This window comes from Inhella gelatinilytica (assembly GCF_016093295.1).
In the GTDB taxonomy this organism is placed as follows: Bacteria; Pseudomonadota; Gammaproteobacteria; order Burkholderiales; family Burkholderiaceae_C; genus Inhella; species Inhella gelatinilytica.
In genome coordinates this window covers 56028-110529 of record NZ_JAEDAL010000009.1, presented here as the reverse complement: position 1 = coordinate 110529, position 54502 = coordinate 56028, and the positions used below count along the sequence as shown (strand labels likewise).

At 63.5% G+C, this 54502-nt stretch carries 60 protein-coding genes and 1 tRNA gene (2 of these 61 only partly in view); 28 read left to right on the top strand and 33 right to left on the bottom strand.

Annotated elements, in window-relative coordinates; translation table 11 throughout:
- Both I7X43_RS14945 and I7X43_RS14940 read right to left on the bottom strand, forming a co-directional pair.
- Positions 1–549 carry the beginning of a M3 family metallopeptidase gene (locus tag I7X43_RS14945; RefSeq protein WP_198101753.1) on the bottom strand. It extends 1503 nt beyond the left edge of the window, so 549 of the gene's 2052 nt are visible here — the first part of the coding sequence; it begins with the start codon at positions 547–549; its stop codon lies beyond the left edge, outside the window.
- A complete protein-coding gene (locus tag I7X43_RS14940) occupies positions 546–1232 on the bottom strand; it encodes a hypothetical protein (protein ID WP_198101752.1) in 687 nt (228 codons plus the stop codon). The genes I7X43_RS14945 and I7X43_RS14940 overlap by 4 nt, the downstream gene beginning before the upstream one ends.
- A 125-nt stretch (positions 1233–1357) precedes the next feature.
- Here I7X43_RS14940 and I7X43_RS14935 point away from each other — a divergent pair, with 125 nt between their 5' ends.
- Positions 1358–3457, top strand: coding sequence for a prolyl oligopeptidase family serine peptidase (locus I7X43_RS14935; RefSeq protein ID WP_198101751.1), 2100 nt, complete (start codon positions 1358–1360; stop codon positions 3455–3457).
- Entirely contained in the window at positions 3457–3729 is a 273-nt protein-coding gene (locus I7X43_RS14930; protein ID WP_198101750.1) for a GNAT family N-acetyltransferase, read from the top strand. Before I7X43_RS14935 ends, I7X43_RS14930 begins: the two co-directional genes overlap by 1 nt.
- Before the next feature lie 42 nt (positions 3730–3771).
- On the opposite strand, the gene arsC is transcribed toward I7X43_RS14930, so the two are convergent.
- The 3 genes from arsC to I7X43_RS14915 are packed head-to-tail and all read right to left on the bottom strand — an operon-like array spanning position 3772 to position 5995.
- The gene (gene arsC, locus I7X43_RS14925; RefSeq protein WP_198101749.1) at positions 3772–4194 is read right to left on the bottom strand and encodes an arsenate reductase (glutaredoxin); all 423 of its coding nucleotides are present in this window, start codon (positions 4192–4194) and stop codon (positions 3772–3774) included.
- Positions 4195–4248: 54 nt separating this feature from the next.
- Complete coding sequence (locus tag I7X43_RS14920) at positions 4249–5439, bottom strand: sensor histidine kinase (RefSeq protein WP_198101748.1); 1191 nt, start codon at positions 5437–5439, stop codon at positions 4249–4251.
- A complete protein-coding gene (locus I7X43_RS14915) occupies positions 5429–5995 on the bottom strand; it encodes a response regulator (RefSeq protein WP_198101747.1) in 567 nt (188 codons plus the stop codon). Before I7X43_RS14915 ends, I7X43_RS14920 begins: the two co-directional genes overlap by 11 nt.
- A 102-nt stretch (positions 5996–6097) precedes the next feature.
- Between I7X43_RS14915 and I7X43_RS14910 the strand changes: the two genes are divergently transcribed.
- Genes I7X43_RS14910 through I7X43_RS14900 form a run of 3 tightly spaced genes read left to right on the top strand, consistent with a single transcriptional unit; the run spans position 6098 to position 10478 of the window.
- A complete protein-coding gene (locus tag I7X43_RS14910; protein ID WP_198101746.1) occupies positions 6098–7354 on the top strand; it encodes an efflux RND transporter periplasmic adaptor subunit in 1257 nt (418 codons plus the stop codon).
- Complete coding sequence (locus tag I7X43_RS14905; RefSeq protein WP_198101745.1) at positions 7351–8064, top strand: ABC transporter ATP-binding protein; 714 nt, start codon at positions 7351–7353, stop codon at positions 8062–8064. Before I7X43_RS14910 ends, I7X43_RS14905 begins: the two co-directional genes overlap by 4 nt.
- Positions 8061–10478 (top strand): FtsX-like permease family protein, encoded by a 2418-nt coding sequence (locus tag I7X43_RS14900; RefSeq protein WP_198101744.1) that lies wholly within the window; start codon positions 8061–8063, stop codon positions 10476–10478. Before I7X43_RS14905 ends, I7X43_RS14900 begins: the two co-directional genes overlap by 4 nt.
- An 18-nt stretch (positions 10479–10496) precedes the next feature.
- On the opposite strand, the gene I7X43_RS14895 is transcribed toward I7X43_RS14900, so the two are convergent.
- The 7 genes from I7X43_RS14895 to cysS form a co-directional block, all read right to left on the bottom strand.
- Positions 10497–11063, bottom strand: a complete 567-nt coding sequence (locus tag I7X43_RS14895; RefSeq protein WP_198101743.1) for a GNAT family N-acetyltransferase — start codon at positions 11061–11063, stop codon at positions 10497–10499.
- Positions 11064–11176: 113 nt separating this feature from the next.
- Positions 11177–11269: transfer RNA gene (locus tag I7X43_RS14890), tRNA-Ser, on the bottom strand.
- A 29-nt stretch (positions 11270–11298) separates the two neighbouring features.
- Positions 11299–12570 (bottom strand): aspartate kinase, encoded by a 1272-nt coding sequence (locus I7X43_RS14885; protein WP_198101742.1) that lies wholly within the window; start codon positions 12568–12570, stop codon positions 11299–11301.
- 76 nt (positions 12571–12646) lie between these two features.
- Positions 12647–13579, bottom strand: a complete 933-nt coding sequence (gene tilS / locus I7X43_RS14880; protein ID WP_198101741.1) for a tRNA lysidine(34) synthetase TilS — start codon at positions 13577–13579, stop codon at positions 12647–12649.
- A 13-nt stretch (positions 13580–13592) separates the two neighbouring features.
- Positions 13593–14564 (bottom strand): acetyl-CoA carboxylase carboxyltransferase subunit alpha, encoded by a 972-nt coding sequence (locus I7X43_RS14875; protein WP_198101740.1) that lies wholly within the window; start codon positions 14562–14564, stop codon positions 13593–13595.
- 70 nt (positions 14565–14634) lie between these two features.
- Entirely contained in the window at positions 14635–15279 is a 645-nt protein-coding gene (locus I7X43_RS14870) for a DNA-3-methyladenine glycosylase family protein (RefSeq protein WP_198101739.1), read from the bottom strand.
- On the bottom strand, positions 15279–16652 hold the full coding sequence (gene cysS, locus I7X43_RS14865) for a cysteine--tRNA ligase (RefSeq protein ID WP_198101738.1): 1374 nt from the start codon (positions 16650–16652) through the stop codon (positions 15279–15281). The genes I7X43_RS14870 and cysS overlap by 1 nt, the downstream gene beginning before the upstream one ends.
- 201 nt (positions 16653–16853) lie before the next feature.
- On the opposite strand from cysS, the gene I7X43_RS14860 reads away from it, so the two are divergent.
- Genes I7X43_RS14860 through I7X43_RS14840 form a run of 5 tightly spaced genes read left to right on the top strand, consistent with a single transcriptional unit; the run spans position 16854 to position 19970 of the window.
- Positions 16854–17378, top strand: coding sequence for a tetratricopeptide repeat protein (locus I7X43_RS14860; protein ID WP_198101737.1), 525 nt, complete (start codon positions 16854–16856; stop codon positions 17376–17378).
- A 21-nt stretch (positions 17379–17399) separates the two neighbouring features.
- On the top strand, positions 17400–17957 hold the full coding sequence (locus tag I7X43_RS14855) for a peptidylprolyl isomerase (RefSeq protein WP_198101736.1): 558 nt from the start codon (positions 17400–17402) through the stop codon (positions 17955–17957).
- Positions 17954–18454 (top strand): peptidylprolyl isomerase, encoded by a 501-nt coding sequence (locus I7X43_RS14850; RefSeq protein WP_198101735.1) that lies wholly within the window; start codon positions 17954–17956, stop codon positions 18452–18454. Before I7X43_RS14855 ends, I7X43_RS14850 begins: the two co-directional genes overlap by 4 nt.
- 14 nt (positions 18455–18468) lie before the next feature.
- The gene (locus tag I7X43_RS14845) at positions 18469–19197 is read left to right on the top strand and encodes a UDP-2,3-diacylglucosamine diphosphatase (protein WP_216860162.1); all 729 of its coding nucleotides are present in this window, start codon (positions 18469–18471) and stop codon (positions 19195–19197) included.
- Positions 19198–19202: 5 nt separating this feature from the next.
- Positions 19203–19970 carry a M90 family metallopeptidase gene (locus I7X43_RS14840; protein WP_198101733.1) on the top strand — a complete coding sequence of 256 codons (768 nt, stop codon included), beginning with the start codon at positions 19203–19205 and terminating at the stop codon, positions 19968–19970.
- A 66-nt stretch (positions 19971–20036) separates the two neighbouring features.
- Here I7X43_RS14840 and clpA read toward each other — a convergent pair whose 3' ends face one another.
- Positions 20037–22373, bottom strand: coding sequence for an ATP-dependent Clp protease ATP-binding subunit ClpA (gene clpA / locus I7X43_RS14835; protein WP_198101732.1), 2337 nt, complete (start codon positions 22371–22373; stop codon positions 20037–20039).
- Positions 22370–22747: an ATP-dependent Clp protease adapter ClpS gene (gene clpS / locus I7X43_RS14830; RefSeq protein ID WP_198101731.1), complete on the bottom strand. Its 378-nt coding sequence runs from the start codon at positions 22745–22747 to the stop codon at positions 22370–22372. The genes clpA and clpS overlap by 4 nt, the downstream gene beginning before the upstream one ends.
- 124 nt (positions 22748–22871) lie before the next feature.
- On the opposite strand from clpS, the gene I7X43_RS14825 reads away from it, so the two are divergent.
- The 9 genes from I7X43_RS14825 (at position 22872) to phoR (ending at position 30731) form a co-directional block, all read left to right on the top strand.
- The gene (locus I7X43_RS14825; RefSeq protein ID WP_375140399.1) at positions 22872–23129 is read left to right on the top strand and encodes a cold-shock protein; all 258 of its coding nucleotides are present in this window, start codon (positions 22872–22874) and stop codon (positions 23127–23129) included.
- Positions 23130–23244: 115 nt separating this feature from the next.
- A complete protein-coding gene (locus tag I7X43_RS14820; RefSeq protein ID WP_198101730.1) occupies positions 23245–24102 on the top strand; it encodes a universal stress protein in 858 nt (285 codons plus the stop codon).
- A gap of 109 nt (positions 24103–24211) precedes the next feature.
- Positions 24212–25195, top strand: a complete 984-nt coding sequence (locus I7X43_RS14815) for a PstS family phosphate ABC transporter substrate-binding protein (RefSeq protein WP_198101729.1) — start codon at positions 24212–24214, stop codon at positions 25193–25195.
- 117 nt (positions 25196–25312) lie between these two features.
- Complete coding sequence (pstC, locus tag I7X43_RS14810; RefSeq protein ID WP_198101728.1) at positions 25313–26284, top strand: phosphate ABC transporter permease subunit PstC; 972 nt, start codon at positions 25313–25315, stop codon at positions 26282–26284.
- A 10-nt stretch (positions 26285–26294) separates the two neighbouring features.
- Entirely contained in the window at positions 26295–27230 is a 936-nt protein-coding gene (pstA, locus tag I7X43_RS14805; RefSeq protein ID WP_198101727.1) for a phosphate ABC transporter permease PstA, read from the top strand.
- A gap of 51 nt (positions 27231–27281) precedes the next feature.
- Entirely contained in the window at positions 27282–28076 is a 795-nt protein-coding gene (gene pstB, locus I7X43_RS14800; RefSeq protein WP_198101726.1) for a phosphate ABC transporter ATP-binding protein PstB, read from the top strand.
- Positions 28073–28777 carry a phosphate signaling complex protein PhoU gene (phoU, locus tag I7X43_RS14795; RefSeq protein ID WP_198101725.1) on the top strand — a complete coding sequence of 235 codons (705 nt, stop codon included), beginning with the start codon at positions 28073–28075 and terminating at the stop codon, positions 28775–28777. The genes pstB and phoU overlap by 4 nt, the downstream gene beginning before the upstream one ends.
- A 5-nt stretch (positions 28778–28782) precedes the next feature.
- Positions 28783–29478 (top strand): phosphate regulon transcriptional regulator PhoB, encoded by a 696-nt coding sequence (phoB, locus tag I7X43_RS14790; protein ID WP_198101724.1) that lies wholly within the window; start codon positions 28783–28785, stop codon positions 29476–29478.
- The gene (gene phoR / locus I7X43_RS14785; RefSeq protein WP_198101723.1) at positions 29475–30731 is read left to right on the top strand and encodes a phosphate regulon sensor histidine kinase PhoR; all 1257 of its coding nucleotides are present in this window, start codon (positions 29475–29477) and stop codon (positions 30729–30731) included. The genes phoB and phoR overlap by 4 nt, the downstream gene beginning before the upstream one ends.
- Positions 30732–30775: 44 nt before the next feature.
- On the opposite strand, the gene icd is transcribed toward phoR, so the two are convergent.
- From icd to hemN, 3 genes are read right to left on the bottom strand one after another with little or no spacing between them, the layout of a single operon-like run.
- Entirely contained in the window at positions 30776–32029 is a 1254-nt protein-coding gene (icd, locus tag I7X43_RS14780; RefSeq protein ID WP_198101722.1) for an NADP-dependent isocitrate dehydrogenase, read from the bottom strand.
- 46 nt (positions 32030–32075) lie between these two features.
- Positions 32076–32717 carry a sulfite exporter TauE/SafE family protein gene (locus tag I7X43_RS14775; RefSeq protein ID WP_216860161.1) on the bottom strand — a complete coding sequence of 214 codons (642 nt, stop codon included), beginning with the start codon at positions 32715–32717 and terminating at the stop codon, positions 32076–32078.
- 24 nt (positions 32718–32741) lie between these two features.
- Positions 32742–34175, bottom strand: coding sequence for an oxygen-independent coproporphyrinogen III oxidase (gene hemN, locus I7X43_RS14770; protein ID WP_198101721.1), 1434 nt, complete (start codon positions 34173–34175; stop codon positions 32742–32744).
- An 88-nt stretch (positions 34176–34263) separates the two neighbouring features.
- On the opposite strand from hemN, the gene fnr reads away from it, so the two are divergent.
- Entirely contained in the window at positions 34264–34998 is a 735-nt protein-coding gene (gene fnr / locus I7X43_RS14765) for a fumarate/nitrate reduction transcriptional regulator Fnr (RefSeq protein WP_198101720.1), read from the top strand.
- Between the two features lie 36 nt (positions 34999–35034).
- On the opposite strand, the gene I7X43_RS14760 is transcribed toward fnr, so the two are convergent.
- From I7X43_RS14760 to I7X43_RS14725, 8 genes are read right to left on the bottom strand one after another with little or no spacing between them, the layout of a single operon-like run.
- Entirely contained in the window at positions 35035–35217 is a 183-nt protein-coding gene (locus I7X43_RS14760; protein ID WP_246480450.1) for a hypothetical protein, read from the bottom strand.
- A 50-nt stretch (positions 35218–35267) separates the two neighbouring features.
- Positions 35268–36692, bottom strand: a complete 1425-nt coding sequence (gene ccoG, locus I7X43_RS14755) for a cytochrome c oxidase accessory protein CcoG (RefSeq protein ID WP_198101718.1) — start codon at positions 36690–36692, stop codon at positions 35268–35270.
- Positions 36693–36715: 23 nt separating this feature from the next.
- Complete coding sequence (gene ccoP, locus I7X43_RS14750; RefSeq protein WP_198101717.1) at positions 36716–37612, bottom strand: cytochrome-c oxidase, cbb3-type subunit III; 897 nt, start codon at positions 37610–37612, stop codon at positions 36716–36718.
- Between the two features lie 9 nt (positions 37613–37621).
- Positions 37622–37765, bottom strand: coding sequence for a cbb3-type cytochrome oxidase subunit 3 (locus I7X43_RS14745; RefSeq protein ID WP_198101716.1), 144 nt, complete (start codon positions 37763–37765; stop codon positions 37622–37624).
- The gene (gene ccoO, locus I7X43_RS14740) at positions 37762–38385 is read right to left on the bottom strand and encodes a cytochrome-c oxidase, cbb3-type subunit II (protein ID WP_198101715.1); all 624 of its coding nucleotides are present in this window, start codon (positions 38383–38385) and stop codon (positions 37762–37764) included. Before ccoO ends, I7X43_RS14745 begins: the two co-directional genes overlap by 4 nt.
- Positions 38386–38398: 13 nt before the next feature.
- On the bottom strand, positions 38399–39841 hold the full coding sequence (gene ccoN, locus I7X43_RS14735; RefSeq protein WP_198101714.1) for a cytochrome-c oxidase, cbb3-type subunit I: 1443 nt from the start codon (positions 39839–39841) through the stop codon (positions 38399–38401).
- A 43-nt stretch (positions 39842–39884) separates the two neighbouring features.
- The gene (ccoS, locus tag I7X43_RS14730; protein WP_198101713.1) at positions 39885–40079 is read right to left on the bottom strand and encodes a cbb3-type cytochrome oxidase assembly protein CcoS; all 195 of its coding nucleotides are present in this window, start codon (positions 40077–40079) and stop codon (positions 39885–39887) included.
- Between the two features lie 12 nt (positions 40080–40091).
- Positions 40092–42284 (bottom strand): heavy metal translocating P-type ATPase, encoded by a 2193-nt coding sequence (locus tag I7X43_RS14725; protein WP_198101712.1) that lies wholly within the window; start codon positions 42282–42284, stop codon positions 40092–40094.
- Positions 42285–42318: 34 nt separating this feature from the next.
- On the opposite strand from I7X43_RS14725, the gene I7X43_RS14720 reads away from it, so the two are divergent.
- The gene (locus I7X43_RS14720) at positions 42319–42771 is read left to right on the top strand and encodes a DUF192 domain-containing protein (RefSeq protein WP_198101711.1); all 453 of its coding nucleotides are present in this window, start codon (positions 42319–42321) and stop codon (positions 42769–42771) included.
- Between the two features lie 76 nt (positions 42772–42847).
- Here the strand turns inward: I7X43_RS14720 and I7X43_RS14715 are convergent, their stop codons facing one another.
- Both I7X43_RS14715 and xseA read right to left on the bottom strand, forming a co-directional pair.
- Complete coding sequence (locus I7X43_RS14715) at positions 42848–43429, bottom strand: superoxide dismutase (RefSeq protein WP_198101710.1); 582 nt, start codon at positions 43427–43429, stop codon at positions 42848–42850.
- Between the two features lie 42 nt (positions 43430–43471).
- Positions 43472–44770: an exodeoxyribonuclease VII large subunit gene (xseA, locus tag I7X43_RS14710; protein WP_198101709.1), complete on the bottom strand. Its 1299-nt coding sequence runs from the start codon at positions 44768–44770 to the stop codon at positions 43472–43474.
- A gap of 87 nt (positions 44771–44857) precedes the next feature.
- Between xseA and I7X43_RS14705 the strand changes: the two genes are divergently transcribed.
- The 7 genes from I7X43_RS14705 to I7X43_RS14675 all read left to right on the top strand — a co-directional run bounded on the left by I7X43_RS14705 (position 44858) and on the right by I7X43_RS14675 (position 49539).
- Positions 44858–45550 (top strand): MotA/TolQ/ExbB proton channel family protein, encoded by a 693-nt coding sequence (locus I7X43_RS14705; protein ID WP_198101708.1) that lies wholly within the window; start codon positions 44858–44860, stop codon positions 45548–45550.
- Complete coding sequence (locus I7X43_RS14700) at positions 45547–45963, top strand: ExbD/TolR family protein (protein WP_198101707.1); 417 nt, start codon at positions 45547–45549, stop codon at positions 45961–45963. Before I7X43_RS14705 ends, I7X43_RS14700 begins: the two co-directional genes overlap by 4 nt.
- Complete coding sequence (lpxK, locus tag I7X43_RS14695) at positions 45960–47066, top strand: tetraacyldisaccharide 4'-kinase (protein WP_310737581.1); 1107 nt, start codon at positions 45960–45962, stop codon at positions 47064–47066. The genes I7X43_RS14700 and lpxK overlap by 4 nt, the downstream gene beginning before the upstream one ends.
- A complete protein-coding gene (locus I7X43_RS14690) occupies positions 46999–47193 on the top strand; it encodes a Trm112 family protein (RefSeq protein WP_198101706.1) in 195 nt (64 codons plus the stop codon). Before lpxK ends, I7X43_RS14690 begins: the two co-directional genes overlap by 68 nt.
- Positions 47193–47945 (top strand): 3-deoxy-manno-octulosonate cytidylyltransferase, encoded by a 753-nt coding sequence (kdsB, locus tag I7X43_RS14685; RefSeq protein ID WP_198101705.1) that lies wholly within the window; start codon positions 47193–47195, stop codon positions 47943–47945. The genes I7X43_RS14690 and kdsB overlap by 1 nt, the downstream gene beginning before the upstream one ends.
- Before the next feature lie 78 nt (positions 47946–48023).
- Positions 48024–48680 (top strand): adenylate kinase, encoded by a 657-nt coding sequence (gene adk, locus I7X43_RS14680; protein ID WP_198101704.1) that lies wholly within the window; start codon positions 48024–48026, stop codon positions 48678–48680.
- 100 nt (positions 48681–48780) lie between these two features.
- A complete protein-coding gene (locus I7X43_RS14675) occupies positions 48781–49539 on the top strand; it encodes a 3-hydroxyacyl-CoA dehydrogenase (RefSeq protein ID WP_198101703.1) in 759 nt (252 codons plus the stop codon).
- 106 nt (positions 49540–49645) lie between these two features.
- Here I7X43_RS14675 and I7X43_RS14670 read toward each other — a convergent pair whose 3' ends face one another.
- The 6 genes from I7X43_RS14670 to I7X43_RS14645 form a co-directional block, all read right to left on the bottom strand.
- Entirely contained in the window at positions 49646–50902 is a 1257-nt protein-coding gene (locus tag I7X43_RS14670; RefSeq protein WP_198101702.1) for a hypothetical protein, read from the bottom strand.
- Between the two features lie 84 nt (positions 50903–50986).
- Positions 50987–51415 (bottom strand): ExbD/TolR family protein, encoded by a 429-nt coding sequence (locus I7X43_RS14665; RefSeq protein ID WP_198101701.1) that lies wholly within the window; start codon positions 51413–51415, stop codon positions 50987–50989.
- A gap of 15 nt (positions 51416–51430) precedes the next feature.
- Entirely contained in the window at positions 51431–51859 is a 429-nt protein-coding gene (locus tag I7X43_RS14660; RefSeq protein WP_198101700.1) for an ExbD/TolR family protein, read from the bottom strand.
- 27 nt (positions 51860–51886) lie between these two features.
- Positions 51887–52708, bottom strand: coding sequence for a MotA/TolQ/ExbB proton channel family protein (locus tag I7X43_RS14655; protein ID WP_198101699.1), 822 nt, complete (start codon positions 52706–52708; stop codon positions 51887–51889).
- Positions 52709–52788: 80 nt separating this feature from the next.
- A complete protein-coding gene (locus I7X43_RS14650; RefSeq protein ID WP_198101698.1) occupies positions 52789–53430 on the bottom strand; it encodes a hypothetical protein in 642 nt (213 codons plus the stop codon).
- Between the two features lie 315 nt (positions 53431–53745).
- Positions 53746–54502: the final stretch of a TonB-dependent receptor plug domain-containing protein gene (locus I7X43_RS14645; protein WP_198101697.1), read on the bottom strand. It continues 2003 nt past the right edge of the window; 757 of the gene's 2760 nt are visible here — the last part of the coding sequence; its start codon lies beyond the right edge, outside the window — the gene reads right to left on this strand; it ends in the stop codon at positions 53746–53748.

Below are 54502 nucleotides of genomic sequence, written 5' to 3'. Positions count from 1 at the left end.
ATATCCAGCCTCGTCGGCCAGAACGTTTTGCGCAAACTGGGTGTTCAACGCCGCCAAACGCTGCATGATGGCCGCATAGCGCTCCCGCGACGACACCGACAGTCGGGCCCCCGCGCGGGTCGCCTCCAGATGGAGTCGCTCCAACAGCCGGCGCTGGTCCGGCGCCAGCGCCAAATGATCCGCCTGGGCCTGAAGGGCCTCCAAACGGGAAAAAACACCCTGGTGCATGGCCACCCAACTCATGTGGGCCGCCAGGGGCTCCGCCAGATCCCGCTGCACCGCTTGCAACTCCGAGGTCGTGGCCGATGCCGTCAGCGTGTAGAACAGTGCCTCAATTCGGCTCAGCATCCGACCACTGGCATCCAGCGCCGCGACGGTGTTGTCAAAGGTGGGCGCGGCTGCCTGTTGGCCGATCGCCTCGATCTCCGCCCGGTGCGCTGCCATGGCCGCCTCAAAGGCGGGCCCGAAGTGAGCGGCCTGGACAGTCGAAAAAGGCGGCAGCCCTTGCGGCGTGCTCCAAGCCTGCAGCAGGGGATTGGCCGCGCTCATTGGCCCGCCGCCTTCTTTGCCGCTTCCTTTTCCTTCTTCAAAGCCAGTTCATCCGCCTCGTCATAGGGGCGGTTGCCACACTCCTCACGCCACTTGTCTTGCTCGTCCCCCAGCTTGTCCGTTCGCGTGCCCAAAGCATCTTTCTTTTGGTTGAAGGTTTCCACCTTGGCATCAAAAGCCTTGACGTCCTCGATAAAGGCCTTCTTCCGCGTCACATAGGCATCGATCCGCTTCTTCAACTCTTCCGACTGGTCATTGATGTCCTTGGTGGTCTCAGCGCGTTCCTTTTTGCTGAGCTCTCCCTGCTTGGCATTGAACGCCTCAATGCGCTTGGCGAGGGCCTCCTTGTCGGTCATGATGGCTTGCTCAAGAACCGAGAACTCCGCGTCCTTGGTGCGAATGCTGTCGCGCTCCGACAGGATGCCATTGCGCTCTTGAACCAAGGCCGCATCTTCTTTCTTGATGGCTTCGTTTTCCTCGTTTTGCGCATCGCGCCGCACAAAACAGGCTCGCAGCTCATCGCGCGTCATCAGCTTGGCCCTGGGTTTGGCGGTGGGCACTTCGGCCCCTTTGGGCGCTGGCTTCGCGGCCGCCGATTTCGCCGGCTTGGCAGGCGCTTGGGATTGAGCCACTACCACGCCAGACGTGGCGATCAAAGCAGAGAAAAGAAGTGCAGTGCGCATGACGAAAGGCAGACGAGGGAAAGTTGGAAATGATGCCATGGTGCAAGCCTCAGAGGCTTCGCTCTTGATAATCCCACTTCTCCATCTCCAATGAGTCCGGCCCCCCGGGTGCCCACACTGACCACATGAAAAACACTCTCTTGGCCACGGCAATGGCCACTGCTCTGAGCGCAGGTGCGCAAGGCACCGGTGACGACCCTTATTTGTGGCTTGAAGACGTGTCCGGCGACAAAGCGATGGCGTGGGTCAAAGCACGCAACGCGGAAACGGAAGCCCTTCTCAAGAACCGACCGGGCTATGAATCGCTGCGCACCGAGCTTCTGGAAGGGCTGAATGCGAAGGACCGCATTCCTCGCTTCACTCGCATGGGCGATTGGATTTACAACCTTTGGCAGGACGATCAGCACAAACGGGGGCTGTGGCGCCGCACCACGCTGAAGGAATACGCCAAGAGCAAGCCGGCCTGGGAGACTGTTCTCGATCTGGACGCGTTGGGCGCTGCGGAGCACAAGAGCTGGGTTTTTGCCGGCGCCAATTGCCTGGCGCCGGAATACCGTCGCTGTTTGCTGTCGCTCTCGCCCGGCGGGTCAGATGCTGCGGTCGTGCGGGAGTTCGACACCCATGACAAGGCGTTCGTGAAGGGCGGTTTCGAGTTACCCGAGGCCAAGAGCCAAGTGGACTGGAAGGACCTCAATCACATCTATGTCGGCACCCAATTCGGCCCGGGCAGCATGACCGATTCGGGCTATCCCCGCATCAGCAAACTGTGGTCCCGCGGCACGCCGCTGGACCGTGCACAGACTTTGTTTGAGGGTCAGACCAAGGACACGTGGGTTGGGGTCAGCGTGGACGGCCATGGTGCCAAACAACGAACGTTGATCCAGCGCGCCCTGGACTTCTATCGTGCGGAGTACCACTGGGTGACGCCCCAAGGGTTGAAAAAGCTCGAACTCCCACTGGACGCTCAGCCGCGCCTGTGGGGCAATCGCCTGCTGGTCCAGCTGCGCTCAGATTGGCAGGTTGGCGCCGATTCCTTCAAGGCGGGCAGCCTGCTGGTCGGTTCATGGGACGGATTTCTTAAGGGGCAAGCTCAGTTCCGCCGCCTCTTCGAACCGACCACCACACGCTCGCTGGCCGGCTACATCACCACCCGTCACCATGTCGTCTTGAACATTTCAGACAACGTGGCCAGCAAACTTGAGGAATGGGATTTCCGGGGCAAACAGCCTAAATCCAGAGCCATCGCAGCGCCCTTCCCGGGCACCTTGAGTCTGGCAAGTCTGCACGACAGCGATCTGAAAACAGACCCGCTCGCGGACCGCTACTTGGTCAACTACGCTGACTTTTTGACACCCGACTCCTTGTACCTGGCACAGGCCGGCAAGGATGAACGCCAACTGCTCAAGAGCCGGACCGCGTGGTTTGACAGCGCCGGCATGCGCGCTGAACAGCATTTCGCCGTCAGCAAGGACGGCACCCGAGTCCCGTACTTCGTGATTTCGCCCAAGGGTGCGCAGCTCGATGGCAAACAGCCCACGCTGTTGTACGGCTACGGCGGTTTCGAGGTCAGCATGACACCGCGCTACAGCTCCAGCTGGGGGCGCGGCTGGCTGTCCAAAGGTGGCGTATTGGTGATGAGCAACATCCGCGGCGGCGGCGAGTTTGGCCCTCAATGGCACAAAGCCGCAATCCGCGAGAACAAGCAGCGCTCCTACGACGATTTCATTGCCATCGCGGAAGACCTGATCGCCAAGAAAATCACCACTCCGCGGCATCTAGGCATCATGGGCGGCAGCAATGGCGGCCTGCTCATGGGGGCCATCGTCACGCAGCGTCCAGACCTCTTCAACGCGGTGGTGTGCCAAGTGCCGCTGCTGGACATGAAGCGGTATCACACGCTGCTGGCAGGCGCGTCCTGGATGGCCGAGTATGGCGACCCAGACAAGGCCGAGGACTGGGCGTTCATTTCGAAGTACAGCCCGTATCAAAACGTCAAGGCGGGCGTGAAGATGCCCCGGGTGTTGATCAACACCAGCACCAAGGATGACCGCGTGCACCCGGGACATGCCCGCAAGATGGCGGCCCGCATGATCGAACAGGGTCACAACCCGCTGTACTGGGAAAACATCGAGGGGGGCCATGGCGGTGCTGCCGACAACGAACAGCGCGCCACCTGGCAGGCTTTGGAATACAGCTACCTGTGGATGCAGTTGGGCGGTCAGTGATGCATGACCTTCGCCACAACGAGCGTCAGCGCCGCTTTGAGTTGCACGTCGGCGACGCCGTCTGCGAACTTGACTACCAACTGAGCGGCTCCACGGTCGTGTTCACCCACACGGGCACCCCCCCGGCCCTACGCGGCCAGGGGCTGGCGGCCGTGATCGTGCAAGCGGGGCTGCAATGGGCTCGCGACCAAGGCCTGAAGGTCAGCCACGGGTGCAGCTACGTCGAAGCCTACTTCGACAAACACCCGCAGTGGGCCGATTTGCGACCCTAAGGCGCACCCAACCCAAGGGCCCGTACGGGCCCTTTTTTCATCTCAACGGCGTTTGCCGCTGTCCCACACCTGCTGGCCGTTTTCCAACTCAAACGGCGGCAGGGGCCCCGGCACCGGCAGCAACTCGAAAACACGCTCCGGCGGACGGCACAAGTCCACCCCCCGCGACGTGACCACAATGGGACGATTGAGCAGCTCCGGGTGGGCCGCCAGCGCGTCCAGCAAGTCCGCCTCAGTCACATCGGGTCCCGCCAATCCCAGTTCGATGAAACGCGCCTCTTTTTCCCGCATCAGTCCCCGCAGACCGCGCCCACTGGCCGCTGCCCACACCAAGAGCTGCGTTCGGCTGGGCGGCATCTGCAAGTACTCCACGATCTCCGGTTCGATGCCGGCGTGTTGTATCAAGGCCAACACGTTGCGGGAGTTGCTGCAACGGGGGTTGTGATAGAGGGTGACAGCGTTCATGCCTGAACTTTCGCACACCACCACCCGGCGCTCAGCTCTTCAAGGGCTCGCGCCTTAAAAGCTCAGCACGAAGGCTGCCCCGCCCTCTAGGGGCCGTACGTGCCGCAGTCGCCCGCCCATGCCGTGGACCAGCTGGCGCGTCAGCGTCAAACCGATGCCACTGCCGCCAGGCGCGGCGCTGAAAAACGGCAAGAAGATCTGCTGCTCCAAACCCGCCGGCACGCCGGGCCCGTTGTCGCGCACGGTCAGGCGCAGTCGGCCGCCCCGCGAGAGCTTGGCCTCCACCCAGAGCTTGGGCTGCGCGCAGTCCCGGGTGGCGACTTCGGCGTTGCGGATCAAGTTCAGCAGGGCTTGCTCCAGCTGCGCGGGATCGGCCTGCAAACGCAGCCCCCCTTGGTGGAGGGTGAACAGCACCGCCCCGCCCCGCGCCACCCAGGCGGGCGCCACGGCGACCTCTAGGCGCCGCAGCAGCGCCTCCACGTCCACCGGCTCCAACTGCGGCGGCGGCACCTGGCTCAGCCGCCGGTAGTCCAACACGAAGCGCTGCAGGCCGGCCGCCCGCTGCGCCACCGTGTCCAGGGCCAGGCGCAAATCGGGCCCGGCATCGACCTGGCCCGCCTCGGCCTCCTCCAACAAGCCCAGCGCGCTTTGGCTCAGGCTGGCGATGGGAGTGAGCGAGTTCATGATCTCGTGGGTGAGCACCTGCACGAGCGAGCGCCAGGCGTCCTGACGCTCCGCCTCGAGTTCGTTCTCCAGCGGCAACAGCACAATCAGTACCTGCTCTTGGCCCGCCAGGCTCAAAGCCTGCAGCGCCAAACCCCAGCGCTCGCCGCCGCGTTCGGTGTCCAACTGAATCTGCCCGCCCTGCCCCGCGCGGGCGCGCTCGACCAGGAGCGCCTGCAGCGCCTGCGCGTCACGCACACCGCCGGGTGCCATCAAGCGCCGCGCACGGGCGCTCAAGGCTTGCAGCCGCCCCCCTCCCTCCCACATCCAGGTGGCGGCGGGCAGGTGCTCCAGCAGCACTTGCAGGCGCAGTAGCGCCGTGGGCTCCTGCCCACCTGTAGCCGGCTCGGCGGCCTGGATGGGCACGGGCGGGGTCTGGGGGCGGCGCGCCAGCAGCGCCGCCATGCCGCCCAGGGCCAAGGCGACGCCCGCCACCTGCCAGCGCGCACTGGGTTGGGCGCATGCGGCCCCGGCCGCCATCAGCAAGGCCGCCGCCACCCAAGTGCGCCCGTCAAAGGCCATGTTTGTCCAACCGCCGGTACAGCGCCGCACGCGAGATGCCCAAGCTGCGCGCAGCGGCGCTCAGGTTGCCCTGGGCCTCGGACATCGCCGCCAGCAGCGCCGCGCGCTCCTGCACCGCCAGCGAGCGCGGGGGCTCCGCTTCGGCCGCCTCGGCGTGGGCTGGTGGGCTCGCTTGCTGCAAGGCCTCGTGGCAGGCCGCCACCAAGCGTGCGTTGTCCCAGGGCTTGGTGATGAAGTCCCAGGCACCCCGCTTCACGGCTTGCACGGCCAAGTCGATCTCGGCGTAGGCCGTCATGACGATCACCTGTGGGGGCTGGGGCAAGGCCATGACCTGCGCCAGCAAGTGCAGGCCTTGGGCGCCATCGCTGCGACCCGGACCAAAGTTCATGTCCAAGAGCACCAGGGCCGGCCGATGGCGCTGCAGCGCCCCCGCCAGCTCCGAGGGGCGCTGAATGCAATGCAGCGGCGCCACGCGGCGCTGGAGCAGCAATTGCGCGGCCAGCCCGACGTCGGGGTCGTCATCGAGCAGCAGGATGCAGGTCGGGGCTTGGGTCATCGGGGGCCATCTTCGCCGCAAGCGCAACCACGTGCGAACCCGGATGTCCGGAAACGGACAGGGGGCTGGGCGGCGCGCGGCCGCCAGGCGATGCTTCATCCCATGACCTCGCCCATCCCGGCTTCACCCCCCTCCGGCGCCGCCATGGACCGTGCGCTGCCGCCGCGCACGCGCTGGCAGCATCCGGCCTTGCGCGGTGCGGTGATCGCCCTGGCACTGCTGGGGCTGGCGGGCCTTGTCGTTCAACAAACCCTGCCGTCGGCGCCGCGCGTGGAGCACGCCCAGTTGGTGGCCGCGGCCCTGGGCGAATTCCGCGACGAACTGCCACTGCGCGCCCGGGTGGAGCCGCTGCGCTCCGTGCAACTCGATGCCCAAGAGGGGGGCCGGGTGGAGGCTGTGCTGGTGCAAGAGGGCGACACCGTCATCCAAGGCCAGCCCCTGCTGCGCCTGCACAGCCCCGAACAAGAGCAAATGCTGATGCAACGCGGCGCCGAGGTGGCGCAGCAACTGGCCAACGTCTCCTTGCAGCGCAGCGCGCAAACCGCCGCGCAAGCCGCCAGCCGGCGCGAGTTGGCGCAACTGCAAACGGCCGAACAACAGGCCGAGGCCGAGTGGCGGCGCCAAGGCGATCTGGCGGACGCCGGCTTCGTGGCCCCCGCTGCGCGGGAGCAAGCCGAACGCACGCTGCGCCTGGCCCACCGCCTGCGCGAACAGGCCGAACACGATCACCGCGAGGACGCCCGCCAGCGCCAGCAGTCTCTGGACGAAATGGACCGCGCCGTGCGCGGCCTGCGCCACGGCCTGCAACTGCTGGAACAGGCCCGCGAGCGCCTCTTGCTGCGTGCCCCCATCGGGGGGCGTTTGAGTGGTTTCACGCCACAGCGAGGCGCCAGCCTGCAGGCGGGTGCCCACCTGGGGCGCATCGACGACCCGGCCGTTGGCACCCAACTCGTGGCCGAGGTGGACGAGTTCTACCTCCCTCGCCTGCAGCCACAACTGCCCGCACACAGCCCTGCCGGCGCCCTGCGCTTGGCCCAAACCCTGCCGCAAGTGCAGGGCGGCAGGGTGCGCGTGCTCCTGCATTGGGACGCTGGCGCCGAGCCCCAGGCCCTGCGCCCCGGACAGGCGGTAGACGTGCGCTTGCAGTTCAGCCCGCCCGGCCCCGCCCTGCTCCTCCCCGAAGGACCGGGGATCCAGAACCGCCTGTTCGTGCGCCAAGGCCAGCAATTGCTGGCTCGCGAGGTGCGCCTGGGCCGCCGTGCGGCGGGTCAGGTGGAAGTCCTGGCCGGCCTGCAGAGCGGCGAACAAGTCCTGATTTCTCAACCCCCACAAGGCGCAGACACGCTGCGACTCCCATGATCCACCTTCAACACATTTCCAAACGCCACCGTGCCAACGAGGTCGAGACCCTCGCGCTGAGCGGCATCGACCTGCAAATCGAGACCGGCGAGTACGTGGCCATCACCGGCCCTTCGGGCTGCGGCAAATCCACCCTGCTGGGGCTCTTGGGTTTGCTGGACCGCCCGAGCGAAGGGCGCTATCTGCTCGCCGGCGAGGACGTGACCGAAAAGAGCGAGCGCGAGCTCGCCGCCATCCGCCGCGGCCGCATCGGCTTTGTGTTCCAAAGTTTCAACCTCGTCGACGAAATGACCGTGGCGGAGAACGTGCAGCTCGCCCTGCGCTATGGCCCGCTGCCCAGCGCCGAACAACGCACGCGCGTGTCCGAGGTGCTGGAGCGCCTCGGGCTGGCGCATCGCGCCAACCATCACCCCAGCCAACTCAGCGGCGGTCAACAGCAGCGCGTGGCCATCGCACGCGCCATTGCGGCCCGCCCGGCGCTGCTGCTGGCGGACGAACCCACCGGCAACCTGGACAGCGCGCACGGCGCCGAGGTGATGCAGTTGCTGCGCGAATTGAACGACGAGGGCACGACCCTGGTCATGGTCACCCACAGCCCTGAGCATGCGGCCCTGGCCTCGCGCACGGTGCGCCTGCTCGACGGGCGCGTGCTGGTGGACGCCAGCCACGACGACAACCATCCCCACAGCCAATTGCGGGTGGCGGCATGAAGTTGGCATTGATGGACGCCTGGCGCGCCCTGCGCGCCCGCCCCAGCGTGACCCTGGTGGCACAGGCTGGCATCACACTCGCGCTGGCGGCCAGCCTGTTGGTCGGTCTGCTCGCCCTGGCCTTGGCGCAGACCGATGCCTCGATCCCCGAGCCCGACCGTGTGGTGACGCTGGACTTCATGGGCAATCCCACCTTTCAGCGCAGCGAGTGGTTTGGGGCCGCACCGGTGTTCTTTGGCCCGGCCCTGAAGGCCCGCGGCGCGCCGCTGCAGCACATCGCCCGCGTGCAAGGGGGCGGTTTCACCCTGCGCATGACGGGGGGCGACTACAAGATGGTGGGTCTGCTGCTGCCCGACCCCGAGATCGTGCCCCTGATGGGTCTGCGCGCGCTGCACGGGGACCTGGAGGCCACGCTGCGCCAGCCCGATGCCGTGGCGCTGACACGCCGCGCCGTCACGATGGTCTGGGGCGACCTGCCCCCACAACAAGCCATTGGCCGGATGCTGACCGACCACGGCAAGAACTACCGCGTGGGCGCCGTGGTGCCGGACTTCAACAGCCGCCACCCCCTGCAAGGCAACGAGATGCTGGCCGGCATCGAGGGTCACGCCAACACCCGTTCGGCCGAGGACCGAAACGCGATCTTCATGGTCAATGGCCGCGTGTTCGCCCGGCTGGCGCCGGGGGTCCAAGCCGAACAGGTGGGGGGCTGGATGCGCGCCGCCTTCTACGACCATCCAGGCTTTGGCGACTTGCCCAAAGAATGGAGCGCCAACGGCCGTGAGCCGGCCTTCTTCCGCGCGCTCACCTTGCCCGCTTCCCGCTTCGAAGGCGAGAGCGAGCGCTGGACCCAGATCGGCGCCTTGGGGGCCGCCTGTGCCCTGCTGCTGGTGATGGCCACCGTCAATGCGCTGAACCTGCAATCGGCCCAACTGCTGCAACGCCAGCGCGAAACCGCCTTGCGCCAAAGCCTGGGCGCCAGCCACGCGGCGCTGTGGCGGTTGTGGGCTTGCGAACAGGGGTTGGCCCTGTTGATGAGCGGCGCCAGCGCCTGGCTGATCGCCTGGTGGCTGGCGCCCGGCCTGGTGGCCTGGCTGGGCCTGCCCGCCCACACCGATCTGTTCCACCCCCTGCCCTGGGCCGTGCTGGGCGGGTTGGGGGCGGTCGTTGCCCTGTTGCTGCCGCTGACTTTGGCGCTCCCCGCCTGGGTTGCCTTGCGCCAAGCCCCGGCGCGGGCGCTGCAAGGTCGCACGGCCAGCGAAGGCCCGTGGGGTCGGCGCCTGCGTCAAGGCCTGTTGAGCCTGCAACTGGTGGGTGCGCTGCTGCTGCTGGCGCTGACCGGTGTGTTGACGGCTCAGCATCGCCATCTGCTGCATGCGGATCGGGGTTTTTCACTGGACAACCGGCTGCTGCTCGACGTCTTTGCCCGCGAGGGGGATCAGGCTACCTTCGCGCCCCTGGTCCAAGCCGTCACCCAACTGCCCGCCGTGCAGTCCTGGGCCTTCAGCGACGTGGTGCCACCTTGGGCCGGCCTCGGCACGGTGACCGTGCACCGCCGACCGGATCAGGCCACGGGGCCCACACTCAGCCTGCACCATGTCACGCCGAGCTTCTTTGCCACCTACGGCATGCGCGTGCTGGCCGGCGATCCCTACGCCAAGACACAAGGTGAAGCCCGGCTGGTCGTGGATGCCGAAAGCGCCAAGCTGCTGGGCTTTGCCACACCGCAGGCGGCGGTGGGTCAGCTGGTGCTGGGCGGCGCGGCTTTCAACCTACCCGGGGACGCCCCGCGCCGCATCGTGGCGGTTGTCGCCCAAGCCCAGCTTCAAACGGCTCGGGAGGCCGCGCGGCCCCGCGGCTTTGTGCTGAGCGAGGCCTACTCCCAGTGGCTCACGCTGCACGCCAAAGACTTGCCGCGCCTGCAAACCGCCGTCAAACAACTCTGGCAACAGTTCAACCTGCCTTTTGACTACCGTCTCGACCCGGTACAGACCCAAATGACCGAGGCCTACCGTCAGGACGGCCAATTGGCCGGCCTGCTGGGTGCGCTGTCGGTGCTGGCGGTGGCGGTGGCGGTGGTGGGTGCCTACGCCTTGGTGGCCGACACCTTGCGCCGTCGCCGCACCGAGTTGGTGTTGCACCGCCTGCACGGCGCCGGCGGAGCGGACATCGTGCGCCAGGTGGCGCTCGAATTCCGCACGCCGGTGCTGCTGGCCCTGGGCCTGGGCGTGCCGGTGGCCGCGTGGCTGGGGCAGCTCTACTTGAGCGGCTTTGTGGATCACGTGGCGCTGGGTGAGGGGCTGGTCCTGCCACTCTTGCTGGCCACGGGTCTGACCGTGGTGGTGCTCTGCGTGGCCGCTTGGCGCCACACCCGCCTGGCGCTGAACCTTCGCCCCATCGAGGCGCTGGCCTGACCCCTCAAGGGGGGGCGATCATGCCTGTTGGTTCCGCGTTTGCCACTCGGGAGCCAACAGGCCGTAGATCTCGGAGTCCGACACCACGCCGTCGACGATCCAACGCTCGCGCAAACGGCCTTCGAGTTGGAAGCCCAGGCGGCGCAGCAGCTTGGCCGAGCTTTCATTGGCGGGGTCGATGTCGGCCTCCACCCGGTGCAAGCCCAAGGGCCCAAAGCCCCAACTGAGCAATGCGCGCACGGCCTCCTGCGCGTGGCCCTGCCCCCAGTGCGCGACGCCCAAGCCATACCCGAGTTCAGCGCGACGGTTGTTCGGCTGGATCTTGAACAGGGTGCAGGTACCCAAGAGCACCCCGTCGCTGCGCCGCACCAGGCCCAGGCGCACGTGTTCGCCCGACGCGAGATCGGCCTGGTCGCGCTCGATCAGCTCATGGGCCTGGGCCATCTGCGTCCAGGGGGCATGGCTGAAGAAACGGGTGAACCGAGGGTCGGAGTGAATCCCAAACAAGGCCCCCGCGTCGCCGGCCTGCAGGGGACGCAGCGTGAGACGGGGGGTTTCCAGGGAGAGGGTGCGGTAATCAGGCATGCCGCATTACACAGCAGACCCCAAACGCTCAAGCGACAAGCTGGGCTCGCGGACGATGGGCCCACAAAGCAAAACGCCCGAACCTTGCGGTCCGGGCGTTCCCCAGATGTTTCTGGCGGAGTCGGAGAGATTCGAACTCTCGATGCAGGTTTTGCCCACATACTCCCTTAGCAGGGGAGCACCTTCGGCCACTCGGTCACGACTCCAGCGAAGCCCTGCATTATGACAGAGTTTTTCAGTTTTGCACGGGTTGGTCCAAATCGAAAGCCTTGTGCAACGCCCGGACCGCCAACTCCATGTACTTCTCGTCAATGACGACCGAAGTCTTGATTTCACTGGTGGAAATCATCTGGATGTTGATGCCTTCCTCCGAGAGACACTGGAACATCTTGGATGCCACACCCACGTGAGAACGCATCCCAATCCCCACGATGCTGACCTTGCAGATCTTCGGATCACCCAGAACTTGGGCTGCGCCGGTGGCCGGGGCCACCTTGTTCTTCAGCAGGTCCATCGTGCGGGCATAGTCATTGCGATGCACGGTAAAGCTGAAGTCGGTCCGTCCATCATGGCTGACGTTTTGGATGATCACGTCGATGTCGATGTTGGCATCCGCCACGGGGCCCAAAATTTGGAAAGCAACGCCCGGCTTGTCAGGCACCCCCAGCAGGGTCACCTTGGCTTCGTCGCGGTTGAAGGCGATGCCAGAGACGACGGCTTGTTCCATGTTTTCGTCCTCTTCAAAGGTGATCAAGGTGCCGGACTTGGCTTCCTCGTTGATGTCGATATCCCAAGGGGTGAAACTGGAGAGCACCCGCAGCGGCACCCGGTATTTGCCTGCGAACTCCACCGAGCGGATTTGCAGCACCTTGCTGCCCAGTGATGCCATCTCCAGCATTTCTTCAAAGCTGATGGTGGACATGCGCCGCGCCTCCGGCACGATGCGGGGGTCCGTCGTATAGACGCCGTCCACATCGGTGTAGATCAAACACTCGTCCGCCTTCATGGCGGCGGCCACCGCGACGGCCGACGTGTCCGACCCACCCCGACCCAAGGTGGTGATGTTGTCCTCTTCGTCCACGCCTTGGAAGCCGGTAATCACCACCACGCGGCCGGCGGCCAAATCGGCACGAACGCGCGCATCGTCAATGCTTTGAATTCGGGCCTTGGTGTAGCTCGAATCCGTGCGAATCGGTACTTGCCAGCCGCTGTAACTGACCGCCTCCAATCCTTCGGCCTGCAAGGCGATGGACAGCAAGCCCACCGACACCTGCTCCCCTGTGGCTGCAATGGCATCCAACTCCCGCTGGATGGGGGGTGTCACCACTTCCGGCGACAACTCCTTGGCCAAGCCCAGCAGTCGGTTGGTTTCCCCAGACATGGCCGAAGGGACCACCACCAGCTGGTGACCGGCTCGGACCCACTTCGCCACGCGTTTGGCGACATTGCGAATGCGCTCGGTGGTCCCCATGGAGGTGCCACCGTACTTGTGAACAATCAAGGCCATGATGTAACTAAGTTACCTGATAAGGGCCAAAGGGAACCCGATTCTAGGGAACCACCCAAAGAACCCCGCAGCACGCTCACTTCTCGCGCGACGAAGGCTGAAAGTACAAGACGTGTCGTTTACTGAGCAGCCAGCCCCGCGGTGTCGGCCATCTGCGTCCCAAACCTGTCCATTCGCACAAGACACGATCCACCAAGGACACGGGCGTTCCCCCGGGCAAGAAGGGCGCAAGCCACGCGGCCAAAAGATTGCGACGGCGAGCGGGGGTGAGTTCCGCCCATTCTCGATACCGCAAGCCTCCGTCTGGTGCGACGCAGGCCAAACGATCCATCGCCGCGATTTCTTCCGCCAACGCCCGGGCCTGAGCCGCATGGCGGGCCACTTCGCCCAAAACGGTTGCTGCCTGGGGAAAGTGCTCCACGAGGGCGGGCCAGACCTGCTGTCTCAGCCGACTGCGCGCATAGCGAGTGTCCGCATTGCTAGGATCCAGAACGGGCACGAGACCGGAGGCCGCCACGGCCGCCTGAATTCGGCGCCGGGGTTGACCCAGCCACGGGCGAGCCCAGGTGACGCCCTGGCTCACTTTTCGTTGGGGCATGGCCGCCAAACCAGCGGGCCCAGCGCCACGCAGCGCTTGAAGCAGGACCGTTTCTGCTTGGTCTTCGGCGTGCTGCCCGAGCAGCACCAAATCCAACCCGCAGGAGGCCGCCAACTCAGCCAGTGCGTGGTATCGACCGCGCCGAGCCCATGCTTCGACGCTCTCCCCCGGCATCGGTTGCCCCGGCAGGTAGGCCACCGCCAGCTGCACCGGGAGGCCGGCACGGCTCAACTCATCGACCGCGACCTTGGCCTGGAGGACCCACTGATCCGCCTCGGCCATCAGCCCGTGATGCACATGCAACGCCCAGACCGCCAGCCCCAGCTCCCGGGCCGCACGGGCCGTCACCCACAGCAGGGCTGTCGAATCCACGCCGCCACTGTAGGCCACGCCTACTGCGAGGGGCGGCATGGGCCGGTCGATGTCAGCGCGCCTTGGTGTCGCTGAAGCGACCGTAGGCCAGCACGCGCTCCTGGCGGCGTTCGATCAACTCATCCGTCTTGAGATCGCTGACCAATCGCAGCGCATCCGTGAGCGAGCGCTTGAGCGCCGCCGCCATGGCCTTGGTGTCACGGTGCGCACCGCCCACCGGTTCGCTGACAATTTTGTCGATGAGGCCCAGCGCTTTGAGGCGGTGCGCCGTGATGCCCAGCGCCTCGGCGGCCTCCGAAGCCCGTTCGGCGGTTTTCCACAAAATCGAGGCGCAACCCTCCGGCGAGATGACCGAATACGCCGAAAACTGCAGCATGAGCACCTGGTCGGCCACCCCGATGGCCAAAGCACCGCCAGAGCCGCCTTCCCCGATGACCGTTGCAATCAAGGGGACTTCCAGCTGCGCAAACTCAAAAATATTGCGCCCGATGGCCTCACTTTGCCCCCGCTCTTCGGCACCAATACCGGGGTACGCCCCCATGGTGTCGATGAAGCAGAACACCGGCAGCCTGAACTTCTCCGCCAGCTTGGCCATCCGCAGGGCCTTGCGATAGCCCTCAGGACGGGGCATCCCGAAGTTGCGCAGCGCCCGCTCTTTGGCATCCGCCCCCCGTTGGTGGCCAATGATCATGCACGCTTGGCCGTTGAACCGCGCCAAGCCCCCCACGATGGCTTGATCGTCCGCAAAGTGGCGATCGCCGTGCAATTCCACAAAATCCGTAAAGATGTCGCGGCAATAGTCCAGGGTTTGGGGGCGCTGGGGGTGGCGTGCGATCTGATAGATCTGCCATGGCGCCAAGCCCGAGTAGATGTCCTTGGTGAGCTGCTGGCTCTTTTTAGACAGCCGATCGATCTCTTCGGAGATGTCGACCGCAGACTCACTCTGCACATAGCGCAGCTCGTCAATCTTGGACTCCAGCTCGGCGATCGGCTGTTCGAATTCGAGGAAATGGCGTTTGCTCATTTAGAGGATTCTCTCAGATTGGGCCACAGGCCACCTCAGGGGATTCCGTGGCCAGCGCAAACCCACGTGCTCAGTACTCAACCGGCAACGGGTCCAAGCTGCGCCAAAGGTACCAGGTCGCCACGGAACGGTAGGGCGCCCACCCCTCGCCCAGTTCTCGTGCCTCAGCCCGCGATACCGGTTCACCGGAAAAGTAGTGCTGACTGATGCCTTTGATCAACCCGACATCGTCCAGCGGCAACACATTGGGGCGCATCAAATGGAAGATCAGAAACATCTCCGCCGTCCACCGTCCGATGCCACGAATGGCGACCAGCTCGTCGATGATGGCTTCATCGTCCATCTCGGTCCACTGCGCCACATGGACCTGTTCGGTGGCGAAGTGCCGCGCCAGGTCTAGCAGGTATTCCGCCTTCCGTACGGACAACCCCGCCGAACGCAGGGAGGCGCACTCAAATTGCAGCACATCGGCAGGGGCCAAGCGGTGGCTGGCCCCCCCCACCAAGGCGGCAAAACGATCCCACACGGACTGAGCGGCTTTCACCGAAATCTGCTGCCCCACGATGGAGCGAGCCAGGGTGGTGAAAGCGTCACCACGGCTCTGGAGTCGCGCCTCACCGAACTGCGGGATCAGTTTTTTCATGACCCGGTCGCGGCGCACCAGGTGTCGGCAGGCGTCGTCCCAATAAGCCGGCGTCACAGCCACAACAGTCATCAGGCTGCCACCCAGGTTGTGCCCTCAGGGCCATCCTTTAAGGTCACGCCTCGATGGGCCAACTCCGCGCGAATGGCATCCGCCCGCGCAAAGTCTCGAGCGGCCTTGGCCGCCGCGCGGGCGGCAATGCGATCTTCAATCCAAGCGGCATCCACCGCCGTGCCGCCTTGCAAATAGTCTCGCGGATTCCCCTGCAGAATGCCCAACGTGGCCCCCAATGCACGGAGCAACCCGGCGGCTTGAGGAGAGCGGCTCCGATTGACCTCAGCGGCCAATTCGAACAACACCGCCAGCGCCTGAGGGGTATTGAAATCCTCATCCATCGCCGCCTTGAACGCCGCAGCCGTCGATTCGGACCAATCCAACTCGACGGCGATCGGGGCCACCGCATCGAGCGCCGTGTACAGCCTGCGCAGCGCCACCCGCGCATCCTCGATGTGCGTGTCCGAGAAATTGAAGGGCCGCCGGTAGTGAGTGCGCAGCATGAAGAAACGCAGGGTCTCGCCGTCGTAGCGTTGCAGCACCTCACGGATGGTGAAGAAATTGCCCAAACTTTTGGACATTTTTTCGTCATCCACATTGAGAAAACCGTTGTGCAACCAGTAGCGCGCAAACGGCAATCCGGCCCCTTCCGACTGGGCGATCTCGTTTTCGTGGTGTGGGAACTGCAGGTCCATTCCCCCCCCGTGAATATCGAACGCCTCACCCAGAGTGGCACAACTCATGGCCGAGCACTCGATGTGCCAGCCCGGGCGCCCCAGTTCGTACGGAGCGCCAGAAAACTTCGCGTCCTCAGGCTCTTCTGCCTTCGCAGCCTTCCAGAGCACGAAGTCCAAGGGGTCATGTTTTCCGCGATCCACCTCCACGCGCTCGCCGGCACGCAGATCATCCAAAGACTTCCCACTGAGCTTGCCGTAACCCGCAAACTTGCGCACCGCGTAGTTCACATCTCCGTTTTCCGCGCGGTACGCCAAGCCCCGACCTTCCAGCCGTTCAATCAAGCTGAGCATCTGCGGCACATACTCCGTCGCGCGGGGCTCCAACGTCGGTGGCGCAATACCCAGCGCGCCAATGTCCTCACGCATGGCCGCAATCATCTCGTCCGTCAGCGCCCGAATGCTGATGCCCCTCTCGACCGCCCGTTTGATGATCTTGTCGTCGATGTCCGTGATGTTGCGCACATAGGTTACGCGGTAACCGCTGGCCACCAGCCACCGGTACACCACATCAAAGGCCATCATCATCCGGGCATGCCCGACATGGCACAGGTCGTAAATCGTCATGCCACACACATACATCCCGACCTCGCCCGGAACCAGCGGCACAAAGGTTTCGAGCTCTCGGCTCAGCGAGTTGTAAAGGCGCAGCGACATGGAGTTGGACCGGGGAAAAAGCGAGTACCCATCCCCCCAGCCATCAGGCGGGCACAGCCGCTGACACTGGGAACCTGGAGGCTGAAGCCCGCACGAAACAGCGAGCGTTTGCGCATCCCTAGAATGGCCGGTCAGTATACCGACGCCCCTTTTTTGAGCACCCGCCCGCGGGGCGTTGCATTGATACCCCCTTGATCGGCCATGCGCACCCCTCGACACCTTTTTGTTGCCTCGTTCTTGGCCCTGGGACTCTCCGTGGCCGTACCGGCCCAGGCGCAGGTGTCGTCTGAGCAAGCCCAGTCCCATTGGTATGCAGGCCGCCATGAGTTGGCGGTCGCCCTGCTGCGAGCAGAGTTGGACAAACAGCCGCAGCAACCGAAGTTGCGCTTCATGCTGGCCTGGATGCTTCAAGAGCGAGGCCTGTGGGCTGACGCCGAGGCCTTGCTCAAGCAACTCATCGAGGACTACCCCGACCATGCCGAAGCCCTGAACAATCTGGCCGTGGTGCTGGCGCAGCGGGGGGACTTGGACGGTGCCCTTCTGTCGCTTCAGCGAGCAGTTGTTTTGCAACCCTCGAACACCCAGGCCCAGGAAAACTTGGGGGATCTGTTGTTGCGCCTCGCCCAACGGGCCTACGCGAATGCCGCCAAGGGCAATGCATCCCGCACCCTGCCCGTCAAAGCGGACCAGTTGAATGGACTGCTCCGCACCCTGTCCGCCCTCTAATCACCCGTGAGTTTTCTCGTCATGAATCGCATTCTGTTCTCGCTGATCCTGGCCTTCAGCGCTGTTATGGCGTCGGCCCAAACCGTTCGCCTGCACACCTCCATGGGTGACATTCGCATTCAACTGGATGCGGAGAAAGCCCCCAAAACCGTCGCGAACTTTGTCGCCTACGTCAAAGCCGGCCATTACGACGGCACCGTGTTCCATCGTGTCATTGAGAGCTTCATGATCCAAGGCGGCGGATTCACCGTCGATCTCAAGCAGAAGCCCACCAAGGCCCCCATTCCCTTGGAGTCTCGCAACGGCCTGTCCAATGTGCGCGGCAGCATCGCCATGGCGCGAACGAACGATCCCCATTCCGCCACGGCCCAGTTTTTTCTTAATGTCGCCGACAACACCCGCCTGGACGCCGAGAACGCGCCCGATGGGCAGGGCTACGCCGTATTCGGTCACGTGGTGTCTGGCATGGACGTCGTTGACCAAATTCGCGCCGTTCCCGTCGCACCGCGCGGACCCCATCAACACGCACCGGAGTTTCCGGTCGTCATCCTGAAAGCCACTTTGGAGAACACGAAATGAGCACCACGGTCGAACTGCACACCAACAAAGGACTGATCCGCATCGAGTTGGAGGCCGAAAAAGCCCCGCAGTCTGTCGAGAATTTTTTGAGTTACGTGCGCCGCGGCCACTATGACGGCACCATTTTTCACCGGGTCATCAAGGGGTTCATGGTTCAGGGGGGAGGCATGACCGCCGACATGGCGCAAAAGCCCACTGAAGCCCCGATCCAGAACGAAGCGAACAACGGCCTGAAGAACGCCAAGTACACCCTGGCGATGGCGCGCACCAACGCCCCGCATTCCGCCACAGCGCAGTTCTTCATCAATACGGTGAACAACGACTTCCTGGACTTCAAGAGTGAGTCGCCCTCGGGATGGGGCTACGCGGTTTTCGGCCGGGTCGTGTCCGGCACCGAGGTCGTGGATGCCATTGAGAAGGTCAAAACGGGACGGTCGGGCTACCACAGTGATGTGCCCGTGGAAGCCGTTGTCATTGAAAAGGCCGTTGAGGTTTGAGCGGCCTCGCCGAAGTGATTGCGCCGCCTGCCTGGCGGCGCATTGCTTTCGCTTCGGACCTCCACCTTGGCGCCGAGACCCCCCGGACGCTGAACGCCTTTTGCGATGGCTTGGCGCATTTGCACGCCGATGCCCTCTTCCTACTGGGCGATGTGATGGAAGCTTGGGTGGGAGATGAAGCCCTGACGGAACCCTGGGCTCAGCAACTGCAACGGAGCTTGCAGGCGTGGGGCCGCCCTGTTTTTCTACAGGTTGGAAATCGAGATTTTTTGCTGTCCCATGCGGTCATCGAGGCCCTGGGTGCGCAGAAATTGGCCGACACCGCGTGCTTGCAGTTCGGACGGGAGCGGGTGGTGCTCGTGCACGGCGACGCCGAGTGTTTGGATGACACCGCCTATCAAGCCTTTCGACTGCAGGTCCGTCAGCCTGTGTGGCAAGCGACCTTTCTGGCGCGCCCCTACCCGGAGCGACAAGCCATCGCCCAGCAAATGCGAGCCGGCAGTCGGGCGGCACCATCCCCCGAAAGCTATGGCGACCTCAGCCCGAAGGCTTGCGGCGAATTGATGACGACGAATCGAGCGACAGCGCTTGTTCACGGTCATACCCACCGCCCGGCCGATCATGCCTTGCCCGAAGGCATCCGCCGCGTGCTGAGCGACTGGGATTACGACCACCGACCCCCTCGGGGTGAATGGATGGTGTGGGAAACCGGACGGTGGCAGCGAGAGGCCGTGGTGGTCTAAAACGCATGCTGGCCTGGCTGAGCCAATGGCGGAAGCGTCGGGCATTGCGACGCCATGCAATTTCTGAAGCCCTTTGGGCCGAAGTTCTGGCGGCATACCCCTTCATTGCCCGCCGGCCTGCCGCCGTTCGCAACGAATTGCGTACGCTGTGCAGCTTGTTCCTGTCTCGCAAGCAGTTCTTCGGGGCCGGCGGCCTCGCGCTCAACGATTTCATGGTCTGCGCCGTTGCCGCCCAGGCCTGTTTGCCGATTTTGCGGCTCGGTCTAGGGGTCTATGAGGGGCAGGTCGGTATCGTCGTGCACCCCCATGAAGTCCGCGCCCGCCGTGTGGAGCAAGATCCTCACGGCCTGGTTCATGAGTGGGACGAAGAGCTGTCCGGAGAGGCCATGGCGGGTGGCCCCCTCATGCTGTGCTGGACGGCCGCCGCCCGCCCCGACGACCCAACGCAACCCGTGTTCAATGTGGTGATCCACGAGTTTGTGCACGTTCTGGATCTGGGCAACGGCGAGTCTGACGGGCTGCCGCGGATTGAAAACAAGGACTTGCGCCGACGCTGGGTACATCAGTTGCCCCGCGCCTGGGATCGGCTGGCCAACCGGATTGCCCACGCCGAACCCAGCTGCATGGACCCCTATGGCACGGAAGCACTGGACGAGTTTTTCGCAGTGGCGAGTGAAGCCTTCTTCGTCGACCCGGAAGCGCTGAACGCCGAAGATGCCGAACTCTATGGCTTGCTGCGCGACTACTTTCAGCAGGATCCGGCAACCGCCTAAAAGACAAGCCCGCAAGAGCGGGCTTGTGCATCAGGGTCACTCCCGTGGCCCCCGATATCGGTGCCCTCAGGCGGCCGGTGCGGCTTCCGCGCTGCGATCCGCACGCCCCTTCTTACTGGGTGGCGGATTGGGCTGAATGTCCAGCTGCACTTGTCCTTCAGCATCCACATCGACCGTCAGGCGCCCACCGTCCACCAAACGCCCAAACAACAACTCGTCCGCCAAGGCGCGCCGAATCGTGTCCTGAATCAAGCGTTGCATGGGGCGTGCACCCATGAGTGGGTCAAAGCCTTTGCGGCCCAAATGCTGGCGCAGGGCATCGGTGAAGGTCACTTCAACCTTTTTCTCGGCCAACTGCCCTTCCAGTTGCAGCAGGAACTTGTCAACCACCCGCAAGATGATGCTTTCATCCAAGGAGCGGAAGCTGATGATGCCGTCCAGTCGGTTGCGGAACTCCGGGGTGAAGAGGCGTTTGATGTCGCCCATTTCATCGCCCAACTCCCGTTTCGTGGTGAAACCGATCGTGGATTTCTGCAGGGCTTCCGCACCCGCATTGGTGGTCATCACGATCACCACATTGCGGAAGTCCGCCTTGCGACCGTTGTTGTCCGTCAGGGTGCCGTTGTCCATGACCTGGAGCAGCACGTTAAACACGTCCGGGTGCGCTTTTTCCACCTCGTCCAAGAGCAGCACACAGTGCGGTTTTTTGGTCACCGCCTCGGTGAGCAATCCACCCTGATCAAATCCCACGTACCCGGGCGGCGCGCCGATCAGCCGACTGACCGTGTGGCGCTCCATGTACTCGGACATGTCAAAGCGAATGAGCTCAATCCCCAAGATGTAAGCCAACTGCTTGGCCACTTCGGTTTTGCCGACCCCTGTGGGCCCACTGAACAGGAATGCCCCAATCGGCTTGTCCGGCTTGCCCAGACCCGAACGGGCCATTTTGATGCTGGCCGCCAGCGCCTCAATGGCCGGGTCTTGGCCGAACACGGTGGCCTTCAAGTCGCGCTCCAGCGTTTTGAGCTTGCCGCGGTCATCCGAGTTGACCGTCGCGGGCGGGATGCGCGCGATCTTGGCCACGATGTCTTCAACCTCCGCACGCGTGATGGTCTTTTTGCGCTTGCTGGCCGGCAAGATGCGCTGCGCTGCGCCAGCCTCGTCAATCACATCAATCGCTTTGTCCGGCAAGTAACGGTCCGTGATGTATTTGGCCGACAACTCGGCTGCCGCCTCAAGCGCCCCCAAGGCGTACTTCACGGCATGGTGCTCCTCAAATCGGCTCTTGAGGCCTTTCAGGATGTCCACCGTCTGCAGCACCGTCGGCTCGTTCACATCCACTTTTTGAAAGCGCCGCGACAAGGCTGCATCTTTTTCAAAGATGCCCCGGTACTCCGTAAAGGTGGTCGCACCGATGCACTTGAGTTGCCCACTCGACAGCGCAGGCTTGAGCAAATTGCTCGCATCCAGCGTGCCGCCACTCGCCGCGCCCGCGCCAATGAGCGTGTGGATCTCATCGATAAACAACACCGCGCCCGGTTGTTCCTTCAACTGCTTGAGCACGGCCTTGAGCCGCTGCTCAAAGTCTCCCCGGTACTTGGTCCCCGCCAGCAGGGCGCCCATGTCCAAGGCGTAGACCACCCCATCTTGCAACACTTCAGGCACCTGGCCATCGACGATTCGCTTGGCCAGCCCTTCGGCAATCGCGGTCTTGCCGACACCCGCCTCCCCCACCAAGAGCGGGTTGTTCTTGCGGCGGCGACACAGCACTTGAATCACCCGCTCCACCTCGGGCTCCCGGCCGATCAGCGGGTCGACGCGCCCTTCCTTGGCGGCGACGTTGAGGTTCTGGGTGAACTGCTCCAGCGGCGAGGCCTTGCCACTGCCCTCGGCCTCTTCCTGGGCCTGGGGCTGGGACTCCCCCTCCGGCTTGCCGCCCCCGCCCTTGGGGGCCTCAGGGGGATCGATCTTGCGAATGCCGTGGGCAATGAAATTGACCACATCCAAGCGGGTCACGCCCTGCTGGTGCAGGTAGTACACGGCGTGGGAATCCTTTTCGCCAAAGATGGCCACGAGCACATTGGCACCGTTGACCTCCTTTTTTCCGTTGCCCGTGCTTTGCACATGCATGATGGCGCGCTGGATGACCCGCTGGAATCCCAAAGTCGGCTGGGTATCCACTTCTTCCGTGCCGCCGACCGTTGGCGTGTTGTCCTGGATGAACTGGCTCAAGTTCTTGCGCAAGTCATCCAATTGGGCCGCGCACGCCCGCAGGACTTCGGCAGCGGAGGGGTTGTCCAACAGGGCCAGCAACAAGTGCTCAACCGTGATGAACTCGTGACGCTGCTGTCGCGCGTCCACAAAAGCCATGTGCAGGCTAACTTCGAGTTCCTGGGCAATCATGCGGGCTCCATGATGCATTGAAGGGGATGACCGGCGCGCCGGGCTGCCTGCGAAACCAACTCCACTTTGGTCGCGGCCACGTCTTTGGAGAAAACACCGCAGACACCGCGACCCTCGTGATGAATCTTCAGCATGATCAGTGTGGCACTGTCCAAATCGTGCCGGAAATATTCCTGCAACACCATGACCACAAATTCCATGGGCGTGAAATCGTCATTCAGCATCAAGACTTGAAAGAGTCGCGGCGGTTCCGTGCGCTGCGCTTGCCGTTCGGCCAGCACAGCACCCTCACCAGCATCGCCCGGTGGTTGGGTCGGAAACGCAGGCGGAACCGACTGCGCGATGGGGCAATGGATGGAATTCCAGCGGTACATGGTTTGATTCTAGGGAGCGCCGATGTCTCCCCCAGGGGCTGAGGGGCATGTACGCGCGTGGACGCCCTTCTTTGGACGGAGATCGGGTCTGCCCGAAGTGACGCACGTTGCACAACTTTAAAAAATGCTTGGTTTGGGTGCGGCGGGTGCTCCGGAGGGCTTCATGATCATTGGGACGGTGAAGTGGTTCAACGATGCCAAGGGTTTCGGTTTCATTGAACCCGAAGACGGTGGCGGCGACGTCTTTGCGCATTTCAGCGCCATCCAAATGGAGGGCTTTCGCACGCTGCGCCAAGGCGGTCGAGTGAGTTTTGAGACCATCGAAGGCCCCAAAGGCCTGCTCGCGCAGAACATCACCCCGCTGGACGCCCCCATGGCTTAATGCCACCCGACTCGCCCCGCTGCACACGGGCGGCGTGCACTCCGAAGTAGACGCGCCCAAACGCGGCCAGTCCCGCTAGCATGGCTCCATCGCTTTCGATTCCTGGAGTCTCTTCATGCCCGCACTGCGCCAAGTTCTGGTCCATTTCTTTGATGCCGACCGCTCACGGGACACGCTGCGCTGGGGCGCCGAATTGGCGCGGCGACAGGGCGCGGCGCTCCAAGTCTGCCTGGCCATCGACTCTGTGGCGGGTGGCGCCTATCTGAGCCCAGAGACCGCAGCCATGGCCACACAGTTGGGTGTGGAGCAGATGCAAGCGCTGCGCGCGGCCGTTACCGGCCAACTTAGCCAGTTTGCGGCCGATCTACCAACCTCGGTCCTGACGAGCACCATGGACCCCCTGGGGCACTTGGTGACTGCCAGTCACGGAGCGGACCTGTTGGTGATCCGGCAACCCGAATCGGAGGCGGGGTTGGGCGCCGGACTCACGGCACGGCTGTTGGTGAGCGCGCTGTGCCCCGTTTTGGTACTGCCCCATGTGGGCGCACCGGTTCAAATCGGCGATTCCATTCTGGTTGCCTGGTCCCATCAGCGCGAGAGTGGCCGAGCGCTGCGTGACGCCCTGCCCCTGCTTCGCGGCGCCCGTACGGTGGAAGTGCTCAGCCTGCAAGACGGGGCAAGTGCCTCACCCGGATGGACGGAGATGCAGGGGTGGCTGGGTCGGCAAGGCCTGGCCGCCACCTGCACCCGGCTTCCCGCGCACAGTGAAGGCAGCATGACGGACCGGCTGCGCCGCGGCTGGGAGCCGGATGCGAGCGTGGCCGAGACCCTGCTGAATCGGGCCGCCGACAGCGGCGCCGATCTGATCGTCTGTGGCGCGTACGGCCATTCCCGGGCCTGGGAGCTGGTGCTGGGTGGCGTGACCCAAACCCTGCTGCGCAGCATGACTGTGCCGGTGCTGTTCAGTCACTAAACCCCAAGAGCGCCGTGTCACACCCGGGTGTCACCTTGTCACACAGGCGTCACAAAGAATTTTTACAGTCCAGACCGTTCACCCCATCGACCTGATCTTGGAGTCCAGAATGCGTCTGAACCAGCTGTTCGCCCTGTTGAGCCTCACCGTCACCGCCCTCGCCGCGCAAGCGCAAGTGGTCAAGATTGACGGCTCTTCCACCGTCTTCCCGATCACCGAAGGGGTGGCCGAAGATTTTCAGAAAGCCAAGAAAGGTGCCGTAAAAGTCACCGTGGGCATTTCTGGCACGGGCGGTGGCTTCAAAAAATTCTGCCGGGGTGAAACCGACATCAGCAATGCCTCGCGCCCCATCCTGGCCAAGGAAATGGCGGACTGCAAAGCCGCGGGCGTGGAATATTTCGAACTGCCGGTGGCCTTTGATGCGCTGACCGTGGTGATCAACCCCCGCAATGCTTGGCTCAAGCAAATCACCGTGGCCGAACTGAAGGCCATCTGGGAGCCGGCCGCTCAGGGCAAAGTCACCCGCTGGAACCAAGTCAACCCGGCTTGGCCGGACGCGCCGATCAAGCTGTTCGGCGCCGGCGCCGACTCGGGCACCTTTGACTACTTCACCGAAGCCATCAACGGCAAGAGCAAGGCCAGCCGCGGTGATTTCACCGCCTCCGAGGATGACAACGTGCTGGTGCAAGGCGTGAGCTCGGACATCAACGCCATCGGCTACTTTGGCTACGCGTATTACGCCGAGAACCAGGGCAAGCTCAAGGCGCTGCCCATCGTCAACCCCAAGGGCCAAGCGGTCGCCCCAAGCGAAGCGGCCGTGCTGGCGGGTTCCTATGAACCGTTGAGCCGCCCCATCTTCATCTATGTGAACGCCAAGTCTCTCGCCAAACCCGAGGTGAAGGAATTCGTCGAGTACATGATGAAGCACTCGGCCAAGATCGCCAAGGAAGTCAAATACGTTCCGCTGCCGGCCAAGGCTTACACGACCGGTTTGGACCACCTGAACAAAGGCAAGAAGGGCACGGTTTTCGGTGGCAAGAACGAAGTCGGCGTGACCATCGAAGAGTTGATGGCCCGCGAAGCTGCGCTGTAAGCGAGTGCGGGTGCGCCGCACCTGCCTCAAAATGCAGAGTTCAAAAAGGGCCCGTAGCAAACTGCGGGCCCACCGCCTTTTCAGCACGCCGCCCTGCTCACCTTCCAGGTTTCCGTCATGGCCATTGCTCCTCCAGACGCTATCCCCAACCCCACCGTCCCCCTCAGCCTCGGTGGCGAAGCGCGCCTTGCTGAATTCGCCCGGCTGAAAAAAGCGCGCCAGCGGCGCGAGGCCCTGATCGAAGGCCTGCTGCTGTTGGCCGCCAGCGTCTCGGTGCTGACCACCGTGGGGATCGTGTACATCCTCATTCGCGAGTCGATCAGTTTTTTCAGCCATGTTCCCCTGTGGGACTTTCTGACGGACACGCAATGGACCCCACTGTTTGACGACGCTCACTTTGGTATTTGGGTGCTGATGTCCGGCACGCTGACCAGCTCGCTGGTCGCCCTGGCCGTGGCGATTCCCTTGGGCACGGTCATCGCCATCTATCTGAGCGAGTTCGCCGGTCACAAGACGCGAGAAACGCTGAAGCCGTTGCTCGAGCTGCTCTCCGGGGTGCCGACCATCATTTACGGCTTCTTCGCCTTGCTGGTGGTGACCCCGCTGCTGCAAAAAATCTTCCCCGAACTGCCCGGCTTCAATGTGCTGTCGGCAGGTCTGGTCATGGGCGTGATGATCATTCCCTATGTGGCCTCGCTATCGGAAGACGCCATGAGGGCCGTCCCCATGAGCCTGCGCGAAGGCAGTTACGCCATGGGCAGCACGCGGTTCCAAACCGCCGTGAACGTGGTCGTGCCCGCCGCGTTCTCGGGTATTGCCTCGGCCTACATCCTGGGGATCAGCCGGGCGGTGGGCGAAACCATGATCCTGGCCGTGGCCGCAGGCATGCAGCCGACGCTGACCTTTAACCCCATGGAGCCCGCAGCCACGATCACCAGCTTCATCGTGCAAGTGGCCCTGGGTGACCTGCCGCACGGATCGATTGGGTACCAAACCATCTTCGCCGCCGGCCTGTCCCTGATGCTGCTGACCCTGTGCTTTAACTTGGCCGGCTACTGGCTGCGCAAGCGCTTCCGCGAAGCGTATTGAGAGGCTTGCAATGAACGCAAAAAAAACACTGGCCATTCGCACCGTCATCCGGCGGGCCCGACGTTACGACACCCTGGTGGCGCTCCTGGGCTTGTTGGCACTCTCCATTGGCATCTTCACACTGGCGGCCCTGTTCATCGACATGGCCATCACTGGCATACCCCGACTCAACTCGGAGTTCTTCTTGAACTTCCCCTCGCGCCGCCCGGCCGAAGCCGGGATTCTTTCCAGCTGGGTAGGCTCCATTTTGGTGATGATGGTCACGGCTTTTGTGGCGGTGCCGCTGGGCATTGCCGGGGCCATTTACCTGGAAGAGTACGCACGGAAGAACTGGGTCACCGATGTCATCGAGATCAACATCACCAACCTGGCCGGCGTGCCCTCCATCATTTACGGCCTGTTGGCGCTCGGACTGTTCGTTTACACCTTCAAGCTCGGACAGTCGATTCTGACCGCGGGTTTGACGCTCGCCCTCCTGATCCTGCCCATCGTCATCACCGCCACCCGTGAGGCCCTTCGCTCGATCCCCCAGCACATCCGTGAAGCGGCCTATGCCTGCGGGGCGTCGCAATGGCAGGTCGTGCAGCACCACCTGCTGAAGTACTCGACCCCAGGCATCTTGACCGGTGTGATCATCGGGATGAGCCGCGCCATTGGGGAGACGGCCCCCATCATCACGATTGGCGCCCTGACCTTCATTGCCTTCTTGCCCCCCGCACCGGGGCAATTGAATGTGGAAACCGGCCAGGCCGCAGGATTGTTTGACTGGCTGTGGAGTCCCTTCACGGTGATGCCCATCCAGATCTTCAACTGGACCAGCCGCCCCGATCCGCGCTTCCATGAAAACGCCGCTGCCGCAGCCTTTGTTCTGGTGCTGATGACACTGTCCATGAATGCCATTGCCATTTGGCTGCGGTATCGCTTGCGCAAGAACATCAAGTGGTAACCGAGTTCAAGCCGTCCCATCGCTTTCAAGATATTCATTGAGGACTGACGAATGCCCTCCACGATCACCCTGCCGCAGAACCCCCCCCCACTAAAAGCCGAGTCCAAGAACCTTGACTTCTACTACGGGGACTTCAAGGCACTCAAGGGCATCAACATGCCCGTGTACGAGAACAAGGTCACCGCGCTGATCGGCCCCTCGGGCTGCGGCAAGTCGACCTTTTTGCGGTGTTTCAACCGCATGCATGACCTCTACCCAGGGCACCGCTACGACGGCAGCATCCACCTCTACCCGGACGAAGTGGATGTGCTGCACAAGAGCGTGGACCCGATCGAAGTGCGCATGCGCATCTCGATGGTCTTCCAAAAGCCCAACCCCTTCCCAAAGTCCATTTTTGAGAACGTGGCCTATGGCCTGAAGGTGCGGGGCGAACGCAACCGCAGCGTGCTCGAAGACAAGGTCGAAGCCGCCCTCAAGGGTGCGGCGCTGTGGAACGAGGTGAAGGACCGACTGGACGACCTGGCTGTGAACATGTCCGGCGGTCAGCAGCAGCGCCTCTGTATTGCACGCGCCTTGGCCACGGATCCGGAAATCATTCTGTTTGACGAACCCACCTCGGCCCTCGACCCCATCGCCACGGGTTCGATCGAAGAATTGGTGGGGGAGATCAAGCAGAAGGTCACGGTGTTGATCGTGACGCACAACATGCAGCAGGCCGCTCGTGTGAGCGACTACACGGCCTACATGTACTTGGGGGAGCTGATGGAGTTCGGTGAGACCAACGACATCTTCATGAAACCCAAGCGCAAAGAAACCGAGGACTACATCACTGGGAGATTTGGATGACCGACAAACACCTCTCCACCCAATTCGACGCCGAGCTCAGCGCCGTCTCCACCCGGGTGCTGGAAATGGGCGGGCTGGTCGAGCAGCAGGTGGCGCTGGCGGTCGAATCGCTGGTGTCGATGAGCGAGGAACGCGCTGCAGAAGTTCTGCAAACGGAGCGCCGAGTCAATCAGCTCGAACTCGACATTGATCGCGATCTCAGCTCGATCATCGCGCGCCGCCAGCCCACGGCACGCGACCTGCGGCTCCTGATCGGGATTTCAAAAACCATCGGCAACCTGGAGCGTGTCGGCGACGAAGCTGCGCGCGTGGCCCGAACGGTGCAGCGCTTGATCGGGGGGAGCAGCCACGGTCTGGCCTTCCCAACCGCGCAGCTCAACCTGGAAGCGCAACTGGCCACGGCCTCTTTGCGTCGCGCGCTGGACGCGTTTGCCCGGTTGGACGTCGACCAAGCACTGGAGGTCATCAAACAAGACAACCGCATCGACGCCGAGTTTGATGGCCTGCTGCGCACCCTGATCACCTACATGATGGAAGACCCGCGCACCATTTCGGCGTCGATCGACTTGGTCTTCGTCGCCAAGGCGCTGGAGCGTGTGGGTGACCACGCCAAGAACCTGGCCGAGCAGGTGGTCTATGTCGTCAAGGGCGCCGACATCCGTCACACCCCGCTGGAGGGGCTGGATTCGGCCGTTCAGTAAGCCCCATGGCGCGCATTCTCATCGTTGAAGACGAGTCGGCCATTGCCGAGCTGATCGCCCTGAACCTTCGGCATGACCACCACGAGGTTCAATCCGTGGCGCATGCCGAGGCCGCGCAGCAAGCCATCGAAGGCCGGCTGCCCGATGCTGTCATCTTGGACTGGATGCTGCCCGGCGCGTCGGGCGTGCAATTGCTCCGCCGCTGGCGAAGCGATGCGCGCACGCGGCAGCTTCCCGTCATCTTGCTGACTGCGCGAGCCCAAGAAACCGACAAGATTTTGGGGCTGGATGCTGGGGCCGACGACTACCTCACCAAGCCGTTCTCCCCTGGCGAGTTACTGGCCCGCATGCGCGCTCTTTTGCGTCGCCGCGCGCCCGAGTCGCTCTCCGCCCCGCTGCGTCAGGGCCCCCTGGAGTTGGACCCCGTGCAGATGCGGGTGCGGGCCGGCGAACAGGAAGTTAACTTGGGCCCCACGGAGTTCCGCTTGCTCAAGTTCCTGATGAGCCACCCGGGTCGAGTCCACAGTCGCTCGCAATTGCTGGATCGCGTGTGGGGCGATCACGTGGCCATTGAAGAGCGGACCGTGGATGTGCACATCAAGCGCCTGCGCGACGCGCTAGAACCGGCTCAGACCCAGGATTGGATTGAAACCGTCCGGGGCGCCGGCTACCGCTTTCGGGAAAGTCCAGTCGCCTCATGACCGTTCAACCGCTTGAAATCAGCTTGGGGCTGCTGGCGGCCGCCTTGGTGTACCAGGGATTGAGTCAACGCTGGCGACAGCACCGCTTGGAGCGATGGCTCCAACAAGGAGCTGACAAAGCGGCGCCCGAACTCTGGGGCCGGCAGGCCCGCCTGGCGGAGCGGATCGAGCGGGCCCTGCGCGAGCGGGAGCGACAAGCCCGTGACGAGCAGCAGCGACTGGCCCAATTTTTGGACGCCCTGGAAGTGCACCCCAATGGCCTCCTGCTCTTGGACCCTCAGGATCAAGTGCGTTGGTTCAACACCGCTGCCGCGCAACACCTGGGCCTCGACCCGGCACGGGACCAGTTGCAAAACCTGCGCAACCTCGTTCGGGCGCCGATCTTTGTGGCCTTGCTCAGCGGCGGGCGCGACAGTGATCAGGCCCAATTCGCCTGGAACCACCGACAACTCCTGGTGCTGAGCCGGCGGTTTGGCCTGCAGTCGCCGAACCCCATGACGCTGCTGGTGACGCAAGACGTCACCGAACGCACTCAACTGGAGCGCATGCGCCGCGATTTCGTCGCCAATGTGTCCCATGAAGTGCGCAGCCCCCTAACCGTAATTGCCGGGTTTGTGGAGACCTTGCAAACCCTCGCCTTGACGCCCAAAGAGCAGCAGCACGCGCTGGGCCTGATGCGGCAACAAACCGATCGCATGCAGGCCCTGGTGGCCGATCTGCTCACTCTGGCCCGCTTGGAAAACACGCCCGCAGCCAGCCTGAGCGAAGCCTGGGTCGATTTGCGAGCCTTGCTCGAACGGTGCCACCAACATGCCGAGGTCGCGGATCAGGGACATCATGCCCTCCCCATCCGCGGTCTGGAAACCGCCGCGGGATGGTCGCTGAAGGGGCAGGAAAGCGACTGGCACAGCGCCCTCAGCAATTTGCTCGGGAACGCCGTGCGCTACACGCCTGCGGGCGGCACGGTGGAACTGCATTGGACGCCGCCCGATGCCAGCGGCTGGGCGTCCATCGCGGTTCGAGACAACGGCATCGGCATCGCGGCAGAGCATCTACCGCGACTCACGGAACGCTTCTATCGGGTGGATGCCAGTCGCTCGCGGGACACCGGCGGGACTGGGCTGGGCTTGGCCATCGTGAAGCACGTGCTGCAACAGCACGGGGCCGAACTGGCCATTGAATCCGAGCCTGGCCGGGGAAGCTGTTTTACGCTGCGTTTGCCATTGAGTTGCTTGCGCCGCACCGAGGCATAAAAAAGCCCCGCCGTAGCGGGGCTCGTCGAGGATAGCCCTAGGGCTTACATGCACTCGATCATGACTTGACCAAACCCCGAGCAACTCACCTGGGTGGCCCCTTCCATCAGACGGGCAAAGTCATAGGTGACCTTTTTGGTCTTGATGGCGCGGCCCATGCTGGCGAGCATCAGATCGGCGGCTTCCGTCCAGCCCATGTGACGCAACATCATCTCGGCCGAGAGGATCTCCGAGCCGGGGTTGACGTAGTCCTTGCCGGCGTACTTCGGTGCGGTGCCATGCGTGGCTTCGAACATCGCAACGGAATCGCTGAGGTTGGCGCCCGGGGCAATGCCGATACCACCGACCTGAGCGGCCAAGGCGTCGGAGATGTAGTCGCCGTTGAGGTTCAGCGTGGCGATCACCGAGTACTCGGCCGGGCGCAGGATGATTTGCTGCAGGAAAGCGTCCGCGATGCTGTCCTTGATGACAATTTCCTTGCCCGTCTTCGGGTTCTTGAATTTGCACCACGGGCCGCCATCGATCAGCTCAGCGCCGAACTCTTTCTGAGCCAGGGCGTAACCCCAATCCCGGAAACCCCCTTCGGTGAACTTCATGATGTTGCCCTTGTGGACCAGGGTCACCGAGGGTTTGTCGTTGTCGATCGCGTACTGAATGGCCTTGCGCACCAGGCGCTCAGTGCCTTCCTGGCTGACCGGCTTGATGCCGATGCCGCTGCTTTCGGGGAAGCGGATCTTCTTCACGCCGAATTCGGTTTGCAAGAAGGAAATCAGCTTCTTGGCCTTGTCGCTGCGGGCTTCGTACTCAATGCCGGCGTAGATGTCTTCCGAGTTTTCGCGGAAGATCACCATGTCCACCTTGTGGGGCTCCTTGACAGGGCTGGGCACGCCATCAAAGTACTGCACCGGACGCAGGCAGACGTACAGATCCAATTCCTGTCGCAACGCGACGTTCAGCGAGCGGATGCCGCCGCCCACCGGGGTGGTCAGCGGGCCCTTGATGGAAACCACGTAGTCCCGCAACACGGTCAGGGTTTCTTCAGGCAGCCACACATCCGGGCCGTAGACCTTGGTCGACTTCTCGCCGGCGTAGATCTCCATCCAGTGGATCTTTTTGGCGCCGCCATACGCTTTGGCAACGGCCGCGTCCACGACTTTGATCATCACCGGGGTGATGTCAAAGCCAGTGCCGTCCCCTTCAATGAAGGGAATGATGGGGTTGTTCGGAACATTGAGCGAGAAGTCGGCATTGACCGTGATCTTCGCGCCCCCCTCGGGCACCTTGATGTGCTGATACATGGATGAGGCTCCAGGCAGGTTGGTTGCAGAGACAGAATGATCGATTCTAGGAGGCTATGCCGCACCATTCGATGAAGCGAGCCCAAAGCCCGTGCCCAAGGGCCCAGAGGGCCGCCAGAACCAGGGACGCACCGGCCAGGCGAATCGCCCACTGGCCGTTCTGAACGCCGCGCAAGCGACGAAACAAGGCGGGAGCCCAGAGCAAACCCGGACCAGAGGTCAGGGCAAAGGTCGCCATGGCCAGGGCCCCGCCCAGCGGGTGATCGGCCAGCGAGGCCGTCAATAGCGCTGCCTGCAGCAGCCCGCAGGGCCATGCCGCCCACAGCAACCCGGCCCCTGGACCCCAGCGCCGGGCGCTACCGGGAACCCCCAGTCGCCCGAGCCACGCCGGCAATTGCCCGGTCACGAGCAGCCATAAACCCAGCGCCAGCACGCCGGATTGCAGCATCGTCCACACCGGCCGCACGCTTTGCGTCAGGGTGGACGCCTCGCGCAGGGTTCCGACTACCCCGGCAGCCAAGGCCCCGGCTGCGGCGTAGCTGAGCAAGCGGGCCAGTTGAAAGGTCCATTGATCTGCCGGACGAGGCGCCACAGCCGCACATGGGGCCGAGCACATCAGCGCGCAATGCGGTATCGCGGCCAGCCCCATCAAGGCGGCGCTGACAATCAGAGCCGCGGAGATCAACATGCCAAACGCACCGCCCTCATTGGCTCAAATGATCTTGGAAAACTTCTCGCGCGCGCCATCCATCTGCAAGAAGCGGTCAAAAACCGAAGCAATGGAACGAATGAAAAACCAGCCCAGCGGGGTCACTTCCACAGCATGGGCAGTCAACTCAACCAGCCCTTGCTCTTGGTGCGCCGCCAAGGCGGCCAACTCCGCCGCGAAATACTGTTTCGGATCGATCAAATGCGCATCGGCCAGGGCTTGAAAGTCCAGCCGGCCCTGGCACATCAGAGCCATGATGGTGGCCCGTCGAACCAAGTCGTCGCGCCCCAGCGAGATGCCGCGAACAACAGGCCATTGGTGCTGGCGGAGCGCATCCCCGTATTCTTCAATAGTCTTGGCGTTCTGGCAGTACGTCGCCCCCAAGCGCGAAATGGCCGAGACCCCCAAGCCAATCAGGTCCCCATCCGGTTGCACGGTATAGCCCTGGAAATTCCGGTGCAAACGGCCCTGACGCTTGGCCTGCGCCAAGGCGTCATCCGGCAGTGCGAAATGATCCATCCCGATGTGCTCGTAGCCCGCTTCGATAAAGGCTGCAATCGCCTGGGCATGGAGTTGCAATCGCACTTCGGGCAAGGGAATGTCCGCCGTGTGAATGCGTCGCTGTGCTTTGAAGCGCTGCGGCAGGTGGGCATAGGCATAGAGCGCAATGCGTTCGGGCCGCAGCGCGATGACCTGCTGCAAGGTACGCCCAAAACTCTCGGGGGTCTGCAGCGGCAGGCCACAAATCAGGTCCAGATTGAGCGACTGAAACCCCAAGTCGCGCGCCGAATTCATCAGCGCTTGGACCTGCTCAAACGACTGCACGCGGTGAACCGCCTGCTGAACCCGCTCGTCAAAATCTTGGATGCCCAGACTGAGTCGGTTGAAACCCAGCGCCTTAAGGTGCGCCAAGCGCTGCGCATCCACGGTGCGAGGGTCCACCTCGATCGACGCCTCAACCTGGGGCAACCACTCGAACGCCTGCTTGAGGCGATTCACCAACCGCGTCAATTCGCTATCGCTCAAGAAGGTCGGCGTGCCCCCGCCCAAGTGCACTTGCGAGGCGGCCGTATGCCCACCCAAACCCTTGACCCAGAGGTCGATTTCAGCGTCCAAAAGATCCAGGTATTCGGCGCCCCGCTCGTGGTGCTTGGTGACAATCTTGTTGCAGGCGCAGTAGTAGCACAGCGACTCACAAAAAGGCACATGCACGTAAAGCGACAAGGGTGATCCGGCGCCACTGGCACCGCCGACCCCTCGCGCACGCTGAGCCAACGCCAGGGTGTGCTGCTCGGGCCCGTGGGCCTCTACGAACCGGTCGGCGGTCGGGTAAGACGTGTACCGGGGCCCGCTGGACTCAAGGCGACTCAGCAAACCAGGGGGCAAGAAGGCTGGACCCGAAGGCGAGCCGGATTGGGCGGTGAATGTTTCGGACATGGCGGAATCCTGCCGGGAAAACCGGGGGGCGTCATTGATTCGGCTCAACGCTCGAACGACCCGGCGGGAATCCAAGGATAATTGTTCGATGCTCAGCCCGACACCCATTCGCGTAGAGCCCCTACGCACCGCCTGTTCCAACTGCAACCTGCGCGAACTGTGTTTGCCCGTTGGCTTGAACGAATCCGACATGCAACGCCTGGATGGGCTCGTGGCTCAGCGCCGCACGGTGCCCCGAGGCCAAACCCTGTTCCGGGTGGGCGAGCCCTTTCATGCGCTCTATGCCGTGCGAACCGGCTTTTTCAAGACCTGCGTGAACGCCGAAGACGGCCGCATCCAGGTGACGGGTTTTCAGATGGCGGGCGAGTTGCTCGGACTCGATGGCATCGGAACCAGCCGCCACACCGTGGACGCCGAAGCCTTGGAAGATTCCCAGGTCTGCGTGATGCCGTTCGACCAGCTGGAACATTTGGCCCGCGAATTCAACGCGCTCCAGCACCAGTTGCATCGCATCATGAGCCGCGAGATCGTACGGGACCACGGCGTGATGTTGTTGCTCGGCTCCATGCGGGCCGAAGAGCGTTTGGCTGCTTTCTTGCTCAATCTCACCCAGCGCTTGCAGGCGCGCGGCTATTCGCCCAGCGAGTTGGTGTTGCGCATGACCCGCGAAGAAATTGGCTCTTACCTCGGCTTGAAGTTGGAGACCGTCAGCCGCACGTTCTCGCGCTTCCAGGATGAAGGCATCCTGGAAGTGCGCCAGCGGCAGATCACCGTGTTGCAGCCCGAGTCTTTGCAGCGCTTGGTGTCCAGCGCCGCCTGCTGAGCACCCGTCCGCCCACCCGGGCTCTGCGCCTCGCCACTACGGTGCCGAGGCTTTTTTTGCGCCGGTCGCTGCGTGGTTGCGCCCTTCGACTGCCGGAGTCTCCTCCGCCGCCTGTGGGGCGACGCGCAGCACCGGGTCGGGGTTGCGCACGGCAATGATCACCGTTCCTATGCCCATGACCACTGCGGCAATCGGGAAGGCGAGAACCAGCCACACCATTCGAAAACGGTACCAGGGCTGCTTGGGGTTCGAAATCGGCTGAGGCGCATTCATCGGGGCACGACAAAAGTTGACTTTTCAGGCACCACACGGGTGTCGTCCTGTGCGTGGGCCAAACGCTCCACTGTAAATTCGATCGCATAGGCCCCCGGGGCCGGCGGGACCGAGTTCGCGGGCAATTGAACCGTAACTGGCAGCCACCGGGCCTCAACGGCCCCCAGCTCCACCTCACCGACGGCGCCCAATTCCAATGCTGGCAACTCAGTCGACGCGGTTTGGACCCGGATGCGATAGCGCTGGGGGCGTTCCACCACATTCATCAATTGAATCCGGTACACGTTTTCCAGTTGACCTTGCTCGTTAAACCGAGCCAGAGCCCCCCGATCTCGGACCACGTCATACCGCATCGGGGGCCTCGCCCAGAGGGAGTAACCCACCACGCCGGTAATCAGTACCAAACCGGCCGCATACACCCAGACTCGCGGTCGCAGCACCCGCAGCCATTCCTGTCCGCGGCTGAGGTGCTGCTCAATACCATTCTCGGTGTCGTAGCGGATTAGCCCCAAGGGGTACTGCATCTTGGCCATCACCTGATCACAGGCATCCACGCAAGCTGCACATCCGATGCACTCGTACTGCAAGCCTTTGCGGATGTCGATCCCCACCGGGCAAACCTGCACACACAGGCCGCAATCAATGCAATGCCCCAGTTGCTTGGCTTTCAAATCGTCCTTGCGACCGCGGGCGCCTCGCGGCTCCCCCCGCTCGACGTCGTACCCGATGATCAAAGTGTCACGGTCGAACATGGCGCTCTGAAAGCGCGCATAGGGGCACATGTATTTGCATACCTGCTCCCGCATGAACCCGGCGTTGCCCCAAGTGGCAAAGGCGTAGAACAGGATCCAGAAGCTCTGCCAGGGCCCGAGCTGCCCCTGCAGGGTTTCGACCCAAAGCGTCTTGATCGGCGTGAAGTAGCCGACGAAGGTGAAACCCGTCACCAGCGCCAGCGCCACCCAGACCAAATGCTTGCCACCGCGACGCCTTAGCTTTTCTCCCGACCAAGGCGCGTGGTCAAAACGCTCTCGCTGTGCCTTGCTGCCCTCAAACCGTTGCTCGACCCACAAAAAGATCGACGTGTACACCGTTTGAGGGCAAGCGTAGCCGCACCACAAGCGCCCAGCCACCGCGGTAAAGAGAAACAAGGAATACGCGCTGAGCAGGAGCAGCGCGGTGAGATAGAACAGATCCTGCGGGTACAGGACCAAGCCAAACAGGAAGAAGCGGCGTGCCTCAAGATCGAATAAGACGGCTTGCCGCGCGTTCCACTCCAGCCAAGGCAGCCCGTAAAAGACCGCCTGCGTGAGGAAAACAAAGACCCACCGCCACGATTGAAACCTGCCGCTGATCTCGCGGGGGTGGATCCGTTGCCGTTTTCGATAAAGACGTACGACCGCTTCTTCGGGCTGATTCGACATTCACTTAGGGCACAAGGCCCGCCTCAGCGGTTGGAAAGGCTCCAGACATACGCCGCCAGCACATGGATTTGCTCGGGAGGCAACGCATTCTTCTGGGCCGGCATTTCGTTGTGCTTGCCGTTTTGGATCATGGCCAAGATCGCCGGTTCACCCCACCCATGCAGCCACACCTTGTCGCTTAAGTTCGGGGCCCCCAGAGCGGTGTTGCCCTCACCCTTCGCGCCGTGGCAGGCCGCACAAGCCGCAAACTTCTCCTTGCCCAACTGAGCCCGCAGGTTGTCATGTGCACTGCCCGAGAGGCTCAGCACATAGTGGGCCAAATTGCGCTGGTCTTCGGCGCTCCCCACAGCGGCGGCCATGGGCGGCATTTGGCCGACCCGGCCTTCAGTGATGGAGTGCTTGATGGCCGCGAAGTCCCCGCCCCACAGCCAGTCGTTGTCGCTCAAGTTGGGAAAGCCCTTGCTGCCTTTGGCATCGGAACCGTGGCACTGGGCGCAGTTGTTCAAGAACAGGCGCTGACCAATCCCCATGGCCTCCGCGTCCGCCGCCAGCGCCGGAGCATCCATCGCCGCCAAACGCTGATACAGCGGGGCCGTTTTGGCCTGAGCCTTGGCCATTTCGTCCTGGTACTGGCCGTCGCTGCTCCACTTGAGCGAGCCCTCCACCTGGCCCAAGCCCGGATAAAGGAACAAGTAGATCGCGCTGAACACCACGGTGATCACAAACAGACCCAGCCACCACCGCGGCAAGGGGTTGTTCATTTCACGCAAGTCGTCGTCCCACACGTGACCCGTCGTGCCATCGCTGGACATGTCGGTGGTCTTGGCGGACGCGAAGAGCAGCCAAATGCAGAAAGCGAGGCCACCCACGGAAAGGACGGCAATGAACCAATGCCACCCACTGCTGAAGAAATCACTCATTTGGGTTCCTTATTCGTCTGCGAATGGCAAGGCCTCAGCCGATTGGTGCTCGGCTTGCCGCTTGCGATTCCAGGTGTGCACCACCAAGGCAATGAAAACGAGGAACGACACGGCCGTGACCGCCCCTCGAACCAAGTTCAGGTCCCAGCTCATGGTGAAACCCTTCCCATGCCTTGCAAATAAGCAATCACGGCGTCCATTTCGGTCTTGCCTTTGACCGCTTCGGCAGCTTCGGCGATTTCCGCATCCGTGTAAGGCACGCCCACCGTGCGCAGGGCCTTCATCTTGGGCGCCATGCTGGCGGGATCCACCGTTGCCGTGGCCAACCAGGGATAGGCCGGCATGTTGCTTTCGGGCACCACGTCACGCGGCTGGTTCAAGTGCACACGGTGCCATTCGTCCGAATAGCGCCCCCCCACACGGTGCAGGTCCGGCCCCGTGCGTTTGCTGCCCCACTGGAACGGGTGGTCGTAGACGAATTCACCCGCCTTGGAATAGGGCCCGTAGCGCAGCGTCTCGGCACGGAACGGGCGAATCATTTGCGAGTGGCAGTTGTAGCAACCCTCACGAATGTAGACGTCACGGCCCGCCAATTGCAGTGCGGTATAGGGCTTCACACCCGGACTGGCCTCGGTCGTCGAGCGCTGGAAAAACAGCGGCACGATTTCCACCAGGCCACCAAAGATCACGGCCACCAGGATCAACACGATCATCAAGAAGTTGTTGGTCTCGATGCGTTCGTGGCCCGTTACCGGCTTGTTCAGATCAGCCATCTTGTTCTCTCCTTCAGGCAGCCGCCAACTTGGGGGTTTGCACGGCCGCATCACGGCCCTTGATGGTCATCCACACGTTCCAGGCCATGACGAACATGCCCGAGAGGTACAGGAGACCGCCCGCCAGACGGATCAGATAGAAGGGATAGGTCGCTTTCACAGACTCCACGAAGCTGTAAACCAGCGTGCCGTCCGGATTGGTAGCGCGCCACATCAGGCCCTGCATCACCCCGGCAATCCACATCGCGGCGATGTAGAGCACGATGCCGATGGTGGCGATCCAGAAGTGCAGCTCAATGGCGCTCTTGCTGTGCATTTCCTTGCGGCCATAGAGGCGCGGAATCAAGGCATAGAGCGCCCCCATCGACACCAGACCCACCCAGCCCAGCGCACCGCTGTGCACGTGGCCCACGGTCCAGTCCGTGTAGTGGCTGAGGGCATTGACCGTCTTGATGGACATCATCGGGCCCTCGAACGTGCTCATGCCGTAGAAGGACAGCGACACGATCAAGAACTTCAGCACCGGGTCGTCGCGCAGCTTGTGCCAGGCACCCGACAGGGTCATGATGCCGTTGATCATGCCACCCCAGCTCGGCGCCAGCAGCACCAACGAGAACAACATGCCCAGGCTCTGCGCCCAATCCGGCAGCGCCGTGTAGTGCAGATGGTGGGGGCCCGCCCACATGTAGGTGAAGATCAGGGCCCAGAAGTGCACGATGGACAGGCGATAGCTGTACACCGGGCGCTCGGCCTGCTTGGGGATGTAGTAGTACATGATCCCGAGGAAGCCGGCCGTGAGGAAGAAGCCCACCGCGTTGTGGCCGTACCACCACTGCACCATGGCGTCTTGCACCCCGGCGTAGGCCGAGTAGCTCTTCCACAGGCTGACCGGCATGGCCGCGCTGTTCACGATGTGCAGCAGCGCCACGGTGATGATGAACGCACCGAAGAACCAGTTCGCGACGTAGATGTGCTTGACCTTGCGTGTACCCACCGTGCCGAAAAACACGATGGCGTAGGACACCCACACCACGGCAATCGCCAAGTCAATCGGCCATTCCAACTCGGCATATTCCTTGCCGCTGGTGATGCCCAGGGGCAAGGTCAGGGCAGCGGCCACGATGATGGCTTGCCAGCCCCAGAACGTGAACCATGCCAGCTGCGGTGCGAACAATCGGACTTGGCAGGTCCGCTGCACCACGTGATAGGCGGTGGCAAACAGCACCGAGCCGCCAAAGGCAAAAATCACCGCGTTGGTGTGTAGCGGACGCAAGCGGCCATAGCTGAGCCATGAAATGCCGTGCGTCAAGTCCGGAAACGCCAGTTGGGCGGCGATGAACACGCCCACCAGCATGCCGACGATGCCCCAGAGCACCGCGGCCAAAGCGAAGGCCCGAACCGGGCCATCAGCATAGGCAGCCGGGGCCGCCGTTTGGGTTGAGTAAGTTTGCGCCATTCGGAGGATCTCCTTCTCGTTTGTCACATTCTTGTGCGCCGCATCAATCGACGCCTTGATCGCCGTCAACCCGTCCGCCGACCGGATCGGTGCAGCCGTCGTCTTCGTCATCCAGGATTCGCTCACCTTCCCGTTCCAGGGTCTCGAACTGGCCCGCGCGTAGGGCCCAGGCAAATACCGCCAAGACGCCAAAGGCCAATACGACCGACATGGGAATCAACAGGTAAAGAATATCCATCGTGCATGCGGCTCAAAGCCGCCCCAATCGCAAAGCGTTGCCCACCACCCACAACGAACTCAGGGCCATCCCGAGTCCTGCCGCCCACGGCGGCAGGGAGCCGCTCATAGCCAGCGGTACGGCCACCGCGTTGTAGGCCGCGGCCCACACCAGGTTCTGGCGCACCACACGCCGCGTTCGCCGCCCCTGTAGGACCAAATCCGGTAAGGCTGCCAAATCGTCGGTGGCCAGCGTGAAGTCGGCGCTGGCCCGGGCACTGGCAACCCCTTGTCCCATGGCCACAGACACATCCGCCTGCGCCAGTGCGGGAGCATCGTTGAAACCATCGCCCACCATCAGCACCACAGCGCCCTGGGCTTGCAGGGCCTGCATCTGGGTGCGCTTGATCTCCGGCGTGCAGTCCCCTTGAGCCGCTCCCGTCAACCCCAGTTGCGCGGCGAGACGCTGCACACGGTGGGCCGCATCGCCGGACAACAGCGACACCGCCAGCCCCAAGTCCATCATGCGACGAAGCGCGTGCACGGCGCTGGGGCGCGGCACTTCATCCAGATCGATTGGGTGAGCCTCCCCCCCCGCTTCGGCACCAAACCACAGCGGAGCCTCGCCCAGATCCGCCTGCGGCTGAACCCACGCAGAACGACCCAGCCGCCACCAACGGCCCGCTGCATCCAACCCTCTCAGGCCCTCACCCGCATGCTCCTGGACTTCGCGCCAGCGCCCGGCCGGCTGGGTGAGCGGTAAACGAGCCAGCGCCTGAGACAGGGGATGCCGTGACCACTGCGCCAAGCCCACGGCTTGTGCCACCCAGTCGGGAGCCCCCCCGTCTGCGGGTTCTACGCGGGGCACGGCCCGCGGTTCGGTCAGCGTGCCCGTTTTGTCCAGCACCACGCGGTTCACCTGCGCCAGTCGCTCCAGCGCGCCCAGGCGTTGGCACCACAAACCCCGCTGGGCCAACGCTCTCGCGCTGGCCACCCAGGCCGCAGGGGCGGCCAGCGCCAGCGCGCAGGGACAGGTCACCACGAGAACCGCCGCGGCCACGGGTAAAGCCCGCGTGACATCCACCGTGGCCCACACCGCGGCTGCGATGGTGGCCAGCCCCAACACCCCCCACAAGAACGGGGCCGCCCACCGATCCGCCTCTTCGGCCCAGGCGGGACGCTCCGTCAATGCGCGCTGCCACAGTTGATTCAACTGGGCATGGCGGGTTTGATCTCCACAAGCCAAGACGGCCATTTCGAAGGTTTGACCGAGGTTGACCGTTCCGGCGGAAAGGGCCTGGCCTTGACCCTTGCTCACCGGTCGGGACTCGCCGCTAAGGAGCGACTCGTCCACCCAGGTGCTCCCGCTGAGAACCCGACCATCCGCTGGAATGACGTCCCCTGCGCCAATGGCCAGCCGGTCCCCAACGCGGATTGAATCCAGCCGGACCCGCTCCAGCTGCCCTTGATGGAGGCGGGAAACCTCCGCCGGCAACGCATCCGGCGCCTGCTCGAAGGTTGCCGCCGCCGCATGACGGGCGCGCATCTCCAACCATCGCGCGCCCAGCAAGAACGCCACGAACATGGTGAGCGAATCCAAATAGACAGCGGATCCGATCCACCCGCCCGGCGCCACGAGTGCTACGGTGCTAATCCCGAAGGTCAAAACAATGCCGACCGCCACCGGCACATCCATGCCCATGCGGCGCTGCCGGATGCTGCGCCAAGCCCCTCTCAGAAACGGCGTCGCCGAGAACAGCATCACCGGCAAGGTCAGAACCCAACTCGCCCCGTGCATCAATGCGGCCAAATCGGCGGGCACCTCGGCCCCCGAGTCGAAATACGTGGGCGCGGCCAGCATCATGACTTGCATCATGCAAAACCACGCAACAAAGACGCGCCACAACATCTGGCGCGCCTCGCGCTGCCGCAGGCCCTGGGCCGAAACCCCTCGGGCCCAATCCAACTCGAACCCCGCCCGAGCGGCGACCGCCTGAAGCCCCGAGAGCTGAACGGCGGCCTCGTCGACCTGCACGGAAGCCAGGGCGGCTGCATATCCCACCCGGGCTTGGTTCACCCCGGGGACTTGAGTGAGCACGGCCTCCAAGGTCGACGCACAGGCTGCACAGTGCAAGCCGGCGACCTGCAAAGCCCAGGTCCGCACCGACGACGGGCTTGCCGCCGGCCCATCAGGGCTCGGGATAATGGGCTCAACCAAGGCGTTCATCGCCTCATTGTTCCCGCAACCCCTGAGTCGCCCGATGATCCGCGTCAGATCCCTCGCATCTTTTTTGAGCTTGACCGCGCTGGTGGGCGCGGCTTGGGCGCAGCAAGCCCAGCGTCTGGCCACCGTACCGCTGCGAGCGGGCATGCACCAAATTCAAGCCCAGTTGGCGATTGAGCCCGAGCAGCGGGCTCTCGGCTTGATGCACCGCCGAGACATGCCGCAGCACGAAGGGATGCTGTTTGTTTTTGAAGGACGAGACATTCAATGTTTCTGGATGCGGAACACGCTCCTGCCCCTGTCCATCGCCTTCCTGGCGGACGACGGTCGCATCGTCTCGCTAGCAGAAATGAAACCCCTGGACGAAACCTCGCACTGCTCCAAGGAGCCCGTGCGGTACGCTTTGGAAATGAACCAAGGCTGGTTTGCCAAGCGGGGTCTAAAAGCCGGGGCTCGAATTGAAGGCAAACCCTTCCAGCCCGCCCCCTGACCCCACTTCTCCCAAACAAAAAGGCCCGCACGAATGCGGGCCCTTTTTTCGAGCGCAAGGCTCAGCGTCGAGGGGCTCAGGCGAAATTGGACTGAGCGAACGACCAATTGACCAGCTTGTCCAGGAAGGTTTCGACAAATTTCTGGCGCAGGTTGCGGTAGTCAATGTAGTAGGCGTGCTCCCACACATCGACCGTCAGCAGCGCCTTGTCGGCAGTGGTCAGCGGCGTGCCAGCGGCCCCCGTGTTGACGATGTCAACCGAACCGTCGGACTTCTTGACCAACCAGGTCCAGCCCGAGCCGAAGTTGCCGACCGCACTCTTCACAAACGCCTCTTTGAAGGCCGCGTAGCTGCCCCACTTGGCCTGGATGGCGTCGGCCAACGCGCCCGAGGGCTCCCCGCCGCCGTTGGGCGTCATGCAGTTCCAGAAGAAAGTGTGGTTCCAGATTTGCGCCGCATTGTTGTAAATGCCGCCCGAGCTTTTCTGGACGATTTCCTCAAGCGACATGTTTTCGAACTCGGTGCCCTTTTGCAGATTGTTCAGGTTCACCACATAGGCGTTGTGGTGCTTGCCATGGTGGAACTCCAGCGTCTCGGCGCTGTAGTGCGGGGCCAGGGCGTCCTTGGCGTAGGGCAGCGGGGGCAGTTGGTGTTCCATCGTGGGCTCCAGAGTTGATTAATTCAGCGAAGGGCGCGAATTCTAGAAACCCAGCTCAACCTGGGCATCCGGTAGGGTAATTTCCTCCACACGCAACGTGGCACGGCCATCGGCCAAGCGCGCGGAAATCCGCTCGTCACGCCGCAACTCTGCAGCTTTCACGAGGGGTTGGCCCGCTGACCCTTCCAGCCAAGCAAAACCTCGCGCCAGCACCCGCTGTGGATTGAGCGCCTCCAAGCTGGCCTGTGCACGCGCCAGCCGCAGACGCCCGGCTCCAAGCGGTCCCCGCACCGCGCTGGGCAGTCGATGGGCCATGGCGTTGAGCCGCTCCTGCTCCTGGCGGTGGCGCTGCGCCACGGCTGCGCGCAAACGATGTTGCAGCGCCAAGAGCCGTTGTTGGGGCCGTTGTAGCCGCGGCCGAGCCAACAGCACCGCTGCTCGGTCCAGCCGCTGCCCCACATGGTCCAACCGGCCTCTCAGCGCAACGGCCAGGGACGCGGCCAAGTGATCTACCCGATTGAGCCACTCCAGCTGCGCGCCGGCTGCCAACTCGGCGGCCGCCGTCGGTGTCGCCGCGCGGACGTCGGCCGCCCAATCGCACAGTGTGACGTCCGTTTCGTGACCCACGCCTGAAATGACGGGGACCGAGCACCGGGCGACAGCCCGAACGAGCTCGGGGTCATTGAAGGCCCACAGATCTTCCATGGAGCCCCCCCCGCGCACCAGCAGGAGGGCGTCCACCTCAGACCGCTGTTCCGCCAAACGCAGGGCAGCCAGCAGCTGCGCGGGGGCCTCAGCCCCCTGAACGATGCTGGGATAGATCACCACGCTGACATGCGGCGCCCGCCGCGCCAGCACGGAGCACACATCGTGCACGGCCGCGCCGCTGGCCGAGGTAATGAGCCCCAGGGACCGAGGGAAGCGGGGCAGAGGTCGCTTGTGGGCCGGATCGAACAAGCCCTCCTCCTCGAGTTGCGCTTTGAGGCGCAAAAACTGCTCATACAGTGCGCCTGCCCCCGCGGGTTCCATGCCTTCCGCGATGAATTGCAATTCACCCCGCGGTTCATAGAGAGCCAGCCGGCCCCACACGCGCACGCGTTGCCCCTCTTGCGGCACAAATCGAAGCCCCTGCGCCGCACGCCGGAACAGTGCGCAGCGCAACAAGGCCGGAGCGCCGGAGGCATCTTTGAGGCTGAAGTAGCAATGGCCGGAGGCCGCCCGCGTGAAAGTGGCCAACTCCCCTTCCACCGTGACGACGCCAAAGGTTTGGGTCAGGCAATGTGCCAACTCGGCCAATAAAGCGGCCACACTCCAGGCCTGGGAACCGGTCGAGGGGATCATGAATCAGAAGAGAAGAAGCCTTGGCACAATCAGCGCCCGCACCGGGGCGAAGTCCCGGATTGGCAGAGCCTCTGGGGAGAACTGATCGTGTGGTCCATCTTACAAGCGGCGGGCTGGCCCATTTGGCCGCTGGTGGTGTGCTCCTTTGTGGCCTTGGCCCTCATCATTGAGCGCGCCTACACCCTGCGCCCGCCCCGTATCCTGCCCGGCGCCCTGCTGGTGGACCTGCGCCACATTGACGCCCGCCACCTTCCCGGCCCCAACGTGGTGGCCAAACTGGCCTCCAGTTCGCTGTTGGGCTCCGTGCTGGCGGCCAGCTTGCGGGCATTGCACGAAAACCTGCACTTGTCTGAAGCCGCCCTGCGGGAGCGGGTGGAACGAGAAGGCCGGCGGGCCGTGCGAGAACTGGAGCGTTACCTCACCACCTTGGGCTCCATCGCCACCGCTGCGCCCCTGCTGGGCCTGTTGGGCACGGTCATCGGGATGATTGAGATTTTTGGCAGTCAGGCACCGGGGACGGGGAACCCCGCGCAGTTGGCTCATGGCATTTCAATCGCGCTGTACAACACAGCCTTCGGTTTGATCGTGGCCATCCCCAGCCTGTTGGCTCACCGACATTTCCGCGCCCGCGTGGAGGATTTCGAACTGGAACTGGAGGCTGCTTGCGAGCGTTTTGTGCAGCAAGTCAACCAATGGGGCGCCCACGGTCGCGGCATCGCCCCCAGCCCTGAACCGAGCGCGCCCACGGGCGACTTCCAACACACGGAAATCGCCGCATGAAGTTCCGTGCGCACAAGCGGGAGGAGCCGGAGATCAATCTGATCCCGTTCATCGATGTGCTGCTCGTGGTGTTGATCTTCCTCATGCTCAGCACCACGTTTTCACCGCACACGGCCTTGCAAATCCGCCTGCCGCAAGCCGGACAAAGCGCAGCCAAGGCCGCGCCGCACGAGGTGGTCATCGCCATCACCCCGGATGGACGCTATGCCGTTGACGGGCACACCTTGGGGGCTGTGGCCGTTGACGGATTGGAAAAGGCCCTGCGCGCCCAAACCCAGGGCCAAACGGACGTCCAAGTTGTCATCGCAGCGGATGCGCTGACCCCCCATCAATTGGTGATGAATGCCATGGACGCTGCGCGCCGCGCGGGATTCGGCCGCATCGCCTTTGCGGCCCAGCAGCAACCCCAGTGAGCCTGGCGCTGTGGCTTCAGCGCGTGTGGCGCACACGCGGCCCCATTGCCTGGCTGTTGCGCCCGTTCAGCGCGCTCTATCGGGGGCTGAGTGCCGCCCACTGGCGGGCGTATGCCCAAGGGCGGCGCCCCATTAGTCGCCCGCCCCTCCCGGTCGTTGTGGTGGGCAACTGGATTGTGGGCGGCGGGGGCAAGACGCCCACGTTGATGGCCATCATTCAGCAGTTGCAGGCCCAAGGCCTGCGTGTGGGCGTCATTTCGCGGGGCTACGGGCGGGTCGGCGGACAGTCGGTTCAGGTGGCCTGCGCCACCAGCACCGCCCAAGACCTCGGCGATGAGCCCTTGCTGTTGTGGCGGCGCACCGGTGCCCCGCTGGCTGTTGGCGCCGATCGGGGTCAGGCGGTCGCGGCGCTCCGGCAGCAGCATCCCAATCTCCAGCTCATCCTGAGTGACGACGGCCTGCAGCATCACGCGCTGGCCCGCGATCTGACCGTTCTGGTTTTTGACCGCCGTGGCTTGGGCAACGGCTGGTTGCTGCCCGCCGGCCCCCTGAGGCAGGACCAGGACCGACCGGTGCTTCCAGGCTCGCGAGCCGACACCTTGGTGCTGTACACCGACGGTGTGGTCAGCACGGCCCGCGCCGGCTATGTGGCCCACCGGCGGTTGTCTGGCGCTGTGCGCTTGGAGGCCTGGTGGGCACAGCGGTGGGACACCCAGCAGCCGCTCACCGAACTCCGGGGCCGACCGCTCATTGCCGCCGCGGGGCTGGCTCAGCCCGAGGGGTTTTTCGCCCTGCTGCACGAGGCCGGTTTGACCTTTCAGGCCCTCCCCCAGCCCGACCACCACGACTTCGCCATGCTGCCCTGGCCGCCCGGCTCGGAAGTGGTGGTGACCGAAAAGGACGCCACCAAGCTGAGCCCTGAACGTTTGGCTCCCGGAGATCGTGTGTGGGTGTTGCCCCTAGACTTGCAGCCCGAACCCGCTTTTCGTGCCGCGCTGCTGCATGCTCTGCAGCCTTGGCTCGGCTCCGCATCCCATGGACCCACGTCTGATCGAACTTCTGGTCTGCCCCCTGTGCAAGGGCCCGCTGCAACTGAGCCATGAAGGGGGCCGCACCGAGTTGGTGTGCCTGGCCGACCAACTCGCCTTCCCCGTGCGCGATGGCATTCCCGTGATGCTGGAGGGCGAAGCCCGCGCACTCAATGAGGCCCCGCCCAGCGAGCGCGGCTGATGGAGTTTCACGTTCTCATTCCGGCTCGGCTGGCCAGCACCCGCCTGCCGAACAAGCCGCTGGCTGACTTGGCAGGGCTGCCCATGGTGGTGCGTGTGGCCCAGCAAGCCCAGCGCAGCGGCGCGGTCCAAGTACGAGTCGCCACCGATGCGCCCGCCATCGTGGCAGCCTGCGTTGCACACGGAGTCGACGCCCTGCTGACGCGGGCCGACCACCCCAGTGGGTCGGACCGATTGGCCGAAGCCTGTGCAGCCCTGGGGCTTTCAGACGACGCCATCGTCTTGAACGTCCAGGGGGACGAACCGCTCATCGACCCGACCCTCATCCGCGCCTGCGCTCAGGCCCTGGTCGATCACCCCGAATGTGCGGTGGCCACCGTGGCCCACGGCATCGAAGACGCCACGGAATTCCGCAACCCGAACGTGGTCAAGGTGGTCTGTGACGCCCAGAGCCGCGCCCTGTATTTCTCACGCGCGCCGGTTCCGTGGTGGCGCGATGCAACGGATTCGGCCTGCCCTTACCCCGGCGCGGTCCTGCGGCATGTCGGCCTCTACGCCTACCGCGCCGGTTTTTTGCGCCGCTTTCCACAACTCGAACCCAGCCCGCTGGAGCGCATCGAATCGCTCGAACAGTTGCGCGTGCTGTGGCACGGGGAGCGGATCGCGGTGCACATCACGGACAGCCGCCCCGGCCTGGGCGTGGACACACCCGAAGACCTGGAGCGCGTTCGTCAAGCCCTGGCTTCTCAGTAAGCCGGGCGCAAGAGCCCCCATGCGATACTCGCCCGCCCCCTGCCCGCAGGGGGTTTCATAGCCTCTGACAGGACACCCATGCGACTGATTCTTTTGGGCGCCCCCGGCGCCGGCAAAGGCACGCAAGCTGCTTTCATTTGCAAGCAATTCGGCATCCCGCAGATCTCCACGGGCGACATGTTGCGCGCCGCCGTGAAGGCTGGGACCCCACTCGGTGTGGCTGCCAAGCAGGTCATGGACAGTGGCGGACTCGTCAGCGACGACATCATCATCGGTTTGGTCAAAGAACGCATCACGCAAGCCGATTGCGCCAACGGCTTCCTGTTTGATGGCTTCCCGCGCACCTTGCCGCAGGCCGATGCGCTCAAGACTGCGGGCGTGAAGCTGGACGTGGTGCTTGAGATCGATGTGCCCTTTGACGCCATCATCGAGCGCATGAGTGGCCGCCGCGTTCACGTGGCCTCGGGCCGGACGTATCACGTGAAGTTCAATCCACCCAAGGTCGCGGGTCAAGACGATGAAACGGGCGAGGCCCTGATTCAGCGGGATGACGACAAAGAAGAGACCGTGCGCAAGCGCCTGGACGTCTACCAAGCGCAAACCCGGCCACTGGTGGACTACTACGCTGGCTGGGCTGCCACGGGGGACACCCAAGCTCCGCGCTACGCGCGCATTGAAGGCCTGGGCTCGGTTGAAGACATCACCTCCCGCGCGCTGGCCGCACTGAAGGGGTAAAGCCCCTCGGCGCTGCCGCCCGAAATCCAAACGGGGTCGCCACAAGCGGCCCTTTTGTTTGGACCACAGTTGAACCCTTTTGATCCCACAAGGAGACCTCATGGACATTCAAGGAAAAGTTTTCATCGTCACTGGCGCAGCGTCTGGCCTGGGCGAGGGCACAGCCCGCATGCTGGCCGGTGCGGGCGCCAAGGTGGTGCTGGCCGACGTGCAAGCCGAGCGTGGCGAGGCCATTGCCAAGGAGCTGGGCGGGGTATTCGTCAAGTGCGACGTCACCTCCGCTGCCGATGCCGAAACCGTGGTCAACACCGCCACCGGCCTGGGCAAGCTGATGGGCCTGGTGAACTGCGCGGGCATCGCCCCGGCCGCTCGCACGGTGGGCAAAGAAGGCGGCCACTCGCTGGACCTCTTCAGCAAGGTCATCAGCGTGAACCTGGTGGGCAGCTTCAACATGATTCGCGTGGCCGCCACCGCCATGAGCAAGAACGAGCCGGAGGCCACGGGTGAGCGCGGCGTGCTGATCAGCACCGCCTCGGTCGCCGCCTACGACGGTCAGATCGGCCAAGCTGCTTACGCCGCGTCGAAGGGCGGCATCGTTGGCATGACCTTGCCGATCGCGCGCGATCTGGCCCGCAGCGGCATCCGCAACATGACCATTGCCCCAGGCATCTTTGGCACGCCCATGCTCTTCGGCATGCCCAAAGAAGTGCAGGATGCGCTGGCTGCCAACGTGCCGTTCCCCTCGCGCCTGGGCACGCCGACCGATTACGCCAAGCTGGTGCGTCAGATCATCGAAAACGACATGCTCAACGGCGAAGTCATCCGCCTTGACGGCGCCATCCGCCTGGCACCGAAGTGAGATCAGGGGTGCGCCGGGCCCGAGCCCCGCGGCGCATCCAGGCGTAAAAAAGGCGACCCGCGGGTCGCCTTTTTGCTGGCCGCTCGCGCGGCCCATGCTCTCGGGTTTACTTCTTGGCCGTGCGGCTGTGGACGATCCACATGCGGGCAATGTCCCCCGCACCGTCCGTGCCCTTCACACCGCGCCAGGCGGCCTGCGCCTTGGCCATGTCGCCGCCCAAGAAGTGGGCCAGGCCCAGGGCCAATTTGCCGTCGTCGTCGCGCTTGAGGTTGCCCTTGGCAATGCCCTCTTCGATCAAGGCCACGCCGCCTTTGACATCGCCGCGCTGTGCCTGTGCCAAGCCCAGGGGCAACAGCGCATTGCCGTCGCTCTTGACGGCCTTGGCCGCGTCAATGGCCGCCGCACTGGCCCCCTTGACCTCGGCAACCCGCTTGGCCAGGAACTCCTTCATGCGCTGGTGGCGCGCAGCTTCCTTGCCCTGGCCCAGCACGCCGGCGGCAAAGCCAGCCTCCAGAGCCTTCATGCCCTCATCGGGGAAGCCGGCCTGGGCCGCCATGGTGGCGAACTCCAGATAATCCGGCTCACCGCGCATATTGCCCGTGGCCAAACGCAAGCGGAACAGGTCCAGCACCAGACGATCGGAGAAGCCCTTCTTCTGCGCGACCCGACCCAGCGCCGCAGCCCAAACGTCCTTGCTCGGATAGTAGGCCAGCAGCTTGTCGACGCCCACCGACTCGGCGTTCGAATCCTTGGCCTTCTCGGCCGCCGCCAACAACAGGTTCAGCTTATCCCGGCTGGGCACCTGACCTGCCTTTTCGACGGCCGCGATCTCGGCCAAGGTGTCCTTGATCACCGCCCCCATGTCACCGGAGAGGAACTGCGAGCGGGTCTGGATCGCCTTGACCGCTGCGCTAGTGCCGCCCTCTTTCAAGTAGCGCTGGGCCCAATTCAAGGCTTGCGCGTTGGCGTTGTTGCGCGAGTAGGTGCCGGCGATGGCTTCCATGTACTGCAGGTTTTCAGCACCGCCCAGCTTGCCGGCATTCTTCAAGGCCTCGTAGGCCCGCACCATGGTTTCTGGGTCGGCGGCGCCTTGAGCACCGGCGAAGCGCATGCGCTCGATCAAGGCGTTTTCGTCGGCCGAGCGGTTGGCCACGCCTTCAGCGTCCCGGAGCTTGGTCAGCGCTTCCTTGTATTTGCCGCCTTTGAGCAGGCCTTGTACTGCCGTCAAGTGCTTGCCCAGCTCCGGGCTCACTTTGGCCTGGGCGGCGGCGGTGCCGATCAGGCTCAGCGATCCGTCCCCACCCGCTCCCAGGGTCAGACCCAATGCAGCCACCAGGCATGCAGCAAGGGTATTGAGCTTCATTGTTCGTACTCCACAAAAAAGAAAACGCTGTCCGGCCCCAGGGGCGTCGGACAGCGTGCAGTCACAAGCAGGCCGAGGGCATCCTTACAGATATTGCTCGTTACCCACCATGCCCAGCTTCTTCAAACCGATGCGCTGCGCCGTCGCCATCACGTGGGCAACGTGGCCGTAGTCCACCAGCTTGTGCGGCTTGATGTGCACTTCCGGCTGGTCTGCGTCTTTCGATGCGGCTTCCATGCGGGGCTCCAGCGCGGCCTTGTCCATCTGCTCACCGTTCCAGAACAGCGTGCCGTCGAAGTCGATGAAGATTTCAACAATCTTCGGCTCCTGCGGCGGCGTCGAATTCGGGTTGGGCACGGGCATGTCCAGGTTCACGGCATGCAGCTGGATGGGGATGGTGATGATCAACATCACCAGCAACACCAACATCACGTCGATCAGCGGCGTGGTGTTGACGTCCAGCATCACTTCCGGCTCGCCATCACCCGAACCACTTCCAACATTCATTCCCATGAGTTACTCCTGGCCTCAGCTGCGGCTGGGCGGCTCGGTCACGAAGCTCAGCTTCAGGATACCGATCTGCTGACAGGCAAGAATCACTTTGCCCACGGCTTCGTAGCGCGTTTTCTCGTCGCCGCGAATGTGGATCTCGGGCTGAGGATCCATCTTGGCCACGCCACGCAGGCGCTCCATCAGATCCTCTTTGCTCTTGACCAGGGCCGTGTTCCAGTAGACATCGCCATCCTTGGTCACCGCCAGCTCGATATTCTCGGGCTTGGTGACACGAATGACGTTGGTCTCCTTCGGCAGGCTCAAGTTCACCGACTGCGTGACCACCGGAATGGTGATCAAGAAGATGATCAACAGAACCAACATCACGTCCACGAGGGGCGTGGTGTTGATCGCTGAGACCACTTCGTCTTCGCCGCCGTCGGAACTACCGACGTTCATCCCCATAGTGGGTCTCCGAAGTCCGAACTTGAATTAACGCTTGCTGATTTGACGGCTGCCCATCAGGACGCCATGCAGGTCAGCAGCAAAGGCACGCACTTGGGCCATCACAGCCTTGTTGCGGCCGACCAGCCAGTTGTAGCCCAGCACCGCCGGCACGGCCACACCCAGACCGATGGCGGTCATGATCAGGGCTTCACCCACAGGGCCGGCCACTTTGTCGATCGAAGCTTGACCGGCCACACCGATGGCGGTCAGGGCTTGCAGAATCCCCCACACAGTACCGAACAGGCCGATGAAGGGGCTGGTCGAACCCACGGTCGCGAGGAAGCTCAGGCCGCCTTGCAGCTTGGAGTTCACTTCCGTCACAGCGCGGTCAACGTTCATCGTGACCCAGGTGTTGCGGTCGATGTTCTCCGTCAGGGCGCCTTCGTGGTGCTCACTGGCTTCCACGGCGGTTTGCGCGATGAAGCGGAAGGCGCTGCCTTCATTCAGCGAGCGCACGCCATCGGCCAGCGAGGCCTTCTTGAAGAAGGTGGCGCGGACTTCCTTGGCTTCGTTACCAACTTTGTAGGTGTCCCACAACTTGGTGAACATGATGAACCACGAGCCAGCGGACATGATGACCATCAGCGCCAACACCGACTTGGCCACGATGTCACCGTGCTCCAGCATGGCCTTCAGGCCATAGGGGTTGTCTTTTTCAACCTTGGCAGCATCAGCCGCCGGCGCGGCCGTGGCTTCGGTGGTTGCAGCCGGCGCCGAAGCGGCGTCTTGGGCAAAGGCAGCGGGGGCGGCAACCAGGCTCACGGCCACAGCAACAGCCGCAAACAGGGCAGAAAGACGAGAAAGCATGTAAACACTCCAAACAAGCGCCGGGCACCGGGCCCGGCATTGAGCCAAAAGCAGGGCGAAGAGCCCCAGTTGCGGTTTTCTTAGTCGGCCGGATTCACCAGGAACGGCTGCACGACTTGACCGTCGTAGGAGCCGCATTGGTATTCATCCACCGAGGCGCTGATCGCATTCACGATGGCTCGCTGGGCACGTTTGTCGCTCAGCGAACGGGTCACTTGGAACTCTTTGGCCACCACGCGTCCACCCCGCAGGGTGATGTGGACCGTGGCCTCAAAAGGCGTCGCCAAATCGGTCGTGATTTCAGGTTTGGGCATCTTGGTACAGACAACCCCAGCCTGGACCGGGCCACTGGGTTTCGCTACCGGCGCCGGGGCAACCGGCTGAGGTGGCGGCGCCGGACGCACGTCGGTCACCGGAGGCGGCGTCGACGACTGCGTTTGAATGGCCTGCGGCGGCGGCGGCGCCTGCACGCTGATTTCCGGCACCGGCACGAACGGGGGCGGCGGGGCCTTCAGATCGGGCGGCGGCGGGACAATTTTTTCTTCGGGGGGTGGCGGCTTGACCTCTTCGATCACCTTGGTTTCGATGGGGCCCTTGACGGCCTCCACCACCTTGCGAGCCAACCCTGACGCAAGCGCCCAAATCATCAGCACGTGCAACAGCACCACGATGCCGAAGCTGGTCATGCGAGAACCGGCTTGGTTCTCCTGCGCAAAATTCATGCGCACTCCTTCTTCTTCCAGTTGGCCAACACAGCGAACAGGAGCCCTGCAGCACTGGGCCTGTTGAAGCAAGCCTAGCGCGAATGCCTGAGCTCCGCACCTAGGGCGCTCCCCGAGGAGCACCCTTTCGCAAAGCCGCACATCATAGCCCTGGTGTCCATCCCCTAACCTAGGGTAAACATTGAGAACATCCAGTTACAGATCAGCTAGGGCACTTTTTCACAAGTTCTGACGCACGAACCTCACCAAAACCCCTTCGAGCAAAAAAAGGCCCCGCCAGAGCGGGGCCTTTCTGCTCAAGGATGTCGCGAGCGATTACTTGAACTGATAGCTGGCCGTTGCGAACCAAATGCGGGTGCGCGGGTCTGCAAACGAGCCCGCAAAGCCTGCCGCGTGCGAGCCATAGCTCGACGAGGCCACGAACGGCGGCTCTTCGTTGGTGACGTTGCGAGCACCCAAGGTCAGCTTCAGGTTCTTGAAGCCCCGGTAGCTCACAGCCAGGTTCCACCGGCTGGTGTTCTTGACGCTGTAAGGCTCTTCCACACCCAGGTTGGTGGCCACAACTGCGGCCGACTCCGTCCAACCCTTGGTGAAGGTGTTCTCCAGTGCCACGTTCCAGCTGCCCATGGACCAGTCGAAGCCCAGGGTGTGTTGCCACTCGGGCACCGGGGCGTTGCCGCCCAGGCTCAGACCCACGTAGTCGGTGAAAGGCGAACCCTTACCGTTTTGCTGCTCAAACTGCATGATGCGCGTGCCGGTGAAGCTCACGTTCATGCGGCCATAGTCACCCATGGCAAAGCTGGTGCGGATATCGAGGTCGAAACCCGCCGTCTTCAGCTCACCCAGGTTCTCCACCGGCGTCTCGATGTACGAGATGAAGCCCGCGGAGGTGCGCTTCACGCGGCTCTTGTACTTGGCATACAGACCCGGCTCAGCCATCAGGGTGTCGCCCGTGAGCACGCCGATCTGGTCGCGCTTCTGGATGTTCCAGTAGTCGAGGGCCAGCGTCAGGTTGCGCATCGGCTCGAAAACGATGCCGGCCGTGAACTGGCGCGTCTTCTCAGGTTTCAGG

Coding starts and splice junctions, on each gene's coding strand:
- ccoG (WP_198101718.1), bottom strand. CDS start 36,692: ATGTCGAATCAGCCCGAAGAAGCGGTCGTACGTCTTTATCGAAAACGG.
- fnr (WP_198101720.1), top strand. CDS start 34,264: ATGCTCAGCCCGACACCCATTCGCGTAGAGCCCCTACGCACCGCCTGT.
- I7X43_RS14905 (WP_198101745.1), top strand. CDS start 7,351: ATGATCCACCTTCAACACATTTCCAAACGCCACCGTGCCAACGAGGTC.
- I7X43_RS14670 (WP_198101702.1), bottom strand. CDS start 50,902: ATGAAGCTCAATACCCTTGCTGCATGCCTGGTGGCTGCATTGGGTCTG.
- I7X43_RS14920 (WP_198101748.1), bottom strand. CDS start 5,439: ATGGCCTTTGACGGGCGCACTTGGGTGGCGGCGGCCTTGCTGATGGCG.
- tilS (WP_198101741.1), bottom strand. CDS start 13,579: ATGCCGCCCCTCGCAGTAGGCGTGGCCTACAGTGGCGGCGTGGATTCG.
- I7X43_RS14870 (WP_198101739.1), bottom strand. CDS start 15,279: ATGACTGTTGTGGCTGTGACGCCGGCTTATTGGGACGACGCCTGCCGA.
- I7X43_RS14855 (WP_198101736.1), top strand. CDS start 17,400: ATGAATCGCATTCTGTTCTCGCTGATCCTGGCCTTCAGCGCTGTTATG.
- pstB (WP_198101726.1), top strand. CDS start 27,282: ATGCCCTCCACGATCACCCTGCCGCAGAACCCCCCCCCACTAAAAGCC.
- I7X43_RS14935 (WP_198101751.1), top strand. CDS start 1,358: ATGAAAAACACTCTCTTGGCCACGGCAATGGCCACTGCTCTGAGCGCA.
- I7X43_RS14660 (WP_198101700.1), bottom strand. CDS start 51,859: ATGGGGATGAACGTCGGTAGTTCCGACGGCGGCGAAGACGAAGTGGTC.
- phoR (WP_198101723.1), top strand. CDS start 29,475: ATGACCGTTCAACCGCTTGAAATCAGCTTGGGGCTGCTGGCGGCCGCC.
- clpA (WP_198101732.1), bottom strand. CDS start 22,373: ATGATTGCCCAGGAACTCGAAGTTAGCCTGCACATGGCTTTTGTGGAC.
- phoB (WP_198101724.1), top strand. CDS start 28,783: ATGGCGCGCATTCTCATCGTTGAAGACGAGTCGGCCATTGCCGAGCTG.
- phoU (WP_198101725.1), top strand. CDS start 28,073: ATGACCGACAAACACCTCTCCACCCAATTCGACGCCGAGCTCAGCGCC.
- pstA (WP_198101727.1), top strand. CDS start 26,295: ATGAACGCAAAAAAAACACTGGCCATTCGCACCGTCATCCGGCGGGCC.
- I7X43_RS14850 (WP_198101735.1), top strand. CDS start 17,954: ATGAGCACCACGGTCGAACTGCACACCAACAAAGGACTGATCCGCATC.
- I7X43_RS14715 (WP_198101710.1), bottom strand. CDS start 43,429: ATGGAACACCAACTGCCCCCGCTGCCCTACGCCAAGGACGCCCTGGCC.
- I7X43_RS14895 (WP_198101743.1), bottom strand. CDS start 11,063: ATGCCTGATTACCGCACCCTCTCCCTGGAAACCCCCCGTCTCACGCTG.
- clpS (WP_198101731.1), bottom strand. CDS start 22,747: ATGTACCGCTGGAATTCCATCCATTGCCCCATCGCGCAGTCGGTTCCG.
- hemN (WP_198101721.1), bottom strand. CDS start 34,175: ATGTCCGAAACATTCACCGCCCAATCCGGCTCGCCTTCGGGTCCAGCC.
- adk (WP_198101704.1), top strand. CDS start 48,024: ATGCGACTGATTCTTTTGGGCGCCCCCGGCGCCGGCAAAGGCACGCAA.
- I7X43_RS14930 (WP_198101750.1), top strand. CDS start 3,457: ATGCATGACCTTCGCCACAACGAGCGTCAGCGCCGCTTTGAGTTGCAC.
- I7X43_RS14775 (WP_216860161.1), bottom strand. CDS start 32,717: ATGTTGATCTCCGCGGCTCTGATTGTCAGCGCCGCCTTGATGGGGCTG.
- I7X43_RS14665 (WP_198101701.1), bottom strand. CDS start 51,415: ATGGGAATGAATGTTGGAAGTGGTTCGGGTGATGGCGAGCCGGAAGTG.
- arsC (WP_198101749.1), bottom strand. CDS start 4,194: ATGAACGCTGTCACCCTCTATCACAACCCCCGTTGCAGCAACTCCCGC.
- cysS (WP_198101738.1), bottom strand. CDS start 16,652: ATGTCGCTGCGCCTTTACAACTCGCTGAGCCGAGAGCTCGAAACCTTT.
- I7X43_RS14760 (WP_246480450.1), bottom strand. CDS start 35,217: ATGGTGTGGCTGGTTCTCGCCTTCCCGATTGCCGCAGTGGTCATGGGC.
- I7X43_RS14690 (WP_198101706.1), top strand. CDS start 46,999: ATGGACCCACGTCTGATCGAACTTCTGGTCTGCCCCCTGTGCAAGGGC.
- I7X43_RS14745 (WP_198101716.1), bottom strand. CDS start 37,765: ATGAGCTGGGACCTGAACTTGGTTCGAGGGGCGGTCACGGCCGTGTCG.
- ccoS (WP_198101713.1), bottom strand. CDS start 40,079: ATGGATATTCTTTACCTGTTGATTCCCATGTCGGTCGTATTGGCCTTT.
- icd (WP_198101722.1), bottom strand. CDS start 32,029: ATGTATCAGCACATCAAGGTGCCCGAGGGGGGCGCGAAGATCACGGTC.
- I7X43_RS14875 (WP_198101740.1), bottom strand. CDS start 14,564: ATGAGCAAACGCCATTTCCTCGAATTCGAACAGCCGATCGCCGAGCTG.
- kdsB (WP_198101705.1), top strand. CDS start 47,193: ATGGAGTTTCACGTTCTCATTCCGGCTCGGCTGGCCAGCACCCGCCTG.
- I7X43_RS14825 (WP_375140399.1), top strand. CDS start 22,872: ATGCTTGGTTTGGGTGCGGCGGGTGCTCCGGAGGGCTTCATGATCATT.
- I7X43_RS14940 (WP_198101752.1), bottom strand. CDS start 1,232: ATGCGCACTGCACTTCTTTTCTCTGCTTTGATCGCCACGTCTGGCGTG.
- I7X43_RS14910 (WP_198101746.1), top strand. CDS start 6,098: ATGACCTCGCCCATCCCGGCTTCACCCCCCTCCGGCGCCGCCATGGAC.
- I7X43_RS14915 (WP_198101747.1), bottom strand. CDS start 5,995: ATGACCCAAGCCCCGACCTGCATCCTGCTGCTCGATGACGACCCCGAC.
- I7X43_RS14725 (WP_198101712.1), bottom strand. CDS start 42,284: ATGAACGCCTTGGTTGAGCCCATTATCCCGAGCCCTGATGGGCCGGCG.
- ccoN (WP_198101714.1), bottom strand. CDS start 39,841: ATGGCGCAAACTTACTCAACCCAAACGGCGGCCCCGGCTGCCTATGCT.
- I7X43_RS14885 (WP_198101742.1), bottom strand. CDS start 12,570: ATGGCCTTGATTGTTCACAAGTACGGTGGCACCTCCATGGGGACCACC.
- xseA (WP_198101709.1), bottom strand. CDS start 44,770: ATGATCCCCTCGACCGGTTCCCAGGCCTGGAGTGTGGCCGCTTTATTG.
- I7X43_RS14840 (WP_198101733.1), top strand. CDS start 19,203: ATGCTGGCCTGGCTGAGCCAATGGCGGAAGCGTCGGGCATTGCGACGC.
- I7X43_RS14720 (WP_198101711.1), top strand. CDS start 42,319: ATGATCCGCGTCAGATCCCTCGCATCTTTTTTGAGCTTGACCGCGCTG.
- I7X43_RS14820 (WP_198101730.1), top strand. CDS start 23,245: ATGCCCGCACTGCGCCAAGTTCTGGTCCATTTCTTTGATGCCGACCGC.
- pstC (WP_198101728.1), top strand. CDS start 25,313: ATGGCCATTGCTCCTCCAGACGCTATCCCCAACCCCACCGTCCCCCTC.
- I7X43_RS14900 (WP_198101744.1), top strand. CDS start 8,061: ATGAAGTTGGCATTGATGGACGCCTGGCGCGCCCTGCGCGCCCGCCCC.
- I7X43_RS14860 (WP_198101737.1), top strand. CDS start 16,854: ATGCGCACCCCTCGACACCTTTTTGTTGCCTCGTTCTTGGCCCTGGGA.
- I7X43_RS14700 (WP_198101707.1), top strand. CDS start 45,547: ATGAAGTTCCGTGCGCACAAGCGGGAGGAGCCGGAGATCAATCTGATC.
- ccoP (WP_198101717.1), bottom strand. CDS start 37,612: ATGAGTGATTTCTTCAGCAGTGGGTGGCATTGGTTCATTGCCGTCCTT.
- I7X43_RS14650 (WP_198101698.1), bottom strand. CDS start 53,430: ATGAATTTTGCGCAGGAGAACCAAGCCGGTTCTCGCATGACCAGCTTC.
- I7X43_RS14675 (WP_198101703.1), top strand. CDS start 48,781: ATGGACATTCAAGGAAAAGTTTTCATCGTCACTGGCGCAGCGTCTGGC.
- I7X43_RS14815 (WP_198101729.1), top strand. CDS start 24,212: ATGCGTCTGAACCAGCTGTTCGCCCTGTTGAGCCTCACCGTCACCGCC.
- I7X43_RS14655 (WP_198101699.1), bottom strand. CDS start 52,708: ATGCTTTCTCGTCTTTCTGCCCTGTTTGCGGCTGTTGCTGTGGCCGTG.
- ccoO (WP_198101715.1), bottom strand. CDS start 38,385: ATGGCTGATCTGAACAAGCCGGTAACGGGCCACGAACGCATCGAGACC.